The sequence below is a fragment of the Streptomyces liangshanensis genome (assembly GCF_011694815.1).
GTDB classification, from domain to species: Bacteria; Actinomycetota; Actinomycetes; order Streptomycetales; family Streptomycetaceae; genus Streptomyces; species Streptomyces liangshanensis.
Map to the genome: position 1 here is coordinate 4,706,756 of NZ_CP050177.1, position 57,671 is coordinate 4,764,426.

General features: G+C 73.3%; 41 protein-coding genes (2 of these 41 running past the window's edge). 36 read left to right on the forward strand and 5 right to left on the reverse strand.

The window, feature by feature from the left end:
- The 6 genes from HA039_RS20470 to HA039_RS20495 form a co-directional block, all read left to right on the forward strand.
- A protein-coding gene (locus HA039_RS20470; RefSeq protein ID WP_167032040.1) for a hypothetical protein crosses the window boundary here: on the forward strand, positions 1-503 show its end. 1,843 nt of this gene lie to the left of the window's left edge; the window shows 503 of its 2,346 coding nt (coding positions 1,844-2,346); its start codon lies beyond the left edge, outside the window; its stop codon occupies positions 501-503.
- Between the two features lie 177 nt (positions 504-680).
- Positions 681-1,196 carry a hypothetical protein gene (locus HA039_RS20475; protein ID WP_167032043.1) on the forward strand — a complete coding sequence of 172 codons (516 nt, stop codon included), beginning with the start codon at positions 681-683 and terminating at the stop codon, positions 1,194-1,196.
- Between the two features lie 129 nt (positions 1,197-1,325).
- Positions 1,326-2,855, forward strand: coding sequence for a flavin-containing monooxygenase (locus tag HA039_RS20480; RefSeq protein ID WP_243869620.1), 1,530 nt, complete (start codon positions 1,326-1,328; stop codon positions 2,853-2,855).
- Positions 2,852-3,814: an alpha/beta fold hydrolase gene (locus HA039_RS20485; protein WP_167032048.1), complete on the forward strand. Its 963-nt coding sequence runs from the start codon at positions 2,852-2,854 to the stop codon at positions 3,812-3,814. The genes HA039_RS20480 and HA039_RS20485 overlap by 4 nt, the downstream gene beginning before the upstream one ends.
- Positions 3,811-4,701, forward strand: coding sequence for an SDR family oxidoreductase (locus HA039_RS20490; protein WP_167032051.1), 891 nt, complete (start codon positions 3,811-3,813; stop codon positions 4,699-4,701). Before HA039_RS20485 ends, HA039_RS20490 begins: the two co-directional genes overlap by 4 nt.
- Positions 4,702-4,787: 86 nt before the next feature.
- On the forward strand, positions 4,788-5,027 hold the full coding sequence (locus HA039_RS20495; RefSeq protein ID WP_167021945.1) for a hypothetical protein: 240 nt from the start codon (positions 4,788-4,790) through the stop codon (positions 5,025-5,027).
- Positions 5,028-5,085: 58 nt separating this feature from the next.
- Here the strand turns inward: HA039_RS20495 and HA039_RS20500 are convergent, their stop codons facing one another.
- On the reverse strand, positions 5,086-8,484 hold the full coding sequence (locus HA039_RS20500; protein ID WP_167032054.1) for a S41 family peptidase: 3,399 nt from the start codon (positions 8,482-8,484) through the stop codon (positions 5,086-5,088).
- Positions 8,485-8,691: 207 nt separating this feature from the next.
- On the opposite strand from HA039_RS20500, the gene HA039_RS20505 reads away from it, so the two are divergent.
- The 9 genes from HA039_RS20505 (at position 8,692) to trpD (ending at position 21,559) form a co-directional block, all read left to right on the forward strand.
- Positions 8,692-9,264, forward strand: coding sequence for a TetR/AcrR family transcriptional regulator (locus HA039_RS20505; RefSeq protein ID WP_167032057.1), 573 nt, complete (start codon positions 8,692-8,694; stop codon positions 9,262-9,264).
- Positions 9,265-9,441: 177 nt separating this feature from the next.
- Positions 9,442-11,709, forward strand: coding sequence for an MMPL family transporter (locus tag HA039_RS20510; RefSeq protein ID WP_167032060.1), 2,268 nt, complete (start codon positions 9,442-9,444; stop codon positions 11,707-11,709).
- Between the two features lie 345 nt (positions 11,710-12,054).
- Positions 12,055-15,033, forward strand: coding sequence for an AfsR/SARP family transcriptional regulator (locus HA039_RS34435; protein WP_167032063.1), 2,979 nt, complete (start codon positions 12,055-12,057; stop codon positions 15,031-15,033).
- A 120-nt stretch (positions 15,034-15,153) separates the two neighbouring features.
- Positions 15,154-16,188 (forward strand): 2,3-diaminopropionate biosynthesis protein SbnB, encoded by a 1,035-nt coding sequence (sbnB, locus tag HA039_RS20520; RefSeq protein ID WP_167032066.1) that lies wholly within the window; start codon positions 15,154-15,156, stop codon positions 16,186-16,188.
- A 15-nt stretch (positions 16,189-16,203) separates the two neighbouring features.
- A complete protein-coding gene (locus tag HA039_RS20525; RefSeq protein WP_243869622.1) occupies positions 16,204-17,760 on the forward strand; it encodes an anthranilate synthase component I family protein in 1,557 nt (518 codons plus the stop codon).
- Positions 17,757-18,371, forward strand: a complete 615-nt coding sequence (locus HA039_RS20530) for an anthranilate synthase component II (RefSeq protein ID WP_167032072.1) — start codon at positions 17,757-17,759, stop codon at positions 18,369-18,371. Before HA039_RS20525 ends, HA039_RS20530 begins: the two co-directional genes overlap by 4 nt.
- Positions 18,355-19,773 (forward strand): class II 3-deoxy-7-phosphoheptulonate synthase, encoded by a 1,419-nt coding sequence (locus HA039_RS20535; protein ID WP_167032075.1) that lies wholly within the window; start codon positions 18,355-18,357, stop codon positions 19,771-19,773. Before HA039_RS20530 ends, HA039_RS20535 begins: the two co-directional genes overlap by 17 nt.
- Positions 19,774-19,914: 141 nt before the next feature.
- Positions 19,915-20,334, forward strand: a complete 420-nt coding sequence (locus tag HA039_RS20540) for a hypothetical protein (protein WP_167032078.1) — start codon at positions 19,915-19,917, stop codon at positions 20,332-20,334.
- Positions 20,335-20,398: 64 nt separating this feature from the next.
- Positions 20,399-21,559, forward strand: a complete 1,161-nt coding sequence (trpD, locus tag HA039_RS20545) for an anthranilate phosphoribosyltransferase (RefSeq protein WP_167037222.1) — start codon at positions 20,399-20,401, stop codon at positions 21,557-21,559.
- A 134-nt stretch (positions 21,560-21,693) separates the two neighbouring features.
- Here trpD and HA039_RS20550 read toward each other — a convergent pair whose 3' ends face one another.
- The 3 genes from HA039_RS20550 to HA039_RS20560 form a co-directional block, all read right to left on the reverse strand.
- On the reverse strand, positions 21,694-22,968 hold the full coding sequence (locus HA039_RS20550) for a cation:proton antiporter (protein ID WP_167032081.1): 1,275 nt from the start codon (positions 22,966-22,968) through the stop codon (positions 21,694-21,696).
- Entirely contained in the window at positions 22,955-23,491 is a 537-nt protein-coding gene (locus HA039_RS20555) for a flavin reductase family protein (protein ID WP_167032084.1), read from the reverse strand. Before HA039_RS20555 ends, HA039_RS20550 begins: the two co-directional genes overlap by 14 nt.
- A gap of 89 nt (positions 23,492-23,580) precedes the next feature.
- A complete protein-coding gene (locus HA039_RS20560) occupies positions 23,581-25,194 on the reverse strand; it encodes a tryptophan halogenase family protein (protein WP_167032087.1) in 1,614 nt (537 codons plus the stop codon).
- Between the two features lie 213 nt (positions 25,195-25,407).
- Here HA039_RS20560 and sbnA point away from each other — a divergent pair, with 213 nt between their 5' ends.
- The 13 genes from sbnA to HA039_RS20625 all read left to right on the forward strand — a co-directional run bounded on the left by sbnA (position 25,408) and on the right by HA039_RS20625 (position 48,401).
- A complete protein-coding gene (gene sbnA, locus HA039_RS20565; RefSeq protein WP_167032090.1) occupies positions 25,408-26,460 on the forward strand; it encodes a 2,3-diaminopropionate biosynthesis protein SbnA in 1,053 nt (350 codons plus the stop codon).
- 65 nt (positions 26,461-26,525) lie between these two features.
- Complete coding sequence (locus tag HA039_RS20570; RefSeq protein WP_161311493.1) at positions 26,526-26,789, forward strand: acyl carrier protein; 264 nt, start codon at positions 26,526-26,528, stop codon at positions 26,787-26,789.
- Between the two features lie 86 nt (positions 26,790-26,875).
- Positions 26,876-28,117: a beta-ketoacyl-[acyl-carrier-protein] synthase family protein gene (locus tag HA039_RS20575; RefSeq protein ID WP_167037225.1), complete on the forward strand. Its 1,242-nt coding sequence runs from the start codon at positions 26,876-26,878 to the stop codon at positions 28,115-28,117.
- Between the two features lie 5 nt (positions 28,118-28,122).
- Positions 28,123-29,220, forward strand: coding sequence for a beta-ketoacyl synthase N-terminal-like domain-containing protein (locus HA039_RS20580; protein WP_167032093.1), 1,098 nt, complete (start codon positions 28,123-28,125; stop codon positions 29,218-29,220).
- Between the two features lie 117 nt (positions 29,221-29,337).
- Positions 29,338-30,081, forward strand: a complete 744-nt coding sequence (fabG, locus tag HA039_RS20585) for a 3-oxoacyl-[acyl-carrier-protein] reductase (protein WP_167032096.1) — start codon at positions 29,338-29,340, stop codon at positions 30,079-30,081.
- Between the two features lie 40 nt (positions 30,082-30,121).
- Positions 30,122-30,835: a 2-hydroxychromene-2-carboxylate isomerase gene (locus HA039_RS20590; protein ID WP_167032099.1), complete on the forward strand. Its 714-nt coding sequence runs from the start codon at positions 30,122-30,124 to the stop codon at positions 30,833-30,835.
- Positions 30,832-32,337, forward strand: coding sequence for a condensation domain-containing protein (locus HA039_RS20595; protein WP_167032102.1), 1,506 nt, complete (start codon positions 30,832-30,834; stop codon positions 32,335-32,337). Before HA039_RS20590 ends, HA039_RS20595 begins: the two co-directional genes overlap by 4 nt.
- The gene (locus HA039_RS20600) at positions 32,337-33,632 is read left to right on the forward strand and encodes an FAD-dependent monooxygenase (protein ID WP_167032105.1); all 1,296 of its coding nucleotides are present in this window, start codon (positions 32,337-32,339) and stop codon (positions 33,630-33,632) included. The genes HA039_RS20595 and HA039_RS20600 overlap by 1 nt, the downstream gene beginning before the upstream one ends.
- 214 nt (positions 33,633-33,846) lie before the next feature.
- Positions 33,847-34,062 carry an MbtH family protein gene (locus HA039_RS20605; RefSeq protein ID WP_167032108.1) on the forward strand — a complete coding sequence of 72 codons (216 nt, stop codon included), beginning with the start codon at positions 33,847-33,849 and terminating at the stop codon, positions 34,060-34,062.
- Positions 34,063-34,115: 53 nt separating this feature from the next.
- The gene (locus HA039_RS20610; protein WP_167032111.1) at positions 34,116-39,305 is read left to right on the forward strand and encodes a non-ribosomal peptide synthetase; all 5,190 of its coding nucleotides are present in this window, start codon (positions 34,116-34,118) and stop codon (positions 39,303-39,305) included.
- Entirely contained in the window at positions 39,302-46,051 is a 6,750-nt protein-coding gene (locus HA039_RS20615; RefSeq protein WP_167032114.1) for a non-ribosomal peptide synthetase, read from the forward strand. Before HA039_RS20610 ends, HA039_RS20615 begins: the two co-directional genes overlap by 4 nt.
- Positions 46,051-47,034, forward strand: coding sequence for an ornithine carbamoyltransferase (locus tag HA039_RS20620; protein WP_167037228.1), 984 nt, complete (start codon positions 46,051-46,053; stop codon positions 47,032-47,034). Before HA039_RS20615 ends, HA039_RS20620 begins: the two co-directional genes overlap by 1 nt.
- Positions 47,031-48,401, forward strand: coding sequence for an MFS transporter (locus HA039_RS20625; protein ID WP_167032117.1), 1,371 nt, complete (start codon positions 47,031-47,033; stop codon positions 48,399-48,401). Before HA039_RS20620 ends, HA039_RS20625 begins: the two co-directional genes overlap by 4 nt.
- A 141-nt stretch (positions 48,402-48,542) precedes the next feature.
- Here the strand turns inward: HA039_RS20625 and HA039_RS20630 are convergent, their stop codons facing one another.
- Positions 48,543-49,547, reverse strand: coding sequence for a hypothetical protein (locus HA039_RS20630; protein WP_167032120.1), 1,005 nt, complete (start codon positions 49,545-49,547; stop codon positions 48,543-48,545).
- Between the two features lie 295 nt (positions 49,548-49,842).
- On the opposite strand from HA039_RS20630, the gene HA039_RS20635 reads away from it, so the two are divergent.
- From HA039_RS20635 to HA039_RS20675, 8 genes are all read left to right on the forward strand, one after another.
- A complete protein-coding gene (locus HA039_RS20635; RefSeq protein ID WP_167032124.1) occupies positions 49,843-50,637 on the forward strand; it encodes a Tat pathway signal sequence domain protein in 795 nt (264 codons plus the stop codon).
- Between the two features lie 55 nt (positions 50,638-50,692).
- Positions 50,693-51,910 (forward strand): inositol-3-phosphate synthase, encoded by a 1,218-nt coding sequence (locus tag HA039_RS20640; RefSeq protein WP_167032127.1) that lies wholly within the window; start codon positions 50,693-50,695, stop codon positions 51,908-51,910.
- Complete coding sequence (locus HA039_RS34530) at positions 51,907-53,781, forward strand: SCO3242 family prenyltransferase (protein WP_341830028.1); 1,875 nt, start codon at positions 51,907-51,909, stop codon at positions 53,779-53,781. The genes HA039_RS20640 and HA039_RS34530 overlap by 4 nt, the downstream gene beginning before the upstream one ends.
- Positions 53,778-54,836 (forward strand): sugar phosphate isomerase/epimerase family protein, encoded by a 1,059-nt coding sequence (locus HA039_RS20655; protein ID WP_167032130.1) that lies wholly within the window; start codon positions 53,778-53,780, stop codon positions 54,834-54,836. The genes HA039_RS34530 and HA039_RS20655 overlap by 4 nt, the downstream gene beginning before the upstream one ends.
- Positions 54,833-55,495 carry an EboA domain-containing protein gene (locus HA039_RS20660; RefSeq protein ID WP_167032133.1) on the forward strand — a complete coding sequence of 221 codons (663 nt, stop codon included), beginning with the start codon at positions 54,833-54,835 and terminating at the stop codon, positions 55,493-55,495. Before HA039_RS20655 ends, HA039_RS20660 begins: the two co-directional genes overlap by 4 nt.
- 104 nt (positions 55,496-55,599) lie before the next feature.
- Complete coding sequence (locus HA039_RS20665; RefSeq protein ID WP_167032136.1) at positions 55,600-56,457, forward strand: TatD family hydrolase; 858 nt, start codon at positions 55,600-55,602, stop codon at positions 56,455-56,457.
- A gap of 12 nt (positions 56,458-56,469) precedes the next feature.
- The gene (gene eboE, locus HA039_RS20670; protein WP_167032141.1) at positions 56,470-57,663 is read left to right on the forward strand and encodes a metabolite traffic protein EboE; all 1,194 of its coding nucleotides are present in this window, start codon (positions 56,470-56,472) and stop codon (positions 57,661-57,663) included.
- On the forward strand, positions 57,660-57,671 hold the 5' end (the start) of the coding sequence (locus HA039_RS20675; protein ID WP_167032144.1) for an alkaline phosphatase family protein. It continues 1,371 nt past the right edge of the window; 12 of the gene's 1,383 nt are visible here — the first part of the coding sequence; the start codon lies at positions 57,660-57,662; the stop codon falls past the right edge of the window. The genes eboE and HA039_RS20675 overlap by 4 nt, the downstream gene beginning before the upstream one ends.

A 57,671-nucleotide genomic window follows, 5' to 3' on the forward strand; every position in this document is an offset into this window, starting at 1 on the left:
GCGCCGAGGTGCAGGGCATGCTCGACCAGTCGCGGGCCGACCAGGTGGAGGCGACGAACCTCAAGACCCACGAGGACTACGAGAAGGCGGTCGCCAAGCGGGCGGGCTGGGTGGAGTTCGGGGCCACGGCGGGCATCGCGGCGGGCGTCGCCTTCCTGCCCGTGACCGCGGCCGTGGGGACGGCGGCGGTGCTCATCCCGCTGGCGACCGACACCGCCAGTGGCGCTCTCGAACAGGTCGTGAGCCAGGTGGTCGGCGATGTCTCCGACAACTCGGTGGACGGGCACAAGGAGAAGGTCGAGGAACTCAACGGCGAGGAGAGGAAGAGGATCTACTCCGCCGGCGAGAGCATGGCCGAGTCCCCGATGGAGAAGTTCTTGCTTCACAACGGAGTGGATCCCGACAGCGATTTCGCAGAGGACCTACGCCAATCGATGCTGCTGGGTTACGGGGTCGGCAACGACCGGGAGAACCAGCAGGGCAACGACCCCGAGACCGGCTGAGGAGACGTAAGGATGGGGACAGTGATCAGTCGTAGGTCGGTGGGCGGGAGATTTCTCACCGCGGCCGTGACCGGCTTGGTGCTTCTGGTAGCCACGGGTTGTGGAGGCGACGGGAACAAGGCTCCGAAGGAGCGCGACAAGCCTGTGGCGGGGACTCAACTTTGCGGTGGCCAGGCAATGTCCGCCGACGCGTCCCAGGCGCTGAAGGTGATCACGGGGGAGTCGGGGTTCGAGCGGTCCGGGAAGGAGTACACCGTCCCGCGGGCCGCGGAGGACCTCATCACCTCCGATCCCAGGATTGCTCGCGGGGACGCCTGCCGTGTCTACACGCCCATCGGCACGCCGGAATTCGAGCTGCGAATCACCTGGAGGCGGATCGTCGGCACCCTGAAGGGCGCCCCCGCGCCGAAGTTCACCGTTCTGAGGATGGGGGAGCTGGCCTTGGCGGCGGCGGACAGCGCGAGCGTTCAGTTCGCTTGCAGAAGCGACAAGTTGTCCGGTATGGCGAGCGACGTCCACATCCGGATCAGCGTGGAGCGTGGAGGTATGCCGAAGCCGCCCGAGGGTGACGTCGAGGCGTTGAAGGACGCCTATGCGACCGTGGCGCACTCCTACTCGTTGGCGATGGCCAAGGAGCTGGGCTGCCAGAAGAACGGTGGGCTTCCGGACAAGGCGGTGTTGGATCCCGCGTAGCGGTCGGACCTCCCGGGCGTACCGGCGGTAACTTTTCCCGTCGGGGACCTACCCATGGGTAGGTGGGTGTTCTACGCTCCTGATCGTGCCAGTGATTACTGGCGCAGTGCGGTCGCGGGAGGCGCTGTGGTGCAGCACGTACGCGTGGCGGTCATCGGGTCGGGGTTCGGCGGGCTCGGGGCCGCCGTGCGGTTGCGGCGGGAGGGGGTCACCGACTTCGTGGTCCTGGAGCGGGCCGGGTCGGTCGGCGGGACCTGGCGGGACAACACCTATCCGGGGTGCGCGTGCGATGTGCCCTCCCACCTCTACTCGTTCTCGTTCGCGCCCGAGCCCGACTGGCCGCGCACGTTCTCCGGGCAGTCGTACATCCGGGCCTATCTGGAGCGGGTCGCCGACACCTTCGGGGTGCGGCCGCATCTGCGGTTCCACCACGAGGTGATGAGGATCCGGTGGGACGCGGAGGCGTTGCGCTGGGAAGTCGCCACCTCGCAGGGGGACTTCACCGCCGATGTGGTCGTGTCGGCAGGTGGGGCGCTGTCCGATCCGCGGGTGCCCGACGTGCCGGGGCTGGAGACGTTCCCGGGGGAGGTCTTCCACTCGGCGCGCTGGGACCACGGGCTCGACCTGCGCGGCAAGCGTGTCGCCGTGATCGGTACGGGGGCGTCCGCCATCCAGATCGTGCCGGCGATCCAGCCGGTGGTGGAGAAGCTGACGGTTTTCCAGCGGACGCCGCCCTGGGTGATGCCTCGGACCGACCGGGCGATCTCGTCGGTCGAGCGGTGGCTGCATCGCGCGGTCCCGGCCACCGGTTCTCTCCGGCGCCAATTTCTCTGGGCGGTACGGGAGTTGCAGGTGGGGGCCTTCACCAAGAGGCCGGGGGTGCTCGGGATGGTGGAGGTGTGGGCGAAGGCCAACCTGGCGAAGTCCGTCAAGGACCCCGGGCTGCGGGCCGCGTTGACGCCCTCGTACCGCATCGGCTGCAAGCGCATCCTGCTCTCCAGCACCTACTACCCGGCGCTCGCCCGGCCCAACGTGGGCGTGGTGGCCTCGGGGCTGGCGGAGGTGCGCGGGTCGACGCTGGTCGCGGCGGACGGGACGGAGGTGGAGGCGGACGTGGTCGTCTTCGGGACCGGCTTCCACGTGACGGACATGCCGATCGGCGAGCGGGTGGTGGGCGCGGCCGGGATCACGCTGGCCGAGGCGTGGAAGGACGGCATGGAGGGGCTGCGCGGGACGACGGCGGCCGGGTTCCCCAACTGGGTGACGATCACCGGGCCGAACACGGGGCTCGGGAACTCCTCGATGATTCTGATGATCGAGGCCCAGTTGGAGTATCTCGCCGATTATCTGCGGCAGTTGGGGCGGTTGGGTGGAGGTGGGGGTGAGGCGGGTGAGCGGGTAGCCCTGGATGCCCGCCCTTCCGCCGTTGCCGCGTGGAATCGGCGGGTGCAGGGGCGGATGAGCCGGACCGTCTGGAACACCGGCGGCTGCACCAGCTGGTACCTGGACGCCCATGGCCGTAACACCACCATCTGGCCCGGGACCACCCGGGAGTTCCGCCGGGAGACCCGGGCCGTCGACCTTGCCGAGTATGACGTGATCCGTGCCGGTGCCGGTGTGGCGCGGGTGTCGGCCGTCGCTGAGGAGACCTTGCGATGAATACCTTGTCCGGCCGTCGTGCGCTGACCGCCGTTTCCGCCGACGGTTCGCGGATCCATGTGGAGGTGTACGGCTCCGAGGGGGGGCCCGCAGTCGTGCTCGCTCACGGGTGGACCTGCTCGACCCGTTTCTGGTCGGAGCAGACCGCCCTGCTGGCCGCCGACCACCGGGTGATCGTCTACGACCAGCGGGGGCACGGGCGGACGGCGTTCCCCGGTCCCGCGCCCTGTACCGCCGACGCGCTCGCCGACGACCTGGAGGCGGTCCTCGCCGCGACGCTCGCGCCGGGCGAGCGGGCCGTGGTCGCCGGGCACTCCATGGGCGGCATGACGATCCTGGCCGCCGCGCGGCGGCCGGTCTTCCGGGAGCACGCGGCGGCCGTGTTGTTGTGCAGCACGGGCAGTTCGGGCCTGGTCGCGGAGTCGCTGGTGCTGCCGCTGCGTGCCGGGCGGGTGCGGACGCGGCTCACGCGGGCGGTGCTCCGGTCGCGGGCGCCGCTGGGGCCCGTCACACCGCTCTTCCGGCGGCTCGTGCGCCACGCGACGATGGGTCCCGCGACCGCGCCGGAACGGGTCGAGCGGTGTGCCCGGATCGTGCACGCCTGCGGGCGGCGGGCGCGCGTCGCGTGGTCGCACGTACTCGACACGCTCGATCTGGACGCGGAGGTACGGGAGTTGAGGGTGCCCACCGCTGTTCTGGTGGGGACCGCCGACCGGATGACGCCGCCCGTGCACGCGCGGGCGCTGGCCGCCGCGCTGCCCGACTGCACCGGGCTGACCGTGCTGCCCGGGATGGGGCACATGACGCCGGTGGAGGCGCCGGAGGCGGTGACGGGGGTCATTCGGGAGCTGGTCGACGCTCATCTGGGAGTGGGTGATCCGGTGCGTGGTCAGGCGGGAGAGGTGGCGGCTGCCGGTGTGGCCGGCGCCGATGCTGTCGGGGCGGAGGACGTGGCGTGAGCGGGTTCCGGACGAGCCGTCTCGACGGGCAGGTCGCCGTTGTCACCGGTGCGGCGCGCGGCGTGGGTGAGCAGCTGGCCCGCAAGCTCTCGGCGCGTGGCGCGCGGGTCGCGCTGGTGGGGCTGGAGGAGGACGAGCTGAAGCGGGTGGCCGGGCGGCTGCACGGTGACGCCGGCCACTGGTACGCGGACGTCACCGACCACGCCGCCATGGCCCGGGTGGCCGGGGAGGTGAAGGAGCGCTTCGGGAAGGCGGACCTCGTCGTCGCCAACGCGGGGGTGGCGGCCGGGGGGCCGTTCGTGGACTCGGACCCGGACGCGTGGCGGCGGGTCGTCGAGGTGAACCTGATAGGCGGGGCGGTGACGGCGCGGGCGTTCCTGCCGCTGCTGCTGGAGAGCCGGGGCTACTTCCTCCAGATCGCGTCGCTGGCCGCGCTCACCCCGGCGCCGATGATGACCGCGTACTGCGCGTCCAAGGCGGGGGCCGAGGCCTTCGCGCACAGCCTGCGCGCCGAGGTCGGGTACCGGGGGGTGCGGGTCGGTGTCGGCTACCTGTCCTGGACGGACACCGACATGGTGCGGGGTGCGGACGAGGACGACGTGATGCGGGAGCTGCGGCGACGGCTGCCCTGGCCGTCCGGCCGTACGTATCCGCTCGGCCCCGCCGTGGACCGGCTCGTCGCCGGGATCGAGCGGCGGTCCGCGCACGTCTACGGACAGGGGTGGCTGCGCGGCATGCAGTCCGTCCGGGGGTACCTGCCGGGGCTGATCGCCACGGTGGGCCGCCGCGAGATGCGGCGCTTCGGGCCCCGGCTCGACGGGGTGCGCACGGGGCTCGTGGGGGCGGGCGGGGCGGCCGACGAGCGGGGCCGTACGCTGCGTAACTGATCGAAATGCGCGGAATGTCGGGCCGTGTAAGTCTGGTCGGGATTCACCCCCCGTAGGGCCCCACAGACTTCCAGGAGTGGCTTTCCATGGGTATTGCCGACCAGTTCAAGGACAAGGCGCAGGAGATCCAGGACAAGGCGCGGTCGCGGATGACGAGCGATCAGGAGAAGGACGCCGGCGGCAGCGGCAGGGAGCGCGGCGAGGGCGGTCGCGCGGATGGTCGCGAGGACCGGGACATGGACCGTGACATGGATCGTGACATGGACCGGGACATGGACCGCGACATGGGTCGTGACAGGGACCGGGATCGTCGGCGCGACGCCTGACGCTCCGGTCGATGGCACGGGAGGCGCACCCCGTTCGCGGGGTGCGCCTCCTCCTGCGTCAGTCCGTCGTGCGCGGCGGGAGCGCGGGGCGGCGGAGGTCCGGGACCGCGTTGTAGCCCGGCGGGGTCGCGGCCGGGTGCGCGGCCAGCAGGTCCAGCGCCACCCACACGGCGTCGTCCAGCTGCGCGTGCCGGCCCTCCGCCCAGTCGAGCGGGGTGCGCAGGGCCTCGATGTCCGGGTCCACGCCGTGGTTCTCGACGGACCAGCCGTACGCGTCGAACCAGGCCGCGTTCATCGGGACGGTGATGACCGTGCCGTCGCCCAGGCGGTGGCGGCCGGTGATGCCGACGACGCCGCCCCAGGTGCGCTGGCCGACCACCGGGCCGAGGTTCAGCAGCCGGAAGGCGGCCGTGATCATGTCGCCGTCCGAGGCGGTGGCCTCGTCGGCGATGGCGACCACCGGGCCGCGTGGGGCGTTCGAGGCGTACGAGACGGGCTGGGCGTCGCGGGTCAGGTCCCAGCCCAGGATGCGGCGGGTCAGCTTCTCCACGACCAGCTCGCTGATGTGGCCGCCCGCGTTGCCCCGTACGTCCACGATCAGGGCGGGGCGGGAGACCTCCAGCCGCAGGTCGCGGTTGAACTGCGCCCAGCCGGAGCCGCCCATGTCGGGGATGTGGAGGTAGCCGCACCGGCCGCCGCTGATCTCCCGTACGACCTCACGGCGTTTGGCGACCCAGTCCTGGTAGCGCAGGGGCCGTTCGTCGATGAGGGGGACGATCGCCACGCGGCGCGAGGGGCCGTCGGGGGTGACGGTGCCGTCGGGGGCGGCGGGGCGGAAGGTCAGCTCCACCGTGGTGCCGCCGGCGGCGGACAGCAGCGGGCCCGGGCCGGCCACGGGGTCGACGGGGCGGCCGTCGACGTGGGTGAGGATCGCGCCCTCGCGGATGCCGGTGCCCGCGAGGGGGGAGCGGGCCTTGGAGTCCGAGGAGTCGCCGGGGAGGATCCGCCTGACCATCCACTTCCCGTCCCGGCAGACGAGGTTGGCGCCGAGCAGGCCCATGGCGCGCTGGTAGTGGCGGGGGCCCTCGTTGCGGCGGGCGGGGGTGACGTACGCATGTGACGTGCCCAGCTCGCCGAGGACTTCGCGCAGGAGGTCGGCGAACTCGTCGGGGGAGGCGACGCGTTCGACGAGGGGGCGGTACTGGGCGAGGACGGCGTCCCAGTCGATGCCGCACATGTCCGGCTCCCAGAAGTACGAGCGGATGACGCGGCCGGCCTCCTCGTACGCCTGGCGCCACTCCGCCTCCGGGTCGACCTCGTGCAGGATCCGGCGGAGGTCGAGGTGGACGGTCGAGTCGGAGTCGCCGGGCTCGGTGGCGGGGACGGCGCGCAGTTCGTCGTCGTCCACGACGACCAGGCGGGTGCCGTCGCCGCTGGGGGCGAACCAGTCGAGGTGCGCGACGAGTTCGGTCTTGCGGGCCTTGGTGAGGTCGAAGTGTTCGAGGGTGGGGCGGCCCGAGGTGTCGGCCGGGTTCGCGAACGTCTCGCCGAGCGCGCCGGAGATGGGCCAGCGCAGCCAGACGAGGCCGCCGCCGCTGACGGGGTGCAGCGCGGAGTACTTGGACGCGGCGACGGGGAACGGGGTGACGCGCTCCGCGAGGCCCTCCTCCTCGACGGTGACCGTGCCCTCGCCCGCGTCGGCGTCGGTCATCGCCGGGTCGAGGCCGCCGGCGGCGGGGCGGCCGTCGGGGGAGAGGGCGAAGGGGGACGGGGTCGCGGAGGACAGCGGGACGAGGTAGGGGCGGCAGCCGAGCGGGAAGGAGAGGTCGCCGGTGTGCACGTCGTACACGGGGTCGAAGCCGCGCCAGGAGAGGAAGGCGAGGTAGCGGCCGTCGCTGGTGAAGACGGGATTCTCGTCCTCGAAGCGGCCGTTGGTGACGTCGATGATCGTACGGTCGGCGCTGCCGGCGATCCGGGCCATCTTGATCTGGCGCAGGGTGCGGCCGACGCCGGGGTGCGACCAGGTGAGCCAGTCGCCGTCCGGCGAGAACGCGAGGTCGGCGACGGGGCCGTTGATGGACCGGATGACCTCGGTGACGACGCCGGAACCGTCTGGGGGCTTCCAGAGGGTGGAGCCGGTGCGAGCCGCCCCGGCCGCCGTCGGCGCCGCCTCCGCCGCCTGCCCCGCGCCCGCTTCGGCCTCAGCCTCCTCCGTCGTGTCGATCAGGAGCAGTCTGCCGTCGTGGGACGCCACCGCGATGCGGTCGCCCGTCGGGGACGAGACCATTTCGTGGACGCGGCCCAGGTGGCCCGAGGCCAGGCGGCGCGGCGGGTGGTCGCCGGTGGCGCGGGGGAGGTACGCGATCTCGATGGCGTCCTCGCCGTCCGCGTCCGTGACGTACGCGACCTGGCCGCCGGCGCCGAGCATGTCCGGCTGCCGTACCCGTACCCCCGGCGTGTCCGCGATGGTGCGGGCCGGGCCGTCGCGGTGCGTGAGCCAGTACAGGCTGCCCCGCACCGACACCGCGCTCGCCCGGCCCGTCGTGTCCACCGAGACCGCGTCCACGTGGCTCGCCGCCGGGACCTGGTACGCGCGGCGGCCGGCGCGCGGGCCGCCCAGCCGTACGTCCAGCTTGCGCGGCACCGAGTCCGGGGTCAGCGCGTCGACCAGCCAGATGTCGCCCGCGCACTGGTAGACCACCCGGCGCCCGTCCGAGGAGGCGTGGCGGGCGTAGAACGCGTCGTGGTCGGTGTGGCGGCGCAGGTCCGTACCGTCGGGCAGGACCGAGTACAGGTTCCCCACCCCCTCGTGGTCCGAGAGGAACGCCACCCGCCCGTCCACGAACATCGGCGAGTCCAGATGGCCCCCCAGGTCGGCGAGGAGCCGTTCGCCGTGCAGCCACAGGCGCCCCGTCGCCCCGCCGCGGTACCGCTTCCACGCGGCCGGTTCGTGCGGCGGCTTGCCGGTGAGCAGCAGGGTGCGGTGTTCGCCGTCGACGTCCGCCACCGCCAGGTCCGCGACCGGGCCCCACGGCAGCTGGCTGCCCGGCGACCCGTCGGTGGGGACGCTGTAGGCCCAGGAGTAGTACGAGAACGGCTGGCCGTGGGAGGAGACCGCGAGGATCTGCGCCGCCCCGTCCTCGCCGGGCGGGGTCCAGCCGCAGACCCGGGTGTCGGTGGAGCCCCAGTGGCTGAGCCGACGGGCCGGGCCCCCGTCGACGGGGGCGAGGTGGATCTCAGGGTCGAGGCTGCGCCAGGTCGTGTAGGCGATCAGGCTTCCGTCGGGCGAGAACCGCGGATGCCCGATCCTGGTGCGGTCGACGGTCACCCGCCACGCCCGTCCGGGCCGGTGCCCGGCCGGCACGAGGGGAGCGACCCAGAGGTCGTCCTCGGCGGCGAAGCACAGCAGGTCGTCGTGCAGGTGCGGGAACCGTAGATACGCGACGTCGTCACTCACCCCCCAATGCTTTCCGCGTGGAGGGGGCCCGGCAACTTCTGGCCACGGACTTTTTGGGATCACCTTGACGGGGATCCGCCCTTTGTTTATGCGGATCCGACGGCTGTGGTGCAGGACACAAGCGAAACGGTTTCGTTTCGCTCGGGGGCGGGATATCTTCGTACTGTACGAAACCGTTTCGTTCGTGTGGGTGGCAGGGGGTGGATCATGGTGGGCACCAGGCTGACGCCTCAGCGTGAGACCGAGCTGTACGGCACCGTTCTCGACCTGCTGCGTGAGGTCGGGTACGACGCCCTGACCATGGACGCCATCGCCACCCGTACCCGCTCCAGCAAGGCCACCCTCTACCGCCAGTGGGGGAGCAAGCCGGTGCTGGTCGCGCGGGCGATCCGGTGCAACAAGCCCGACGCTTCGCAGGTCGCCGACACCGGCTCCCTGCGGGGTGACCTCCACGCGATGGCGGCGCTCGCCGACGACGCGCGGATGCAGCGGGACGTCGCGCTGATGCGCGGGCTCTTCCACGCCGTGCACGGCAACCCCGATCTCCACGAGGCGTTGCGCGAGGTGATGGTCGAGCCGGACGCGAACGGGCTTCAGGTGCTGCTCGACCGGGCGGTGGTACGCGGCGAGATCGCCGTGGACCATCCCGCGCTGCCCTTCGTGCCGCACATGCTGGTCGGCGCCTTCGTCGCCCGGCAGCTCATCGACGACCGGTCCGTCGACCGGGCGTTCCTCGTCGCGTTCCTGGATGCCGTGGTCCTCCCCGCTCTCGGCGTCTGAAGCGTTTCCCGCAGTTCGTAGCGTTTCCCGCAGTTCGCAGCAGCAGTCCCCGCAGTCCCCGGTGCGATCCCGCGCCCTCTCCCCGCAGTACCCGCATTCCCTGACGCGTGCCGCTCTCTCGCTGTCGGGTCGGCTCCCCATGCCCTTGTTTCGTCCACAGACCGGGAGTACGCCCTCGTGGCCACGTTCCTCTACAAGCTCGGCCGGCTCGCCTTCAGGCGGCGCTGGCGGGTTCTTCTGACCTGGCTGGCGCTGCTGGCGATCGCGGCGATCGCCGCCTTCTCCGCGTCCGCGCCCACGTCCAGTTCCTTCTCGATCCCGGGGACGGAGGCCCAGCGGGCCTTCGACCTGCTCGACCAGCGGTTCCCCGGATCCAGCAGTGACGGTGCCACCGCCCGGGTCGTCTTCAAGGCGCCCGCGGGCGAGAAGATCACCGAGGCGGGCAACAAGGCCGAGGTCAAGAAGATCGCCGACGAGATCCGGGCCGGCTCGTCGCAGGTCGAGTCCGTCAACGACCCGTACACCTCGGGCGGGGTCGCCAGGAACGGCACGACCGCGTACCTCAGCGTCTCGTACAAGGTCGGCTCGGAGGCGCTGACCGACGCGACCCGCACCGCGCTGGAGGAGGCCGGTGCCGACGCCAAGTCCCAGGGCATGGCGGTCGAGATCGGCGGGGACGCCCTCCAGGTCGCCCCGGAGACCGGCTCCGGCGAGATCGTCGGCGTCGCGATCGCGGCGGTCGTGCTGGTCATCACCTTCGGGTCGCTGATCGCCGCGGGTCTGCCGCTGCTCACCGCGCTCCTCGGGGTCGGCGTCGGGATCTCCGGGATCACGGCGCTCGCCACCGTCCTCGACCTGGGCTCCACCACCTCCATCCTCGCGATGATGATCGGCCTCGCGGTCGGCATCGACTACGCGCTGTTCATCGTCTCCCGGTACCGGGCCGAACTGGCCGAGGGCCGGGAGCGGGAGGAGGCGGCCGGCCGGGCCGTCGGCACGGCGGGCTCCGCCGTGGTCTTCGCCGGGCTCACCGTGGTCATCGCGCTCTCCGGCCTCGCCGTGGTCAACCTGCCGATGCTCACCAAGATGGGCCTCGCGGCCGCCGCGACCGTGGTGATCGCCGTCCTCATCGCCCTCACGCTCACCCCGGCGATGCTCGGGTTCGTGGGCAAGCGGGTGTTCGGCCGCAAGGCCCGCGCGGCCATGGCGAACGCGGACGCCCAGGCGCTCGCGGGGGTCAGGACCCCCGAGGCGAAGCCCAACATGGGCACCCGCTGGGCGCGGTTCGTGCTGCGCAGGCCGGTCGCCGTGCTGCTGGTGGGGGTGCTGGGCCTCGGCGCCGTCGCCGTACCGGCCGCCTCGCTGGAGCTGGGCCTGCCCGACGACGGCTCGCAGCCGGTGAGCACCACCCAGCGCAAGGCGTACGACCTGCTCTCCGACGGCTTCGGCCCCGGGTTCAACGGGCCGCTCATGCTGGTGGTCGACGGCCAGGCGGACAACAACGCCAAGGCCGCCGCGCTCGGCATCTCGGCCACCGTGAAGAAGATGGACGACGTCGTCACCGTCCTCGACCCCGTCCTGAACAAGGCGGGGGACACCGCCACCGTCACGGTCATCCCCAAGGACCGGCCGTCGTCGGTGAGGACCGAGGAGCTGGTGCACGACATCAGGTCCGCCGCGTCGAAGGCGCGGGCCGAGAACGGGGCCGAGGTGTACGTCTCCGGCGCCACGGCGATGAACATCGATTTCTCGCAGCGCATGAACGACGCCCTCCTGCCGTACCTGGCGCTGGTCGTGGGTCTCGCGTTCCTGCTGCTGATGCTCGTCTTCCGGTCGGTCCTGGTCCCGCTCAAGGCCGCCCTCGGCTTCCTGCTCTCGGTCGTCGCGGCGCTCGGCGCGGTCGTCGCCGTCTTCCAGTGGGGCTGGCTCGGCGGGCTGCTCGGCGTGGAGCAGACCGGGCCGATCATGTCGATGATGCCGATCTTCATGGTGGGTGTCGTCTTCGGCCTCGCGATGGACTACGAGGTCTTCCTGGTCACCCGCATGCGGGAGGCGTACGTCCACGGCGAGCGGCCCGGCGAGGCGATCGTGACCGGCTTCCGGCACGGGGCCCGGGTGGTCTCGGCCGCCGCGGTGATCATGATCGCGGTATTCGCCGGCTTCATCGGGGCCAGCGACGCGATGATCAAGATGATCGGGTTCGGCCTCGCCGTCGCGGTCTTCTTCGACGCCTTCGTGGTCCGCATGGCGGTCGTGCCCGCGGTGATGGCCCTGCTCGGCAGGCGCGCGTGGTGGCTGCCGCGCTGGCTCGACCGCGCGCTGCCCAATGTGGACGTGGAGGGTGAGCAGTTGCGCAAGCGGCTGGGCGACGACGCCGAGGGGACCGGCGACTTCCGGGGTCCCGACGGCGGACCCGGCTCCGAGCGGGAGCTCGTGCGCGTCTGACGTACGGACAGGTCCGACGTACGGGCAGGTCTGACGTACGGACAGGTCCGGTGTACGGAAAGGTCCGGCGCGTGGCCCGGTCGCGCATCCCCGAGGGGGTGCGGGGCCGGGCCACGTCGCGTTTGACGGACGCATGTGCCTGTGTCAGCGGTGTCCCTTTTCTTCTTTAGTTTTGTGTTTGTTTTTCCGGCGGACGGGCCAGGGCGGGTTACTGTCGGGTCGGTCCGCTGTGGGGGGTGGGGTAGAGCGTCATTTGCGTGTTTTACGTTAATGGTGTGGTTGGTTCGTGCGGGTAGGGTAATTGGGGTATTCCGCGGGGGCGGGTTCAACAGGGGGTGCTCGGTTATGGGGGATCGGCTGTGCTTCAAGGTGTTGGGGCCGCTGATTGTGGTGTCGGGTGAGCGCAAGGTCGTGGTGGGCGGGGCGCGTCAGCGCACCGTCCTGTCCCTGTTGTTGTTGAGCCCGGGACGGACCGTCCCCGTGGACACCCTGGTCGACGAAGTGTGGAACGGCTCCCCTCCGGCCACCGCCCGTACGCAGATCGCGATCGTGGTCGCGGCGCTGCGCAAGACGTTCAAGGCGGAGGGCGCGGGCGACGACACGATCGTGACCGCCCACCCCGGCTATCTGCTCAACACCGAGGGCCACTACGTGGATTCGGTGGACTTCACGGAGCTGGTGGCGCGCGCCGAGGCCGAGGCCGCCGAGGGCCGGCTGGACGACGCCGCCGTGCTGTACCGGCGGGCGCTCGGCCTGTGGCGGGGGCCCGCGCTGGCCGGGGTGTCGGGCCTCGCGGTGGAGGAGGAGGCGGCCAGGCTCCAGGAACACCGCCTCAACGCCTACGACGACGCGACGGCCGTGCAGTTGGCGCTCGGCCGGCACTACGAGCTGGTGCCCGAGCTGGCGGGCGTGGTGCGGGAGCACCCGCTGCGCGAGCGGACCCGGCACCACCTGATGCTCGCGCAGTACCGCTCGGGGCGGCGCGCCGAGGCGATGGAGTCGTACCGCGAGGCGCGTGAGGTGTTCGTCGAGGAGCTGGGCCTCGAACCGGGCCCGGACCTCCAGGAGTTGCACGACCTGATCCTCCGTGACGACCCGTCGCTGACGGGGGAGGGCGGTTCCGCGGGCCCCGCGGCGGTGGCGGGCGCGCCCGACGTGGTGGTGGTGCCCTCAGAACTGCCGCCTGACGTACCGGGGTTCACCGGCCGCGAAGGCGAACTCGCCGCGCTGGACGGCCTGGTCACGGAACTGGCGGCGGGCGAGCACCGGCCCGCGGTCGGCCTGGTGACCGGGGTCGCGGGGGTGGGGAAGTCGGGCCTGGTGGTGCACTGGGCGCACCGGGTCGCGGAGGCCTTCCCCGACGGCCGGCTCTTCGCCGACCTGCGGGGGTACGACGGCGAGCACGAGCCGGTGTCGGTCAGCGACGTGCTCAGCCGCTTCCTGCGGTCCTTAGGAGTACGGGGGCCGCAGGTGCCCGACGCGCTGGAGGAGCGGGTGGCGCTCTACCGGAGCCTGTTGTCGGAGCGGCGGGTCCTGATCGTCCTCGACAACGTGCGGACCTTCGCCCAGCTGCGGCCGCTGCTGCCGGGGAGCGGGGCGAGCTGCGCGCTGATCACCAGCAGGGACCAGCTGGAGCAGCTCGTGACGTGGCCGCACGCGGCGCGGGTCCACCTGGGGGTGCTGCCGCGCCAGGAGGCGGTCGAGCTGGTGGGCCGGATCGCCGGGGAGGAGCGGATAGCGGCGCGGGCGGACGTGGTGCGGCTGGTCGAGCTGTGCGACCGGCTGCCGCTGGCGGTACGGATCGCGGCGGCCCGGCTCGCGTCGAAGCCGCACTGGAGCGTGCGGCACATGGTGGGGCGGCTCAGCGACGAGCGGCGCAGGCTGGACGAGTTGAGCCAGGGCGAGTCGCAGGTCAGGGCCGGCTTCGAGTTGAGCTACCGGTACCTGCCGCTGTTGTCGGCGCGGCTCTACCGGTGCCTGGGCCTGGTGGACGTACCGGACTTCACGTCCTGGGTGGCGGCGGCGCTGCTGGACGTGGACGTCCTGGACGCGGAGCTGCTGCTGGAGGACCTGGTGGACGCGCAGTTCCTCGAAGTGGTGGGGATAGACGCCACGGGGCGGCTGCGGTACCGGTTGCAGAACCTGCTGCGGCTGTACGCGGCGGAGCGGGCCCGGCAGGACGACCCGGCCGGCGAGCGGCAGGAGGCGCTGCGGCGGGTGTTCGCCACGGGCCTGAGCATCGCGGAGGAGGCCCACCGGCGGGAGCACGGCGGAGACTTCAGCATCGTGCACAGCGGGGTGTCCCGGCGCCTGGTGGACTCGGAGCTGCTGGAAGAGCTGCTGGTGGACCCGCTGGAGTGGTTCGAGGCGGAGCGGCTGTGCCTGGTGGGCATGGTCGAGCAGGCGGCGCGGATGGGCATGGCGGGGCTGGCGTGGGACCTGACGGTGTCCTCGGCGGTGCTCTTCGAGACGCGCGGCTATATCGACAACTGGCGGGTGTGCGCGGGAGTGGCGCTGGACGCGGCGCGGGCGGCCGGTGACGTACGGGGCCAGGCCGCGATGTTGCAGCACCAGGGCGCGATCGCCCTGAGCCACCACAGCATGGACGACGCGGTGGCGCGGTCGCTGGAGGCGCTGGAGCTGTTCGCGTCGGCGGGCGAGGAGCTGGGGCGGGCGCTGGTGCTGCGGAACCTGGCGGTGGCGTACCGGATCACCGGGGAGGTGGACCGGGTCGCGGAGTGCCTGACGGCGGCGCTGCCCGTCTTCCGCGCGGTGGGCGACCGTTCGTCGGAGGCGTCGGCGTTGCAGAGCATGGCGCAACTGGAGCTGGACCGGGGCGATCCGGCGGCGGCGCTGGGTCACGCGCTGGAGGCGGTACGGGTCGCGGAGCCGCTCGGCTCCGGGGGGTCCAGGAACCTCGCCCAGTCCTTGTACCGGGTCGGGTCGGCGCAGTTCGCGCTGAATCGTTTTGCGGAGGCGGAGGCGGCGCACCTGCGGGTGGAGGAGCTGTCCCGGGCGAAGTGCGACGACCACGGGCTCGCGCACGCGCTGTTCGGACTGGGGCAGGCGCGGGCGGCGCTGGGCGCGGTGGAGCAGGCGGAGCGGGCGTTCGTGGAGGGCCGCTCGATAGCGCAGGGGATCGACAGCCCGCTGATCGAGGGCCGCATCAGGCTGGGGCTCGGGGTGCTGCTGGGGGAGCGGGGACGCTGGGAGGAGGGGCGGGTGGACGTCCTGCGGGCCGGCGAGCTGTTCAAGCGCAGCGGGGCCACCCCGTGGGAGGAGGAAGTGGCCCGGGTGCTGGGGGAGTTCGGGACGTCCGGCTGATCACCGGGGGCCGGCGCGGGACTTCCCGGGCGGGACGGACGTGTAGAGCGGTCATACGCCCCCTATAGGGCGGGTGCGCAGCATCGTCGCGGAACCAGTTGCCGAACTGTGGAGTCTGTGATGCGGTCTGCCCCCGAGGTGCCCTCGTTCGCTGTGATCCCCGGCGCCCAGGTGGCCCGGGTCCTCGATGGCCGGCACCAGGAGGTGGTCGGGCTGATCGAGGCCGCGTACCGGCTCCACGGTGCGGGCGACACGGTCAACCCGCCCTCGTACTTCCTGCGTTTCCCCGACCGCCCGTCCTCGCGGATCATCGCGCTCCCGGCGTCGCTGGGCGGCGGGGACGCGGTCGACGGGATCAAGTGGATCTCCAGCTTCCCGGAGAACGTGGCGGCGGGCATCCCGCGCGCCTCCGCCGTACTGATCCTCAACGACCACGACACGGGCTACCCGCTGGCGTGCCTGGAGAGCTCCATCATCAGCGCGGTGCGCACCGCCGCGTCCGCCGTGCTGGCCGCGCGGACCCTGACCGAGGGGCGCGAACGGCCCCCGCGCGTGGGCTTCTTCGGGGTCGGGCTGATCGCCCGCTTCATCCACCAGTTCCTCGCCGGGACCGGCTGGGCCTTCGAGGAGACGGGGGTGTACGACCTGTCCGCCGAGCACGCCGGCGGGTTCGCCGCCTACCTGGAGACGACGGGCGACAACGGCAAGGTCACGGTCCACGACAGCGCCGAGGAGCTGATCCGTACCAGCGACCTCGTGGTCTTCGCGACGGTCGCGGGCACCCCGCACGTCACCGACCCGGCGTGGTTCTCGCACCACCCCCTGGTCCTGCACGTCTCGCTGCGTGACCTGTCGCCCGAGGTGATCCTGTCGGCCGTCAACGTGGTCGACGACGTGGAGCACTGCCTCAAGGCCGACACCTCCGTGCACCTGGCGGAACAGCGCACCGGGAAGCGGGACTTCCTCGACGGGACCCTGTACGACGTGCTGACCGGGGACCTCGCGATCCCCCAGGACCGGCCGGTGGTCTTCTCGCCCTTCGGGCTCGGCGTCCTGGACCTGGCGCTCGGCAAGCACATCTACGACACCCTGCGCGACGGCGGCGAACTCGCCGTCGTGGACGAGTTCTTCCACGAGATGCGCCGCTACGGCTGAGGAATGAGACCTGCTGTGACCACTTTGCTCGACAACCCGCCCCGCCCGGCACGGACCGGGCGGGGCCCCTTCACCGTACGGGTCGAGGAGCGCGAACTCGCCCCGCACCAACCCCTCGACCTCTACGCCGAGTTGGCCGCCTCGTACGAAGGCGCGGCGCAGGAGGTGTTCGTGCTGGAGAGCGTCCCCGGCCCCGGGCAGTCCCCGGGCGCCACGGTCGTGGGCCACGGCGTGCTCGCCGAGATACGGGTCCACGGCGACCGGATCGCCCTCTCCGGCGCCCCCGCCGTCGTCGCCGCCCTCACGGAGAGCGCGGCGCGGCTCGGCGTCGGGACGCTGCCCGGGGGCGAGCTGGCCCCGCGCGACTCCGCGCAGGTGTGGGACGTCCTGCGGGCGGCCCAGGGCCTGTTCGCCGTCGAGACCGGGCGCCCCCTCGACACGTACGCCTTCGGGTTCCTCGCGACCTTCGGGTACGGCTCCGCCTGGCACATGGAGGAGCTGCCGGCCCGCCGCCGGCGGCCCGGCGCGGACGCCGACCCGGACATCGTCCTGAGCCTGTTCCGCGACACCCTCTGGTACGGGCCCGGCTCCACCGGCGTGCGCCGCCTCACCGCGCGGAGCGACGCCTTCGGGCCCGCCCCGGACCACGACCCGGTCGGCGCGGCCCTGGCCGCCGTCGCCTCGCGCGACGGGTCCGTGGCCGGGGCGGAGCTGCCCGCCGCGCCCCGCCCGCGCTCGGTACGGGACAGCTCCGACGAGGCGACGTTCCTCGGCCGGGCCGACCGGTGCCTGCGGCACATCGGCGTCGGCGACATCTACCAGATCCAGATCGGCCACCGCATCGACGTCGACACCGCGCTCGGCCCCTTCGAGGTGTACCGGCGGCTGCGGCACCGCAACCCCTCCCCGTACATGTACCTCCTGCCGCGCGCCGGCCGGACCGTCATCGGGGCGAGCCCCGAGGTCCTCTTCCGCGCCGAGGGCGACGAGGTCGTGATGCGGCCCATCGCCGGGACGGCCCCGCGCAGCGGGCGGCCGGAGACGGACGAGCCGCGGGTCGCCGCGCTGGTGGCCAGCGAGAAGGAACGCGCCGAGCACGTGATGCTCGTCGACCTGTGCCGCAACGACGTGGGACGGGTCAGTGTGCCCGGCTCGCTGGAGGCCACGGGGCTGATGGCCCTGGAGACGTTCTCGCACGTCTTCCACCTGGTCTCCACGGTGCGCGGCACCCTCGCCGAGGGTCACGACACCTGGTCGGTGCTGGGCGCGACCTTCCCGGCCGGCACGGTCACCGGCGCCCCCAAGATCCGCGCCATGGAGATCATCGAGGAGCTGGAGAGCGAACCGCGCGGGATGTACGCGGGCGCGGTCGGGCTGATCGACCTGCGGGGCTGGAGCCAACTCGCCCTGTGCATCAGGACGATCGTCCACGACGGCCGCACCGGCACGTACTCCACGCAGAGTTGCGCGGGCATCGTCGCCGACTCGTCGCCCGAGGCCGAGTGGCGCGAGACGCTGCACAAGATGGGCGCCGCCTACTGGGCCCTGACCGGTGAGGAGTTGCTGTCGTGAAGGTCCTTCTCGTCGACGCGTACGACAGCTTCACCCACATCATCGACCAGTACCTGCGCACCCTCGGGGCGGACACGGAGGTCGTCCGCTCCCGTACGCGCACCCCCGCCCAGCTCGCCGGACTGCTGCCCGACGCCGTGGTCCTCGGGCCCGGGCCCGGACACGCCGACGTCTCCGGGCATGTGGAGCTGGTGCGAGCCTTCGCCGGGCACGTCCCGCTGCTCGGCATCTGCCTGGGACACCAGGCGATCGCCCTGGCGTACGGGGGGCGCGTCACGGTCGCGGGGAGCCTCAAGCACGGCAAGACCAGCGAGGTGTCCCACGACGGGTCCGGGGTGTTCGAGGGCCTCGCCTCGCCGATGACGGCCACCCGCTACCACTCGCTGATCGTCCAGGAGCCCCTGCCGGGGCCGCTGGTGGCGACCGCGCACGCGCGGGACGACGGCTATGTGATGGGGCTGCGGCACCGCACGCTGCCCGTGGAGGGGGTGCAGTTCCACCCCGAGTCCATCACGACCGTCGGCGGGCTGCGCCTCATGGACAACTTCCTGTCCGGCGCCCGCCGGTACAGCCCGGCCCGGAGGGAGTCCCTTCATGGTGCGCGACGGTGAGGGGCGGGGCCTGCCCCTGCCCGGCGAGTCCGACGGACCGGTCCTGTCCGGCGAGGCGGGCGGACCGGTCCCGCCCCGCGAGTCCGACGGGCGGGTGACCCTGCCCGCGGCCCAGCAGCCCGACTGGCCCGACCCGGCCGGCGTCGAGGCGGTCCGCGCCGAACTGCGCGGCGCCCTGCCCCTGGTGATCCCCGGCGAGTGCGACCTGCTCACGTCGCGGATCGCGGCGGTCGCGCGCGGGGAGGCGTTCCTGCTCCAGGGCGGTGACTGCGCCGAGACGTTCGCGGGCGTCCAGGCCGATCCCGTACGCGCCAAGGTCCGCACCCTGCTCCAGATGGCGCTGGTCCTCACCTACGCGGCCGCCGTCCCGGTGGTGAAGGTCGGCCGGATGGCCGGCCAGTACGCCAAGCCCCGCTCGGAGGCGACCGAGACCCGCGACGGCCTCACCCTGCCCGCCTACCGGGGCGACGCGGTCAACGACGTCGCCTTCACGCCCGAGGCGCGGGCCCTCGACCCGCGGCGGCTGCTGCGCACGCACCAGGCGGCGGCGGCCACGCTCAACCTCATCCGCGCCTTCACGACGGGCGGTTACGCGGACCTGCGCCAGGCCCACGCCTGGAACCAGGATTTCGTCGCGCGTTCACCTGTCGGGGACCGCTATGCGGAATTGGCGATTCAGATAGACCAGGCGCTGAATTTCATGCGGGCCTGCGGAATCGACGAACCGGTGCAGCACGCCGTCGAATTCTTCGTGAGCCACGAGGGGCTCCTCCTCGATTACGAGGAGCCTCTCGTCCGGGAGGATCCGCTGACCGGACGGATGTACTCGTCCAGCGGGCATATGCTCTGGATCGGCGAACGCACCCGGCAACTCGACGGGGCGCACGTGGAGTTCTTCTCCAGGATCGCCAACCCGATCGCGGTGAAGCTCGGTCCCGGCACGAGCGCGGACACCGTCCTGTCGCTGATCGACCGGCTCGACCCGCAGCGCGAGCCCGGGCGGCTGACCTTCGTCGTACGGATGGGGTCGGAGCTGGTACGTGACCGGCTGCCCCCGCTGGTGGAGAAGGCCGCGGGGCACGGGGCGGCGGTGACGTGGGTGTGCGATCCCATGCACGGCAACACCTTCAAGGCCCCGTCCGGGCACAAGACCCGCAGCTTCGACGCGATCGCCGACGAGGTCAAGGGCTTCTTCGAGGTGCACCACGACCTCGGCACGCATCCGGGCGGCCTGCACCTGGAGTTCACGGGCGGTGACGTCACCGAGTGCGTGGGCGGCGGTACGGACGTACTGCTGGAGGATCTCGCCGACCGGTACGAGTCGGCGTGCGACCCGCGGCTCAACCGCACCCAGTCCCTCGATCTGGCATTCCTCGTCGCCGGAATGTACAGCCCCGGATAGCCCGTGCACCACAGGTGACATCGGCTTTATCGCCGGACCCCGCGCAGTGAAGGCCCGGCGATATTGGACCGAAGCCGCCCCTTCCTAATGTTCTGGCTGTCGGACCAAACAGCAGGTCGGAACATACGGGGAGACAGAGAAATGACGCTCGTCAAGGTAGCCAGGAGAATCCGTACCCTCGCCGTCGTCACCGCGGCCGGCGCGGCGATATGCGTGTCGACGCAGATCGCCGCGCAGGCCGCGACGCAGCCCGCGACGGGTAAGACGACGGTGGGTGTCGCCGGCTCGTACGCCACCGCCTCCCACGGCGTCGTCGCCGAGGGCGAGAACCCGTGGCCGCTCGTCGTGACCGACGAGAACCCGTGGCCGGCGCCGAAGAGCGACGAGAACCCCTGGCCCGTGACGACGGACGGCGAGAACCCGTGGCCCGCCCCGCAGGGCGAGAACCCGTGGCCCGCCGGTGACGGCGAGAACCCCTGGCCCGTCGCGTCCGACGAGAACCCCTGGCCCGCCGACCCGGACGGCGAGAACCCGTGGCCCACGTCGGTCACGGCGTCCTGAACGGGCCGGGGTCCACCCGTACCCACGAAGGAGAAGACCAGTGACGACCCTCATCCCGTCGGACATCCACCCCGCGGTCCCGGCCGCGCCGGCCGCCCCGGTTGTCCCGTCGGAACCGGAGCGGGAGGGGCGTACGTGGCCCCGCCTCCTCCAGGACGTGCTGCGCGGCCGTGACCTGGCCGCGCCGGACACGGCCTGGGTGATGGACCAGGTGATGCGGGGGCAGGCCACCCCCGCGCAGATCGCCGGCTTCCTGGTCGCCCTGCGGGCCAAGGGCGAGACGGTGGGGGAGCTGGAAGGACTCGTCCGGGGCATGCTCGACCACGCCGTACGCATCGACGTGCCGGGCCGGACGGTCGACGTGGTGGGCACCGGAGGGGACGGCGCCCGCACCGTCAACATCTCGACCATGTCCGCGATCGTCGCGGCGGGGGCGGGGGCGCGGGTGGTCAAGCACGGGAATCGCGCGGCCAGTTCGGCGTCCGGCTCCGCGGATGTGCTGGAGGCCCTGGGGGTCACGCTGCGGCTGCCGCCGCGGCGGGTGGCGGAACTGGTCGACGAGGCCGGCATCACGTTCTGCTTCGCGCCGGACTTCCACCCGGCGATGCGGCACGCGGCGGGGCCCCGGAAGGAACTGGGCATCCCCACCGTCTTCAACGCGCTGGGCCCGCTGACCAACCCGGCGGCGCCGACCGCGCAGGCGATCGGGGTGGCCGATGCCCGGTTGCTGCCGCTGATCGCCGGGGTGCTGGCGCGGCGGGGTGGTACGGGGCTGGTGTTCCGCGGGGACGACGGGCTGGACGAGCTGACCGTCACCACGACCTCGACCGTGTGGGTCGTGGGGGAGGGGGAGGTGCGTTCGGAGCGCTTCGATCCGCGGGACGTCGGGATCGCGTTCGCGCCGGTCGAGGCGTTGCGGGGGGCGGACGCGGAGTTCAACGCGGGGGTCGCGCGGCGGGTGTTGGCGGGTGAGCGGGGGCCGGTGCGGGACGCGGTGCTGCTCTCCGCCGGCGCGGCGCTGGCCGCCGTGGAGGTTTCCGGTGCGGGGGGTTCCGTGACGGGGCGTTCGGTGACGGAGCGGCTCGCGGACGGGGTGGCCGCCGCCGCGGTGGCCATTGACTCGGGGGCGGCGGAAGGGGTGTTGGGGGCGTGGGTTCTGGCTTCGGGGGTGGTGGTGTCCGGGGGGCGGGTCGGTGTGTTGTCCTCAAGCGCCGGACGGGCTTGATTCGGGCGGGGGTTGGGTGCGGGTCGGTGGTCGGTGCTGTTCGGGTGTCCTCAAGCGCCGGACGGGCTTGATTGTTGCCAGGGTTCTGCCCCGCCGGGGGTCGGCGGGGCAGGGCCCTGTGGGGGTGGGGGTGGTCATCGGGTCGTGGCCGGCTCCGGGAGGGGGGTGGGGTCGGGGGCCGGGGACTTGGTGTCCTTGCGGATCCAGGTCAGGGCCGGGGAGGTGACCGCCGTGGTGATCAGGGCCATCAGGACCAGGATCGTGAAGAGCCGCTGGCTGATCACGCCCAGTTCCAGGCCCAAGTTGAGGACCACCAGTTCCGTCAGGCCGCGGCAGTTCATCAGCGCCCCTATCGACAGGGCGTCGCGCCACGACTGGCCCGCCGCCCGCGCCGCCGCCGTGCTCCCGCCCCACTTGCCGATCACCGCGACCGCCAGGACCGCGAGGGCCCACAACCACTGCACCGGGTCGCCGGCCAGCAGGGAGACGTCCGTGCGGAGGCCGGTCGAGACGAAGAACAGCGGGAGCAGGACCGGGACGGCGAACGCGCGCAGGCGGGCGCCGGACCGTTCGACGGCGCGCGAGCCCCGCGGGGTGACCACGCCGAAGACGAACGCGCCGAACAGCGCGTGCACCCCGATCCGGTCGGTGGCCAGCGCCGACAGGCACAGGCCGCTGAACAGCACGACCAGCACCACGCTGTCCGCGCTCTTCGCGGTACGCGCCGACCAGCGGGCCATCAGCGGCTTCACGACGAGCAGCATGAGCCCCAGGAACGCCGCCGCCATCAGCGCCGTCGTCAGGGCCTCGGCCGGCGAGCCGCTGGTGGTCACGGCGACCACGGCGGCCAGCAGGCACCACGCGGTGACGTCGTCCACGGCCGCGCACGCCATGGCGAGCGAGCCGAGCCGGGTCCCGTACAGGTCCCGGTCGGTGAGGATGCGGGCCAGCACGGGGAACGCCGTGATGCTCATGGACACCGCGATGAACAGCACGAACGCCGTCTTGTCCACGCCGGGCGGCGCGAACGTCCCGTACATGGCCAGGGCGAGCAGGGCCCCCAGCGCCAGGGGCAGCGCGATGCTCGCCTGACTCACGGCCAGGGCGGTCTTGCTGTGCCCGCGCAGGCCCCCGGTGTCGAGCTCCAGGCCGACGAGGAACATGAAGGCCAGCAAGCCGAGGTTGCCGATCGCGGAGATGTACGGCAACACCGTGTCCGGGAACAGCCAGGCCTGCGCGTCGGGCGAGATCCAGCCCAGCAGGGACGGGCCGAGCATGATGCCGATGGTGATCTCGCCGATGACCGGGGGCTGGCCGAGCCGGCGCACGAGCAGCGCCCCCGCCTGGCAGGCCAGGATCACGACGGGGATCGCGACGAGCAGGTCCGGCAGGGGGTCAGGAGCCGACATGGCCCGCTCCTTCCTTCGCGTCGGTGGTGGCGTCCGACCAGCGCGCGTAGCGCCGCCGGGCGTAGAGCAGCGGCTCCGCGGTGTCGTGCTGGGTGACCCGGTGGACCCGGACGAACACCGCGGTGTGGTCGCCGACCTCCTCCGTACCCACCACGGCGCAGTCCGCGATGGCGTGCGCGGCGGCCGTCAGGTGCGGGCCGCCGGCGCCCAGCGGCAGCCGCCACTCCGTACGGGCGAACCGGTCGGCGGCCCCCGACGCGAACAGGTCGGAGGTGTCGCGGGCGTCCTCGTGGAGCAGGTTGAGCGCCAACTGCCCGCTGCCGAGGACCGCCTGCGTGGTCGGGCCCGCCGTGCGCAGGCAGACGACCAGGGTGGGCGGGTGCAGGGCGACGCTCGCCAGCGAACTGCACGTCATGCCGTGCGGGGTGCCGCCGGCGCCGGTGGTGGTCACCACGGAGACACCGGACGGGAAGCCGCCCATCAACGGGCGTATGTCGGCTTCGGTGATCGGCGGTTCGGTCATGGTTCTCCTCATCTCGGACGTCGTGCCGCGCGCCCGGCAGCCCGGGCGGCGGAAGGCGCCCCGGGCCGCCGGGCGCGCGGCACGGACGGCTACTTGCCGTGCAACTGGAGCAGCGATTCGTACGTGCTCGGCAGGGTGTTGAGCAGCTCCTGCTGCTCCTTCTTGACCTGCCCGAACATCGCCTGGGCGGCGGCGACGGACTCCGGCTTGTGGTTGAGGACCGGCAGCGGGGCGTCCGGCTCCAGGCCGAGGCCGGCGAAGATGCAGTAGTAGCGCTCGTTGGTCCAGAAGTTCCGGAACTCCGCCTCGAAGTTCCCGTAGTACGTGGAGTCGTCCGTGATCGCGGAATTCACCGCCAGACCGGACTTGTAGATCTCGATCTTCTCGCGGATGCTGTCGGGGAGCTTCAGTTCCTTGTTGGCCCGCCAGAACGGGGTGTCGTTGCGGGGCGCGAAGTAGAAGTGCGTCTGGATGAAGTCGCGGGTGTCGTCGAACATCACCTCGATTTCCTTGTTGAAGTTGTTGATGAGCGCGTCGTTGAACGTCTTGTCCGGGAAGTGCTTCGCCAACTGGTAGACCGCGGCGGTGATGAAGTAGATACCGGTCGACTCCAGCGGCTCCAGGAACGCGGTCGACAGGCCGATTCCCACCACGTTCTTCACCCAGGCGCGGCGGTTGCGGCCGACCCGGAACTTCACGTGGTTGAACTTGGTGGTCTCCGGGTCGAGGTCCCACAGGTCGCAGAATTCCTGGGTGGCCTCCTCCTGCGTGGTGAACTTGCTGGAGTAGACATAGCCGGTGCCGAAACGGCCCAGCATCGGGATCTTCCAGGTCCACCCGGACGACATCGCGATGGCCGAGGTGAAGGGCTCCACCCCGTTCGCCTCGTCGTCGTGCGGCACCGCGGTGGCGACCGCCCGGTCGCACAGCAGCAGGTCGCTCATGTCGATGAAGGGCTCCTCCATCGCCTTGTTCATGAGCAGGCTGCGGAAGCCCGAGCAGTCCACGAACAGGTCGGCCTCCAGGACCTTCCCGGACTTGGTGTGCAGCGCGTGGATGTAGCCGCGCTCGTCCTTCTCGGCGTACGTCATCTCGTCCTGGACGTGGTGCACGCCCTGCTTCTCGGTGGAGAAGCGGCGCAGGAAGTCCGCCACGAGCGCGGCGTCGAAGTGCCAGGCGTACCGGGTCGGCGAGGTGCCGTCGAGGTGCCGCGGGGACTTCTTGGCGTCCATCAGGGGCGCCTCACGGAAGCACGCGTAGTCGTACGGCTCGTCCGTCTTCCCCTCGTACTTGTTCTTGAACCAGTAGTGCGACATCGGGGTGTTGTCGTGGTCGGGGCTGATCCCGAACGGGTGGTAGAAGTGGTCCGGCCCGCCCTTCTCCAGCTCCCGGGGGCCGGCCTGGCCCTTGCCGCCCGTACGCCAGTTGACGAACCGGACCGCCATCTTGTAACTGGCGTTGCACTCCCGCATCCAGTCCTCCTCGGCGATGCCGAGGAAATCGAAGAGGACGCGGTGCAGATTGGGGACGGTGGCTTCGCCGACACCGATACGAGGAATGCTCGGCGCCTCCAGCACCGTGATGTCGACCGTGTTCTGAAGGGCCTTGCCGAGATACGCGGCGGTCATCCAGCCGGCCGTACCGCCGCCGAGGATGACAACCTTCTTGATGGCGACGTCTTGTGCGGATCGGGTGCCGGTCATATCGAAGTCTCTCTTCCGTCCTGACTCTGCGGATGGGTATCTGTGGCGTGAATGAGCGTCGACGGACCCCCTACGGCGCATCTATAGCGGACCGGAAAAGGCCGAATGGGATCGCCCCCGCCCCGGCGTATGGAGGACGTATAGCGCGCGGGGTCAGCCTCGAACCCGTTGATTCCGCACTCGCAACCCCCCAGTAGAGGATGGCTGCATCACATGCCGAGCACAGAAGGGAAGCCCGAGGCGGGGCTGAAAGGCATCCTCTCCACGGTGGGAGGAACCCCCCTCGTAGAACTCGAACGGCTGATTCCCGGGTTCACCTCGCGGGTGTACGCCAAGGTGGAGCGTTTCAACCCCGGTGGCAGCGTCAAGGACCGCTCCGCGCTCAGCATGGTCGTCACCCGGATCAGGAGCGGAGAACTCGTCCCGGGCAGATCCACCGTCATCGAGTCCAGTTCGGGGAATCTCGCGATCGGCCTCGCGCAGATCTGCGGCTACTACGGACTACGGCTCATCTGCGTGGTGGACACCCGCACCACCCGCCAGAACATCGGGATCCTGCGCGCCTACGGCGCCGAGGTCGACATCGTCACCGAACCCGACCCCGTCACCGGCGAGCTGCTGCCGGCCCGGCTGCACCGGGTCGCCGACCTGATGGCCCGTACGCCCGACGCGTACTGGCCCGACCAGTACGCCAACCCCCTCAACCCGCGGGCCCACCGCACCACCATGCGGGAGATCGCCGAGGCCCTCGACGGCAAGGTCGACCAGCTCGTCGTGGCCGCCGGGACCAGCGGCACGCTCAGCGGCTGCGCCCAGTACATCCGCCGCCACCACCTGGGCACCGTCGTCAACGCGGTGGACGCTGTCGGCAGTGTCCTGTTCGAGTCGACCGCCAGTTGCGCGCGGCTCGTTCCCGGGCACGGCGCGTCCGTCGTACCGAAGCTCCTCAGGCGCTCCGACGCCGACCGGGTCGTCCACGTCGGTGACCTGGACTGCGTGGTGGGCTGCCGCACCCTGGTCGGCCGCGAGGCGATCCTCGCCGGCGGCTCCTCGGGTGCGGTCGTCTCCGCGCTGGTGAAACTCGCGCCCACGATCGAGCCCGGCTCCAACGTGGTCGTCGTCCTGCCCGACGGGGGCGACCGCTATCTCGACACGATCTACGACGACGACTGGGTGCGCACCCATTTCGGTGAGGTCGAACACCTGTGGAAGAACCAGGTCCGCGACGCCCCGACCGGCCAACTGGCTGATATAGGCCAGTCATAGCGGTGTCTTTCACCATGGAAGAACCGAATTACCGATCCGCGAAATCCTGAACTCCGGAGGAAACGATGACCACCCAGATCGCCGACCTCGACAGCGGGAGCAAGGCCCAGATCAAGGAGATCGTCTGCGACATCCTGGAACTGGAGCCCGAGGAGCTCACCGAGACCAGCCTCTTCAAGGAGGAGCACGACGCGGACTCGCTGCGCACCATCGAGATCCTCGCCGCGCTGGAGCGCACCTTCGGCCTCACCCTGGAGCAGGCGGAGCTGAGCCGGATGGTCAACCTGACCGGCGTGTACGCCGTGGTCGCGGAGGCCGAGGGAAAGTGAGCGCGCCGACCGACACCGCCGTACGAGCGGCCGGCCCGGACGGGCGGCGGGAGACCGCCGGACACCGGGAGACCGGCAGGCACCGCGTGGTGATCACCGGCCTCGGCGTGGTGACCAGCATCGGTACCGGGGTCGACGCCTTCGCCGAGGGGCTGCGGGCCGGACGGAGCGGGGCCAAGCCCATCTCCGCGTTCGACACCACCGGCTTCGCCCACTCCAACGCCTGCGAGATCACCGACTTCGAGCCCGAGGCGTGGCTGCGCGAGCTGTCGGCCGACGAGCTGGGCCGGGCCGCGCAGTTCGCGGTCGCGGGCAGCCGGATGGCCGTGGCGGACGCGGGACTCGCCGAGGAGGACGTACAGGCCAGGCGGACCCTGGTGTCGATCGGTACGACCGACGGGGAGTCCAGGGACCTGGACCACCTCACCGCGCTCCAGGTCACCGAGGGCCAGGACCGGCTGGACGCGACCGTCGCCCGCCGGGTGTGGCCGGGCCGGCTCTCCGCCGGCATCGTCCGTGAACTGGGCCTGGAGGACGTGGAGACGGTCACCGTCCCCACCGCCTGCGCGGCCGGCAACTACGCGGTCGGCTACGGCTACGACGCGATCAGCTCGGGCGACGTCGAGATGGCCCTGTGCGGCGGCGCCGACGCGCTGTGCCGCAAGACCTTCACCGGCTTCTACCGGCTCGGCACCATCGCGCCCGACGTGTGCCGCCCCTTCGACACCGACCGGCAGGGCATCCTGACCGGCGAGGGCGCCGGCATCCTGCTCATGGAGTCGCTGGAGTCCGCGCTGGCCCGCGGCGCCCGGATCTACGCCGAGGTGCTCGGGTACGGGTTGTCCTGCGACGCCAGCCACCCCGTGGCGCCCGACCGGGACTCCATCGCCCGCTGCATCACGGCCGCGCACCGCAACGCCGGGATCGAGGCGTCCGACGTGGACTTCATCTCGGCCCACGGCACCGGCACCCGCGCCAACGACGTGACCGAGGTCGGCGCGATCCGCCAGGTGTTCGGCGACGAGCTGCCGCGCACGGTCTCCATCAAGTCGATGATCGGCCACACCATGGGCGCGGCGAGCGCCCTGGCCTCCGCGGCCTGCTCGCTCGCGCTCAGGGAGGGCTTCATCCCCCCGACGATCAACCACCGCACGACGGACCCGGAGTGCGGCGTCGACTGCGTGCCCAACGAGGCGGTCGAGGCCGAACTGAAGGTCGTCCAGAACAACGGCCTCGCCTTCGGCGGCAACAACGCGGTCCTCGTGCTGGGCCGTTGGGACGACGACGCCTCCGAGCAGGCCAACGGCTCTTCGCAGGAAAGGAGTTGAACAGCATGGCAACCGAAGCGGACCAGCACGGCGCACAGGACCTGGTCATCTCGGGCTGGGCCGTGTCCTCCCCGTACGGACTGGGCCGGGAGGCGTTCGGCGAGGGACTGCGCGCCCGGCGGCGCGCGGTCGCCGCGGTGGACGGCGACCGGTGGCCGGTGCCCTACGAGGAGGCCGGGCTCATCCCCGGCTTCGACATCAAGAGCGTGCTGGGCCGCAAGGGCACCCGCTCCATGGACCGGGCCACCGGGATCGCCGTCACCACCGTGGGGACGCTCCTGGAGGACTACGGCCAGGAGCTGGCCGCCCACCCCGAGTCGACGGGCCTGGTGCTCGGCACCTCGGGCAGCGTGCAGTCCATCATGGACTTCACGAAGGACGCCCTGACCGGCGACAAGCCCTACCTGGTCGACCCGGCGCGCTTCCCCAACACGGTGATGAACTGCCCCACCGGGCAGAGCGCCATCCGGCACACCCTCAAGGGCCCCAACGTCACCGTCTCCGGCGGCGCCGCCACCGCCCTGCTCGCCCTCAACTACGCGTCCCGGCTGCTGCGCGGGCAGCACGCCACGGCCCTGCTGGCCGGCGCCGCCGAGGAGTTCTCGGTGCAGCGCGCCCGCCTGGAGCAGGTCGCCGACCACGGCGGGGCCGAGGCGCCGCCGCTCGGCGAGGGCGCCGCGCTCTTCCTCCTGGAGAGCGGACAGGCCGCCCACGACAGCGGCCGCACGGTCCTGGCCACCGTCCTCGGCTGCCGCTTCCGGGCCTTCCGGTCCGTCGACCGGGCCTCCGCCGGGCTGCGGACGTGCGTGGACGACGTCCTGCGCGCCGCCGGGGCGGACCCCGGCGACGTGGCCCTGGTCGCCCCCGGCACCCCGCCGGGCCTCCTCGGCAAGGAGGAGACCTCGGCGCTCGACACCGTGGGCGGTACGCGGCTCGCCGTACGCCCGCTGCTCGGGGACGCGACCGCCGCGTCGGCCGCCCTCCAACTGGCCGCGGTGCTCGCCACCCGGGCCGACGACCCGTCGCTGGCCGGCCGGCTGGCCCTGGTCACGGCGGTCGACCGGGACGGCACGGTGGGCGCGGCGCTCCTGCGGCTGGGCTGACGACACCGCCGTACCTCTCGTTCCTCTCGTCGGGCGGACCGCTCGACACACTGCCGAACACGCCGCCGAAAACACACCGCCGAAAACACACCGACGCACCAGAGAAAGGGCACGCCCATGTCCGACACCCCCAGGCCGGTCGCCCTCGTCACCGGCGGATCGCGCGGCATCGGGCGCGCCGTCGTCGAGGTCCTGGCACGCGACGGACACGACGTGGCCCTGTGCTACCGGTCCAACGACGAGGCCGCCGCGCTCGCCGTGAAGTCCGCCGAGGCGCACGGAGCGCGGGCCTTCGCCCAGCAGGTCGACGTGACCGACCGGGAGCAGGTACGCGCCTTCGTCACCCGGACCGAGCGGACGCTCGGTCCCGTCGACACCCTGGTCACCGCCGCCGGCATCGTCCGGGACAGCAACCTCGCGACGATGGCGGACGAGGACTGGGACGCCGTCGTGCGCACCAACCTCGACGGCACGTACAACTTCTGCCGGGCCGTGTCCTTCCCGATGCTCAAGCGCCGCCGCGGCACCGTCGTCACGCTGTCCTCGGTGGCCGCCGAGGGCCAGGCGGGACAGACCAACTACTCGGCGTCCAAGGCCGGGATCATCGGCTTCACCAAGGCCCTCGCCAAGGAGGGCGGCCGGGCCGGGCTGCGCGCCAACGTCGTGGCACCCGGATTCGTCCGTACGGACATGACCGGCGGCCTCTCCGAGAAGTACGCCAAGGACATGACCAAGCTCATCCCGCTCGGCCGGTTCGGCGAGCCGGAGGAGGTCGCCGAACTGGTCGGCTTCCTCGCCTCGCGGCGCGCCGCGTACATCACCGGGCAGGTCTTCTCCATCGACGGCGGCCTGGTCCTCTGACAGCCGGTCCTCCGGCACCCCGTACCCCAAGGAGTTCGTCATGGCCGCTCGCGCCGCCAAGCCGCCCCGGCTCTACTTCAACCTCCGCAGCCCCTACAGCTTCTTCGCCCTGCGCGACATGGAGCGCGACTGCCCGGAGATACTCGACCGGCTCGAATGGCACCCCTTCTGGGAGCCGGACGGGACCAGCGAGAAGCTCCTCGCCGAAGCGCTGCCGGGGGCGGCGTTCCCCTACCAGGCGATGACACGCGCCAAGCAGTTCTACATCCTGCGGGACGTCCGCAGGCTCGGTGCCGAGCGCGGGCTGCGGCTGACCTGGCCGCTGGACCGCGACGTGTGGTGGGAACCGGCCCACCTGGCCTGGTTCGTGGCCGAGCGCGCGGGCCTGGGCCGGGTGTGGGTGGAGCGTGCGCAACGGGCCCGCTGGCTGGAGGGGCGCGACATCTGCGACCCGGCCGTCGTGCGGGAGCTGGCCGAGGAGATCGGCCTGGACGGCGAGGAGGTGGCCGGCGCCACCGACGACACGCTGATCCGCGAACAGGCTGCCCAGGCGCTGGTGGACGTCGTCCGCGACGGGGTGTTCGGGGTGCCGTACTTCATCAACGGCTCGGAGCCGTACTGGGGCCTCGACCGGGTCTCCGCGTTCGTCGCCTCGCTGCCCGCGGCCCCGGAGCCGGTGGCCCGCGAGCCGGAGCCGGCCGCCCTCGTTCCGGGCCGCGCCACCGACATCGGCCACGCGGGAGGCTGCGGATGAGTACCGCCACGGACACCGGTGCCACGCACACTGCTGCCACTGCCACTGCCACTGCCACTGCCACGGACGCCGCCCTCGGTACGGCGGCCTCCGGGACCCTGCCGCTCACCGCGATCCAGGAGGCGATGTGGACCGCGTACCGCATGGCCCCGGACAGCTCCGCCTACAACATCGTGATGCCGCTGCTCCTGCGCGGCCCCCTCGACCCCGCCGCCATGGCCGCCGCCGTCACCGCGGTCGGTGACCGGCAGGAGCTGCTGCGCTCGGCCTTCACCGAGCGGGACGGCACCCCGGTGCGCACGGCCGCCGCGTCGGCCGTGGTGCGCCTGGAGTCCCTGGACCTGCGGGACGCCGACACCGAGAGCTTCCACCGGGCCGTCGAACAGGCCGGGGCCCGCCCCTTCCGCCTGGAGTCCGCGCCCTTCCGGGTGGTGCTGGTACGGGGTCCCGGCGACCGGTGGGGCCTGGTGACCGCCGCCCACCACATCGTCAGCGACTTCACCTCGCGCTGGCTGCTGGTCCGCGACCTGCTCGACGCGTACGCCGGTCTCGCGGCCGGTACGGAACCGGCCTGGCGGGCCCTGCCCGCCTCCTACACCGACCACGCCGCCGAGGAGCTGCGGTACACCGGCTCCGAGGCCGGGGCGCGGGCCGCAGGACTGTGGCGCGAGTCGGTCGCGGGCTCGCCCGCCGCCGAACTGCCGCTCGACCGGCCCCGGCCCGCCGTGCGCTCCCTGCGGGGCGGCACCGTGGTCCGCCCGCTCGCGGCGGAGGTCACCGACGGCCTCGGCGCGGCGGCGGACGACGCGGGGGTGACGCCGTTCGCGTACCTCCTCGGTGTGTTCCAGGCACTCACCCACCGCTGGACGGGGCAGGAGAACTTCGTCCTCGGCGTGCCGGCCACCAGCCGGATGGGCCGGGCCCAGCGCGACGTGATCGGCTGCTTCCTCAACACCATGCCCCTGCGGGCCGACTTCGACGCCGCGAGCACCTTCCGCGAGGTGGCCCGGCAGGCCGGCGAGCGGATCATGCGCGGCATGATCAACGTCCGCTACCCGTGCTCGCTCGCCTTCCCGCAGGCCACCGTCTTCCGCACCGCGCTCTTCCTCGTCCAGATGGACCGGATGGACCCGCCGGTGCCGGGTGTCCCGCCGGGGGAGCGGGTCGGCCCCGCCGTCCCGTACGCCGGGCTGGACGTGGCGCTGATCGACGTACCGCAGCAGGAAGGCCAGTTGGACCTGCTGCTGCGGATCGAGCAGACCCCCACCGGGGTGAGCGCCGTCTTCTCCTACGACACCGACGTGCTGGACCGGTCCACGGTCGAGCGCTTCGCCGACGGGTACGAGCGGCTCCTCGCCGCCGCCGTCTCCTCGCCCGCCACCCTCGTCGCCGACGTGGAACTCGCCGGGCGCGACGAGACGGACGCGCTGCTGGCGCTCGGGGCGGGCACCACCGCCGACTTCGGCGACTTCGACTCCTTCGAGAACTCCTGGGACCACTGATGAGCACCAGCACGGGCACGAGCACCAGCACGGGCACAGGCACGGGCACGGGTTTGCGCGTCGCGATCACCGGAGCGGGACTCGGCGGACTGACCGCCGCGGCCTCGCTGCACCAACGAGGCCTGGACGTAAGGGTGTACGAGCGCGCGGCGACCCTGCGCGAGCAGGGCGTCGGGATGCACGTGGGGCCCAACGGCACCCGGCTGCTGCGCCGCCTGGGCCTCGGACCGGCGCTGGACCGGGCCGCGGTGCGCCCCGAGGCGCTGGAGGTACGGGCCCTGCACGACGGGTCGCTGCTCACCCGCCAGGAGATGGGCGCCGGATGGCAGGAGCGCTTCCGGGCCCCGTACCTCACCGTCCACCGCGGCGACCTGCACCGCATGCTGGCCTCGCTCGTCCCGCCCGAACGGGTGCGCACCGGGAAGGAGTTGGTGCGGTACGAGGAGACCGTGTACGGCGTCGTGCTGCACTTCGCCGACGGGTCCCGGGACCACGCGGACGTGCTCGTCGGCGCCGACGGGGTGCACTCGGTGGTCCGCGGCGCCCTGGCGGGCCGCGACGAGCCGGTGTACTCGGGCAACAGCGCGCTGCGCGGGGTGGTGGACGCGGCCGACCTGCCGCACCTGGACCCGTCGCTGATGTACATGTACGCGGGCCCCACGACACGGGTACTGCTGTACCCGGTGAGCGGGGGCACGCAGTTCACCTACGTCGTCGTCACCCCGGCGCCGCCCGGCGCCGACGAGTCGTGGACCAGCGCGGGCGAGCCGGCCGACCTGGAAGCCGTTCTGGCGGGCTGCGACCCGGCGCTGGGGCGGCTGGCCCACGCGGCGGGCGAGGTACGCCGCTGGTCGCTGCACGACCGCGAACCGCTGCCGAACTGGAGCACAGCGCGCACGACGCTGCTCGGTGACGCGGCCCACCCCATGCTCCCGCACCACGGACAGGGAGCCAACCAGGCCATCGAGGACGGCGTGGCACTCGCCATCTGCCTCGAGGAAGCGGCACCGGGGGCGGACGGCATCGCTGCCGCGCTCCGCCGCTACGAAGGGACCCGCAGACCGCACACGACCACGGTGCAGCTCGGGTCCCGGACCGGACGACCACCCACGAAGGAGAACACCATGAACAACAACCGGAACAACAACTCCAACAACAACCGCAACAACGTCAACGCCGACAGTGTCAGCTGGATCCTGGACAACGACGTGGAGGCCAACTTGAACAACAACAACAACGCCAACAACAACAACCTGAACAACAACAACCGCAACAACGTGAACTCCGCCGCCTGATCGAGGCAGTTCACCGCACGCGATTCCCGCATCGGTACGGGCCCCCGGCGCTCTCCCCGCGCCAGGGGCCCGCGCCTGTTTCCGGGCCTGTTCAGGCGCCTGTTCCCGGGCCTGGTCCGGGGCCCGACCGGCCCGGATACATGCCCGATAGGCCTTCGATAGCTCGCTGTCCAACCATGGCCACTACCTCACCGACACGAAAAGGAAACCTCACATGAGCGAGCAGCAGACCGAGGAGACCGCCTACCGGGTCGTCCTCAACGGCGAGGAGCAGTACTCGATCTGGTGGGCCGGGCGCGTCCTGCCCGCCGGCTGGCACGCCGAGGGCACCGAGGGCACCCGCGAGGAGTGCCTGGCCCGCATCAACGAGGTGTGGACCGACATGCGCCCGCTGAGCCTGCGCCTGCGGATGGACGAGGCAGCCGTCTAGGCCGGCCAGGACACGCACACCCCACCCCGCCCGATCCCGATGGAGGAGAGACCGTGAACGACCGTACGCTGTCGGGATCCGTGCCCGGACCCCCGCTGCTGCCCCAGCTGTTCGCCGCGCAACGCACCCGTACCCCTGACGCCCCCGCCGTGCTGCGGCCCGACGGGAGCACGGTCAGCTACGCCGGACTCGGCGCCCGCGCCGACCGGTTCGCCGCCGCGCTGCGCGAACAGGGCGTCGGTCCGGGCGACTTCGTGGGCGTGTGCCTGCGCCGGGGCCCCGACCTGATCGCCGGGCTCCTCGGCGTGTGGCTGGCGGGGGCCGCCTACGTGCCGCTGGACCCCGAGCACCCGGAGAGCCGGATCGCCCTGGTCCTCGCCGACGCAGGGGCACGGGTGGCGCTCGCCGAGCGGTCCACCGCGGACCGGCTGCCCGAGGCCACCGCCGTGCTGCTCACGGAGGACGTCGGCGTACGACTCGCCGGGGACGGCGGCGCACCGCTCGCGGACGACGGGGGCGCCGAACAGCCGCTGTCCGTCCCGCGGTTCGTCCCCGACCCGGCCCGTCCCGCCTACGTGCTGCACACCTCGGGATCCACCGGCCGCCCCAAGGGCGTGCTCGTCCCGCACGGCGGCATCGCCAACCGGGTGCGCTGGCTCACCCACCGGCACAAGCTCGGCCCCGCCGACCGCATGCTGCTCAAGACGACCGTCGGCTTCGACGCCGCCGGACTCGAACTCTTCGCCCCGCTCATCAGCGGCGGCACCGTCGTGCTCGCCCCCGAGGGCGCCGAGCGCGACCCCGCCGCCCTCCTGGCCGCCGTCACCTCCCACGGCGTGACCGTCCTCCAGGGCGTGCCCTCCGTCTACCGCGGGCTGGTCGAGGCGGCGGGACGCACCCACCACGCGCCCTCCCTGCGCCTGCTGTTCAGCGCGGGCGAGCCCCTGCACGCCGAACTCTGCCGCGACCTGGCCGTGCTCGCGCCCGGCGCCGGGATCTGGAACACGTACGGCCCCACCGAGGCGTCCGTCGACATCACCGAGCACCACTGGGACCCGGAGCGGGACAGCGGGCCCGTCCCCATCGGCCGCCCCATCGGCAACATGCGCGTCGTCGTCCTCGACCCCGCCGGCCGGCCCGTGCCCGTCGGCGTCCCCGGCGAACTCCACGCGGGCGGCGTCGGACTGGCCCTCGGCTACGCCGGGCGCCCCGACCTGACCGCCGAGCGCTTCGTGCCCGACCCGCACGTCGAGGGCGCCCGCCTCTACCGCACCGGCGACAAGGTCCGCTGGCGCGCCGACGGCACGTTGGAGTACCTGGGCCGCCTCGACCACCAGGTCAAGGTCAACGGCGTACGCGTCGAGCCCGGCGAGGTCGAGGCGGCGCTCGCCGCCCACCCGTGGGTGCGCGCCGCCGTCGTGGCCGCCGTGCCCGACGGCGACGGGGGCCACCGTCTCGCCGCCTGGGTCCAGTCGCGCGGCCAGGACCTGCGCCCCGAGGAGCTGCGCGCGTTCCTGCGCCGCTCGCTGCCCGACGTCCTGGTCCCCGCCCTCTTCGTCCCCGTCGACCGGTGGCCGCTCACCGCCAGCGGCAAGACCGACCGCGGCGCGCTGCCGCTGCCGTCGGCGGCCGACCTCGGCGGCACGCACGTGCCGGTGCGCACCACCGCCGAGCGGGCCGTCGCCGAGGAGTGGTCCAAGCTCATCGGCACCCCCGCCGGGGACATCGGCGCCACCCACGACTTCTTCCAGCTCGGCGGCTCCTCGCTGATGCTGACCCGGCTCTCCGGCGCGCTCTCCGCGCGGGCGGGGGCCGCGATACCCCTGCGCGTCCTGTTCACCGAGACGACCGTCGAGGCACAGGCCGCGCTCCTCACCCGCACGGCGTCCGGGACCCGGCAGGACGGGGCCACGGACACCACCGGCGACCCGGACTCCGCTCCCGGCGGCCGCGTGTCCGCCCCCGGCGGCCCCGAGTCGGCCCCCGCCGCCCCGGACGCCCTGCTGCCCGTCGCGCGCCCCGCCGAGGGCCTGCCGCTCTCGCACGGCCAGCGGAGCATGTGGCTGCTGGACCGGCTGCGCCCCGGCAGCTCCGAGTGGAACGCCCCCACCTTCCTCACCCTGCCCGCCCACTACGCGGACACGACCGTCCTCGCCGCCCTCGACGCGCTCGCGGCCCGGCACGAGATCCTGCGCACCCGGTACGTCCCGCTGGGCGCCGAGCCCGTACAGATCGCGGACCCGCCCGGCGCCCGGCCGGTCGAGTCCCGTACCGTCCGCGCCACCACGCCCGAGGCGCTGAACGCGCTCGTCCACGACGAGTTCACCCGCCCCTTCGACCTGGAGAACGGCCCGGTCTGGCGGGCGCTGGTGATACGGGGCACCGACAACGCGCCCGCCCTCCACGTGATCCTCTCCGTCCACCACATCGCCTGCGACGGCTGGTCCTCCGTCGTCCTGGAACGCGACCTCCAGGCCCTCGCCGAGGCCGCCCACACCGGCACCCCGGCCGCGCTGCCGCCGCTGCCCGTGCAGTACGCCGACCACGCCGCGTACCGCCGCAGGACCCTCACCGACGCCGTCGTCGGCCGGGAACTGGCCCACTGGAAGCAGGTGTTGGCCGGCATCACGCCGCTCGACCTGCCCGCCGACCGGCCCCGGCCCCCGGTGCGCGACGCGGCGGGAGCCGTCCACGTCTTCTCCGTACCGCCCGAACTGACCGAGCGGGCCGCCGCGCTCGGGCGGCACGCCGGGGCGACCCTCCAGCAGACCCTGCTGACCGCGTTCGCCACCCTCGTCGCCCGGTTCACCGGACGCTGGGACATCCCCGTGGGGGTCCCGGTCTCCGGCCGCGAGCGCCCCGAGGTCGCCGACGTCGTCGGCTTCTTCCTCAACACCCTCGTCCTGCGCTGCGAGTTGGACCCGGCCGGCGGCTTCGACGACGCGCTGATCCGGGTACGGGACCGGGCCAGGGACGCCTTCGCCCACCAGGACCTGCCCTTCGACGCCCTGGTCGAGGCCCTCGACGAGAGCCGCGACCCGTCCCGTACCCCGCTCTACCAGGTCATGTTCGACCTGCACGAGGAGGGCGGCACCGGCACCGCGACCGGCGCCGCCGACATCGAGGCCTTCCGCGGCGCCTGGCAGGCCGCCCGTACCGACCTCACCTTCGTCGTCCAACGGCAGCCGGACGGCTCCCTGTTGGGCCTGGTCGAGTACGCCACCGCCCTCTTCGACGCGGCGACCGTGGAGCGCCTGTGCGCCTCCTGGCTCCGGCTCCTGGAGTCCGTCACCGCCGACCCGCGCACCGGTCTGCGCGAGGCCGGGATCCTGCCCGCCCCGCTCCTCGGGGAGATCGTCGGCCGGGGCCCCGGCGCGCCCGAGCCCGGGGGCGCCGAACCGGCCGAACAGTCCGTGTACGAGGCGATCCTCGCCTCCGCGCGGCGCGCGCCGCTCGACACCGCCCTGGTGTGCGGCGACCACACGTGGACGTACGAGCGGCTGATGCGCCGCGCCGGGGCCTTCGCCCACCGGCTGCGCGCCCTCGGCGCCGGGGCCGAGACGCCCGTGGGCGTCATGCTGGGCCGTACGCCCGACCTCGTCGCGGCGGTCCTCGGCACCTGGCAGGCGGGGGCGGCCTTCGTGCCGCTGGACCCGGCCGCGCCCGACGAGCGGCTCGCGCACGTCCTGGCCGACGCCGGGGCCCGCGTCCTGGTCACCACCACCGAGGGCGGCCGGCGCCTGGCACCGGCCTTCGCCGGGCCGGTGCTCGACGCCGACACGGACGGCGGCCTCGCCGCCGCCGACGACCAGGCCTTGGCCCCGGAGGCGATCGCCGACGACCCCGCGCGCCTGGCGTACATCATGTACACCTCCGGATCCACCGGCCGGCCCAAGGGCGTCGCCGTCGAACACCGCACGCTCCTGCGGACGTTGAGCGCCTTCCGGGACCATCTCGACTTCGGCCAGGGACCCGACGACGCGTACCTCGCCCTGTCCCAGCCGACCTTCGACATCTCCTGCACCGAGCTGTACATGCCGCTCGTCGCCGGGGGCCGGGTCGTGCTCGCGCAGGAGCGGGACCTCACCGACCATCGCGCGCAGATCCGCCTGATCGACCGGCACGCGGTCAGCCACATGCAAGCCGCGCCGCCGCACTGGCAGATGCTCCTGGACGCCGGGTTCGGCCGCCGGCCCCTCGTCGGCAAGACCGGCGGCGAGCCGACGCCGCCCGCGCTGGCCAGGGAACTCGCCCGCGGCCTCACCCGGTTCATCAACGAGTACGGCCTCACCGAGACGACCATCGCCTCCACCCGCTGGGACGGCGACGACACCGCGCGGAGCGTGCCGCTCGGCCGCCCGTACCCCGGCGTCACCACCCGGGTCCTCGACGAGTACCTCGTGCCCGTCCCCTACGGCGTCACCGGCGAGCTCTGCATCGGGGGACCCGTCCTGGCCCGTGGCTACCGCGGCCGGCCCGACCTCACGGCGGCGGCCTTCGTCCCCGACCCGTACGGCGAACCGGGCGCCCGCCTCTACCGCACCGGAGACATGGCCCGGATGCTGCCCGACGGCACCCTGGAGTTTGCCGGGCGCGCCGACGGCCAGGTCAAGATCCGGGGCCGGCGGGTGGAGACCGGGGAGGTGCAGGGCGTCCTCGCCGAACACCCCTCCGTGGCCCACGCGGTGGTGGTCGTGCACGGCACCGGCGACGAGGCGGCCCTCATCGGCTACTGGGTGCCCGCCGAGGACCGTCCCGTACCGGGCGACAGCGACCTGCTCGACCACTGCGCGCGCCGGCTGCCCGACTACATGGTCCCGGCGCTCCTGATGCCCATCGACCACGTCCCGCTCACCCGGCACAACAAGGTCGACATCGCCGCCCTGCCCACCCCCGACCTCACGGCCGCGCTCGCCGACGAGCCGTACACCCCGCCCCAGGGGCCGGTCGAGGAGCTGATCGCCGACATCTGGGCGGAGGCGCTGTACGGCCCCGACCACGTGGAGGGCCACCGCGTCGGCGCCCGGCAGGGGTTTTTCCGCATCGGCGGCAACTCCGTGCGGGCCGCGCGGGTCGTCGCCCGCATCCAGGAGGAGTTCGACGTCGAGATACCGCTGCGGACCGTGTTCGAGCGGCCCACCGTCACCGGGCTCGCCGCCGCCGTGGAAGAGGCCGTAACGGCCGAGATCGAGTCGCTCACCGAAGCCGAACTGGCCGTCGCCCACCGGGAGTACCAGCCGTGACCGCACCGACCGCCCCGACCTCGCCGACCGGCCCCGCCGCCCCGGCCGGAGCACCCGCGCCCACCGCGCCCACGCAGCAGGAACTGCGCGCCCAGCTGCTCAACCGGCGCCTCGCCGGGCGCGCCGGGCGTACCGGCGGGGCGCCCGCCCGCCCCGCCATCCCGCGGGCCGACCGCACCGGACCGCTCGAACTGTCGGCGGGCCAGCGCCAGTTGTGGTTCCTCCACCAGCTCGACCCCGACAGCCCCGAGTACCTGCTGCCGATGGCCTACCGGCTGCGCGGACCGCTCGACCCCGACACCCTGCGCGGCGCCTTCGACCGCCTCGCGGCCCACCACGAGATCCTGCGCACCCGGTACGTCCTGGACGGCGCCGAACCACGCCAGATCGTCGACCCGCCGCGCCCCGTCGACTTCACCGTCACCGACCTGCCCGGCCTCGACGCGGCGGCCCGGGACGCCGAGGCGACCGCCTTCACGCAGGCCCGCGCCACGGAGACGTTCGACCTGGCCACCGCCCACCCGCTGCGCGTCGGAGTGCTGCGCCTGGCCGACGACGACCACGTCCTGGTCGTCGTCATGCACCACATCGCCTGCGACGCGCTGACCCGCCCCATCCTCCTGGCCGACCTGGCCGCGCTCCACCGGGGCGAGCGGCTGCCCGAACTGCCCGCGCAGTACGCCGACTACGCGGCCTGGTCCCTCGCCCGGCAGAGCGGCCCCGCCGCCGACCGGAGCCTGGAGCGGTGGCGCGAGCAGCTCGCCGGACTCGAACCGCTCGCCCTGCCCACCGACCGCCCCCGGCCCGCCGTGCGCGCCTGGGACGGCGCCGCCCACGGCTTCGACGTCCCCGCCGACGTCACCACCGCCCTGCGGACCCTCGCCCAGGACAGCGGCGCCACCCTCTTCATGGTGCTGCTCACCGCGTTCCAGACGCTCCTGGGCCGCTACACCGGCAAGCAGGACGTCGCGGTCGGTACGGCGGTCTCCGCCCGTACCCGCCCCGAACTGGCCCGCATGGCCGGATACGCCTACAACAGTCTCGTCCTGCGGGCCCGTTGGGACGGAGACCCGGCCTTCACCACCGTCCTCGGCGCCAACAGGACCACCGTCCTGGACGCCTTCGACCACCAGGACACCCCCTTCGACCGGATCGCCGACGAACTGGAACCCGGCCGCGACCTGTCCACCACCCCGCTCTTCCAGGTGATGTTCGACCTGGCACCCGGCGACGGAGCCCGCGGCCCCGACCTGCCGGGGATCACCGCGACCCCGGTCGCCGCGAGCGGGCGCATCGCCCGCTTCGACCTGACCATGCACCTCACCGAGCAGGACGACGGCACCCTCCACGGCAGCCTGGAGTACGCCACCGCGCTCTTCGACGCCACCACCGCCGCCCGGATCACCGGCCACTACGCCCGGCTCCTCGCCGCCGTCGCCGCCGCGCCCGGCACCCCCCTCTCCGACCTGGAGATCATCGGCCCGGACGAGCGCGCCCTGCTCCTGGACGGACCCGCGACCCCGGTCGGCACCGCCGCGCCGATCGACCCGGCCGCCCTGCGGCCCGTCTTCGAGACGATCACCGAACAGGCGGCGGCCACCCCGTTCGCCGTCGCCGCCCGGCACGGCGACACCACCCTCAGCTACGGCCGGCTCGACCACCAGGCCGAACAACTGGCGCGCCGCCTGGTCGAGTTGGGCGCGGGCCCCGACACCATGGTCGGCGTCCTCCTCGACCGCTCACCGCAACTCGTCGCCTGCCTGCTGGGCATCTGGCGGGCGGGCGCCGCGTACGTACCCATCGACCCGGAGTACCCGCTGCCGCGCGTACGGCACATGCTCGGCACCACCGGCACCCGGATCGTCATCACCCAGGCCCGGTACGCCGACCGCTTCGAGGGCACCACGACCCTCCTCCTCGACGACCCGCGCGAACGCGCCGTCATCGGGGCGGCCCGGGCCGAGCTGCCCCGTACGTACGACCTCGACCAACTCGCCTACGTCATCCACACCTCCGGCTCCACCGGCCGGCCCAAGGGCGTCCTCGTCACCCACCGCGGCCTCGCCAACTACCTCACCTGGACGGTCGGCGCGTACGCGAGCGCGGGCACCGGCGGCGCCCCCCTCTTCTCCTCGGTCGCCTTCGACCTCGGCGTACCCGACCTCTACGCGCCCCTGATGACCGGGCAGCGCGTCGACCTGCTCCCGCAGGACTTCGACACCGCCGACCTCGGCGCCCTGCTCACCGAAGGCGCCCCCTACTCCTTCATCAAGCTCACCCCCGGCCACCTCAACCTGCTCGAACAGCAGCTCACGGCAGGGGAGATCGCCCACCTGGCCGGCCTGGTCATCGCCGCCGGCGACTCCTTCACCGCCACCCTGGCCACCCGCTGGACCGAGGCCGCCGGGCCCACCGGCACCCGCCTCGCCGCCGAGTACGGCCCCACCGAGATCACCGTCGGGAACTCCGCGTACTTCGTGGACGAGGGGATCACCACCGAACTCGTCCCCCTCGGCCGCGCCCTGCCCAACACCACCATGTACGTCCTGGACGACCTGCTGCGCCCCCTGCCCGTCGGCATCCCCGGCGAGGTCTGGATCGGCGGCATCGGCCTCGCCCGGGGCTACGCGGGACGCCCCGACCTCACCGCCGAGCGCTTCCTGCCCGACCCGTACGGACCCCCCGGGGCCCGCCTCTACCGCACCGGCGACCTCGCCCGCGTCCTGCCCGACGGCAACCTCGACTTCATCGCCCGCGCCGACCACCAGGTCAAACTCCGCGGCTACCGCATCGAACCCGGCGAGATCGAGTCCGCCCTCAGCGCCCACCCCGCCGTCGCCGACGCGGTCGCGCTCGTCCGCGAGGACAGTCCCGGCGACCAGCACCTCGTCGCCTACCTCGTCGCCGCGGAAGGCGCCGACCCGCAGGCCCTCACCCCTGCCGCGCTGCGCGCCCACATCGGCGACACCCTGCCGCCGTACATGGTGCCCAGCGCCTACGTGACCCTCCCCGCCCTCCCGCTCACCGCCAACGGCAAGCTCGACCGCCGCGCCCTGCCCGCACCGGGCCGCGCCGCGACCGCCGTCGGCGCACACGTCGAGGCGCGGGACGCCACCGAGCGGGCCGTCGCCGAGGTCTGGGCGACCGTCCTCGGGCTCGACACCGTCGGCGTCCACGACAACTTCTTCGACCTGGGCGGCGACTCGATCCGGGCCGTCTCCCTCGTCGGCGCCCTGCGCGAGGCGGGCTGGGAGACCACCGTCCGCGACATCTTCGAACACCGCACCGTCGCCCGGCTCCGCGCCCACCTCGGCGAGCCCCGCGACACCGAAACCCCCGCCGTCACCCCCCGGTTCGCGCTGATCGACGAGGCCGACCGGGCCGTCCTGCCCCGCGACGTCACCGACGCCTACCCGGTGTCCCTCACCCAGGCCGGCATGCTCGTGGAGATGTACGGGGCCAGCCCCGAGCGCCGCTACCACAACATCACCTCCTTCCGGATCCGCGACGAACTCCCCTTCGACCGGGAGGCGTTCCAGAAGGCCGCCGACCTGATCACCGAACGCCACGAGGTGATGCGGACCTCCTTCTCCCTCGACGGCTACTCCCGGCCCCTCCAACTCGTCCACGCCGCCGCCTCGATGCCCTGCGTGTACGACGACCTGCGCCACCTGCCCGCCGGCCAACGCGCGGAAGGCCTCGCCGAGTTCGCCGACCGCGACCGCGAGCGGCTCTTCGACCTCACCACCGCGCCCCTGATGCGGATGGCCGTCCACCTCCTGGACGACGAGAGCTGGTGGCTCTCCATCACCGAGTGCCACCCCGTCATCGAGGGCTGGAGCTACCACTCCCAGCTCATGGAGATGCTCCGCGCCTACCGCGCCCTGCGCACCGGCGCCGAGCCCGAGCCCGCGCCGCCCCTGCCCGCCGTCCGCTACGCCGACTTCGTCGCCGGTGAGCTGCGCGCGCTCGACAACCCTGCGGACCGCGCCCACTGGGAGCGGATCGTCGAGGGGTACGAGCGGTTCGACGTCCCCGAGGGCTGGGCGGACGACGCGGGGCCCGACGAGCGCTTCCGCGTCGACGTCCCCCTCGGCGACACCGAGGCGGGCCTGCGCGCCCTGGCCTCCGCCGCGGAGGTCCCGTACAAGAGCGTCCTGCACGCCGCGCACAGCAAGGTGCTCTCGCTCCTCACCCGCTCCGGGCGCTTCCGCGGCGGCATGGTCGCCGACGCGCGCCCCGAGGAGGCCGGCGCCGAACGGGTCTCCGGGATGTACCTCAACTCCGTGCCCTTCCCGTACGAGACGGGCGCGGCCACCTGGGGCGAACTGGCCCGGCAGGTCTTCGCCCGCGAGGTCGAGCTGTGGCCGCACCGCCGCTTCCCGATGCCCGCGATGCGCAGGCCGGGCGGCGAGAGCCACCTCATCGACGTGCTCTTCCACTACCTGGACTTCCACCAGGTCGACACCGACCTCGTGGACATCATGGCCAGCCGGGACGACAGCCCCAACGAGTTCCGGCTCGTCGTCGGCACGCCGGTGCCGGGGCACCTCTCGATCGCCTCCCGCACCAGGACCCTGTCCCGGGGCAGCGCCAAGCGCCTCGCCGCCCTCTACACCGCCGTCCTCGCCGACATGGCCCGCACCGGCGCCGACGGCGACGCGCGCGGCGCCTTCCCCGACGCCTACGAGCGACGCGCCCTGGAGGCCCCCGCCCTGCCGCACTCCGACATCCCGGCCGACGCCCTGGCCGCCTTCGAGGCGCGCGCCGCGCAAAGCCCCCGGGCCAACGCCCTGACGTACGAGGCGGGTTCGCTCACGTACGGGGAGCTCGACGCCCGCGCCAACCGCATGGCCCACGCCCTGCGCGCGCTCGGCGCCGGACCCGAGACGCGGGTCGCGGTCCTGCTCGACCGGGGTCCCGACCTGGTGGCCGCGCTCCTCGCGGTGTGGAAGACCGGCGCCGCGCAGGTGCCCGTCGACCCCTGCACCCCGGACGCCCGGATCGCCCACCTCGGCTTCACCCTCGGGATCGCCTCGGCCGACCACGCGGAGCGCCTCGGCACGGTCCCGGTCCTCGTCACGGACCGGATCACCGACGACACCCCCGCGACCCCGCTCGGCCTCACCCACGACCCCGACCGGCTCGCGTACGTCCTGCACACCTCCGGGTCCACCGGGGAGCCCAAGGGCGTCGAGATCAGCCACCGCTCGCTCGCCCACTACCTGCACTGGGCGGTCGAGGAGTACGCGTCCGCCGGGACGGGCGGGGCGCCCTGGTTCACGTCCGTCGGCTTCGACCTGGGGCTGCCCGCCCTGTACGCGCCGCTGATGACCGGGCAGAGCGTCCGGCTGCTCCCGGCGGCGTACGCGCCGCAGGACTTCGGAGCCGAGCTCCTCAAGGGCGCCCCGTACTCGTTCGTCGGCCTCACGCCCGGCCATCTCACCCTGCTGGAGAGCCAGTTGACCGACGCCGAACTGGGCTCCCTGGCCGCGCTCGCGATCTGCGCGGGCGACGCCTACCCGGCGGCGCAGGCGGCCCGCGTCGCGGCCCGCATCCCGGCGGACGGCATGCGGCTGGCCGCCGAGTACGGCCCCACGGAGGCCACGGTCGCGGCTACGGCGACGCGTGTCCTGCCCTTGGGGGCCCAGGCTCTGGGCGCGTCGGACCCGGGCGCGCTGGCCCCGGAGGCCTCGGCTTCCTCGGCTGCCGCGCACCCGGCCGAGGTCGGCCAGGCTCCCGGGCGGCCGGACGCCACCCCTACAGCCGCCACCCGCCCACCCGCCGCCCGCCCCTCCGGGGTCCGTACCGGACTCCAGAGCGCCGACGACCTCGTCGCGCCCGTACGCGCCCGCGCGCCGCGCAGCCTCGTGGCGCTCGGATCGCCGCTCCCCGGGGTGACCCTGCGGCTGCTCGACGCGCGGCTGCGCCCCGTCCCCGACGGCATCGTCGGCGAGGTGTACCTGGGCGGCGAGGGCCTGGCCCGCGGCTATGCGGGCCAACCGGGCCTGACCGCCGCGCACTTCCTGCCCGACCCGTACGGCCTGCCCGGGACGCGCCTGTACCGCACCGGCGACCTGGCACGCCGACTGCCGGGCGGGGCGCTGGAGTTCATGGGCCGCGCCGACGACCAGGTCAAGATCCGGGGCCACCGCGTCGAACCGGCCGAGGCCGAGGCCGTCCTCGCCGCCGACCCGGCCGTACGGGAGGCGCTCGTCGCCGCCGTCGACGCGGCGGACGGCGGGAAGCGCCTGGCGGCCTGGGTGGTCCCGGCGCCCGGCCACCCCGTGTCCGTCCCCGCGCTGCGGGACCGGCTGCGCGCGGTGCTGCCCACGGCGGCGCTGCCCGCGACGATCACCACCGTCGCCGAACTGCCCCTCACCGCCCACGGGAAGCGCGACCGGTCCGCCCTCGTGGCGCGCGCCGCGACCGCCGCGGACGCCCCCTACCTGGCCCCGCGCACCCGGACCGAACGACTGCTCGCCCAGGTCTGGGCCGACGTCCTCGGCCTGGAACAGGTGGGCGTGCGGGACCACTTCAGGGACCTGGGCGGCGACTCGCTGCTCGTACCCCCGCTGCTGCTCGCGGCCCGGAAGGCCGGACTCGCCCTCGACCTGGCCACCGCACTGCGCCACCCCACGGTGGAACTCCTGGCCCAGGCACTGGACCACGGCTCCCCGGCCGCCCAGGACCACCGCTCCCCGGCCGCACCCGACCACCACTCCTCGGTTCAGGAAGGCTCATGATGCGTCACCTCATCTCCATCGACGACCTCACCGACGCGGAACTGCGGGGCATCGCCTCCCGGGGCGCCGAGTTCTCGGCCGGCCTGGCCGCCCCCTCCGCCCCGCTCGCCGGGCAGGTGGTCGGCGTCTACTTCGCGAAGACCTCCACCCGTACCCGTACCGCCTTCTCGTCCGGATCGCTGCGGCTCGGCGGATCCCTGATCGCGTACGGCCCCGGCGACCTCCAGCTCAACACCGGCGAGACCACGGAGGACACCGGACGGGTGCTCTCCGGGATGCTCGACGTCCTCGTCGCGCGGACGGCCGGACCCGAGGCGGAACTGCGCGGCTGGGCCGCCCAGGACCGGATGTCGGTCGTCAACGCCATGGGCGCCGAGGAGCACCCGACGCAGGCGCTGACCGATCTCACCACGCTGGTACGGCACTTCGGCCGGATCGACGGGCTGCGGATCCTGTACGCGGGGGAGGGCAACAACACGGCGGCGGCGCTGGCGCTCGCGCTGACCCGCTTCCCCGGCGTCGAGTTCGAGGTCCGTACCCCACCGGGCTACGGGCTCACCGCGTCCGTCCTGGAACGCGCGCACGCGCGGGCGGCCCGCTCGGGGGCCCGGCTGGTGGAGCGGCACGACATGGACGACCTGCCCGAGGGCTTCGACGTCGTCTACACCACCCGCTGGCAGACCACCGGCACCAGCAAGCCGGACGCCGACTGGCGGGACATCTTCGCCCCGTTCCAGGTCACGGCGGAGCTGTGGCGGACCAGCCCGGGAGCGGTGTTCATGCACGACCTGCCCGCCCACCGCGGCGAGGAGGTCACGGCGGACGTCCTGGACGGCCCCCGGAGCATCGCCTTCGCGCAGGCGACGAACAAGATGCACAGCGCGATGGCGGTCCTGGAGTACGTACGGGCCCCGGCGGCGGTGGCGGATCCCGAGCCGCTCTCCGTGCGGGGCGTGCGGGACGGACTGGTGGCCGCGCGATGAATCCGCCCCCCGAGTCCGTCACGGACCCCGCGGTCCTGCCCTGGCTGCTGGCCGAGGAGCCGGCGCCGGAAGGCGCCACGGACCGCAGGCCCCCGCCCGAGCCGGAACCTGAACTCCCCTCCCCGGCCGCCGAGTCGGCGCCGGCCGAGGCCGTCGTACCCCTGCGGCGCAACCGCGACTACCGCCTCCTGTGGGGCGGGGCCGGGCTCTCGCTGCTCGCGGGGCGGGCCACGGCCGTCGCGTACCCCCTGGCCGTGCTGTGGGCGACGAAGTCGCCGGCCGACGCCGGTCTGGTCGGCACCGCGCTGCTGCTCCCGCAGCTGGTGGTGCAACTGCCCGGCGGGGCGCTCGTCGACCGCTGGGACCGGCGCCGGATCATGCTGGCCGCCGGGACGGGACAGACGCTGATCGCCGCGGCCGTCGCGGCGCTGCTGCTGACCGGGCACGTCTGGCTGTGGGCGCTGCTGGCCGCGGCGTTCGCCGAGGGCACCCTCGGCGTCCTGCACCAACTGGCCGAGCGGGCCGCCGTGCCGGCCGTCGTACCGCGGGAGCAGATCTCCGCCGCGATGACCGGCAACGAGGCCCGTACCCGGGGCGCCGCGATCGCGGGCCAGCCGCTGGGCAGCGGGTTGATCACGCTGGGGGCCGCCTTCCCGTTCGTGGCCGCGGCCGTGGGGCAACTGGCTTCGGTGATCTGCCTGTTCGGGGTACGGGGCAAGCTCCAGCAGACCCGGGAAGGGCCCCGGCAGGCGATCGCGACGGAGGTCAGGGAGGGGCTCGTCTGGATGTGGCGCCAGCACTTCCTGCGCGCGGTGATGGCGTCGGTCGCGGTGTCCAACATCCTGTTCCAGGGGCTCAACCTGGCGGTCATGACCGGTATCCAGGCGGCGGGCGGGTCGGAGTTCCAGGTCGGCGTGGTGCTCTCGCTGAGCGGCGCGGGGGGCCTGGTGGGCGCGATCACGGGCGGCTGGTTCACCGAGCGCGTGTCGATGCGGGCCCTGGTCATCGGGGGCCTGAGCGTCTGGGCGCTGCTGATGGTCCCGGTGGCGGCGCTGCGCGACCCGTACGCGCTCGGTGCGATCTTCGCCGCGAGCGGTTACGTGGGGGGTGTGTTCAACGTGGCCGGCGGGGTGTATCTCGTCCGCATCGCCCCGGACGGGATGCGGGGCCGCGCCAACTCGCTGGCGATGCTGGTCGGCGGGGGAGCGATGGCGGCGGGTCCGGTGGCGGCGGGGTTCGCCCTGGAGGCGCTCGGCCCGACGAGCACGATCCTGTGGCTGAGCGCCGCCATGGCCCTGACGGCCCTGACGGCCCTGCTCTCACCCGCCCTGCGCCGCGGCCCGTTCGCGTCCACGCCGGAGGAATGAGCGCACCTCCGCGACCACGCTGTCCTCAAGCGCCGGACGGGCTCGATCTGTCCTCAATCGCCGGACGGGCTGGACTCAGCCCGTCCGGCGATTGAGGACAACATCGGCCCGTCCGGCGCTTGAGGACCGGGGGTGTCCGGTCTACGCGCCGCGCAGCCTCCTTCCGCGGCGCGCGCCTGTCCGCAGGATGACCAGGACCGACACCCCCATCGCCACCGCCAGGGCGGTCAGGGCCACGAGGGACGTCGTGTCCGGGTCCAGGGGGGCCAGGCCCCGTCGTGCGTGCCAGAGCAGGAGTGCGGCGAACGTGGCGTGGCCGAGGGCGGCGACGACCACCAGCGCCGTACGTACCGCCGCGTCCCGCAGGACGGGCACGCGCGTCGCGAGCAGGCCGAGGCCGATCGCGACCAGGGGCACCAGTTGCAGCGCGTGCAGCCCCACGAAGTGCGCGACCCGCAGGTCGCCCGCCCCGCTCGCCCAGCCGGTCAGCGGCATCCCCGGACCGCCGTCCGGCGCGCCCACGGTGTGCGCGCCGAGGATGCCCGGGCTGCCCCCGGCGTCGAGGGCGTCCGCCTGGGCCGGGGTGGGCGTGGTCATCAGGAAGCCGACGGACATGCCGGCCAGGGAGATGAAGACCCCGAGCGGGATCGCCCACGCCATCGGCCGGTCCACCCGGCGCTGGAGCATCAGCAGGACCCCCAGGACGAGGGTCAGCCCCCAGCCCAGGTAGGCCGCCCCGCCCATGGCCTTGACCAGGATGTCGTCCAGGGTCGTCGACACGTTGAAGTGGCTGCGCACTCCCCGGGCCGCCTGGAACGTGATGATCGATATCTCCGGCGCGATGAACCCCACGACGGCCACCGTGCCCAGCACGCGCAAGGTGCGCCGCCAGGCCCGGGTCCGGCCGATCATCCAGGCCAGCGTGAGCGCGTACAGCCCGAACGACACCGCGAACTTGAACGGCTTGAGCCACACCCCCTCACCCAGCAGGGTCCGTTCGTCGACCGCCATGCCGACGACGGCCGTCACGGCGAGTAGCCCCATGGCCGCCGCGCAGTAGGCCAGGGGGCGGTGTAACCGTGCTAAGCCCTGCCGGCCGTCGTCGTTGCCGTTCTCCTTGACCTGATGATCCATCAGATCGGTCACAGTGACTCCTTCGAGGTGGGGGGTAGCGACTGTCTTCGGCCAGCGAACTGGCCCGAAATCGATGTACGAATCCGTACATCGATTTCCGGAGGACGCTAGTCCGCCGCCGTATCGCCACGGCATCGCGACGGCTTCGCCCCCTCTCTCCCCTCCCCCCTGACCGGCCGCCGACACCGCCGGAGACCGCCCACCGCCGCCGTCGGACGCCGTATAGGACGCCGATAGCGGCCGCCGCCAGAGTCGTTCCCGTACCGCACACCCCCTCTCACCGCACCGAGACGAAGGAGATCCACCGATGCCGCTCAACACCACGAACCGGCGAGGCGTCCTCAAGGCTGCCGTCGGCGTCGCCGGCGCGGCGGCCGCGGTGTCGGTGGCCGGCGTGCTGCCGGCCGCCGCGCACGGCCGGCCGCACCGCCGCCGCCTCCCCTCCATCCCGGGCATGGTCGGCGACCGCTGGGCGAACGAGTTCTGGTACGAGTACGACGAGCGCTTCTACTACAACCCGACGCCCGAGCTGGTCGAGGCCGTCGACGTCATCACCGCGCCCTTCGGCGACTTCACGCAGACCGACGCCGCCTGGGCCGCCGCCCGCGCCAGCGGCCGCTACCCCCGCAGCTTCATCGAGCTGATCAAGCCCAACAAGGACGCCTTCGAGCTGCTGTCGCGGGCGCAGCGCGACGTGTACGACGAGTTCTACGGCGGCGACCCCAAGGGACTGCTCTTCGCGTTCCAGGAGTTCGGCCAGGGCGTCCTGTTCGACCCGCGCCGCCCGGCCGGCAACAAGGTCCACATGATGAACTACACGCCGCCCGCCTTCACCCACGCGTACCACCGCTGGCACCCCTTCCTCGCCGGCTTCCAGCTGCTCAACGTGGACAAGCACTGGTGGGCGCACATCAACCGCCTTGCGGGCACGGCCTGGGAGCTCCAGTCCATCGGGCAGCCGGTCAACGACGCCAACGACAACAAGCGCCTGCCGCGGCGCACGGTGGACGGCGTGACCCGCAAGTGGCTGCGCCGCGACACGCGCCAGATCGACAAGGCCTTCGACAGCTACCCGTACCCGGCCGACATCGGCCGTTTCTAGGCCACGGCACCCCGGCTCCACATCTCCCCGTACGACTCAGGAGGCACAGCCCACCATGCATGCCACGACTGGAACATCCCCCCGGATCGGCGTCTGGATGATCGGCGCCCGAGGCTCGGTCGCCACGGCTGCGACCGCGGGCGCCGCCGCGATCAGCGCGGGCTCTGCCTCCTCCGACGGATGCGTGACGGACCTTCCCCCGTTCCGTGACGCATCGCTCCCGGCCCTCGCCGACCTGGTGTTCGGCGGACACGACATCGTCGGCGTCCCGCTGCCGGCGAGGGCCGGGCAACTCGCGGAGGCGGGCGTGCTGCCCGCCGGGATCCTGGACACGGTACGAGCCCCCCTCGCCGCCGCCGACCGGGAGATCCGCGACGGGGCGGGGCGGGAGGGCGAGCCGCAGGCCGCGGCCGCCGCCCGCCTCGCCGCCGACATCACGTCCTTCCGGGACCGGCACGGCCTCGAACAGGTCGTCGTCGTCAACGTCTCGTCCACCGAACCGCTGCCCGACCCCGACCCGGCCTTCCTCGACCTGGACACCCTGGAGGAGGCGCTGGCCACCAGCACCGACCTCCTGCCGGCCAGCTCCCTCTACGCGTACGCCGCCTTCCAGGCGGGCTGCGCCTACGTCAACTTCACGCCGTCCGCCGGGGCTTCGCTGCCCGCGCTGGAGCAGCTCGCCCGCCGCCGCGGCGTCCCGCACGCGGGGCGCGACGGCAAGACCGGCGAGACGCTCGTCAAGAGCGCGCTCGCCCCGATGTTCACCCAGCGGGCGCTGCGCCTGCGGTCGTGGTCGGGGACGAACCTCCTCGGCGGCGGCGACGGGGCCACGCTGGAGGACCCGCGGGCGGCGCGCAGCAAGACGGAGTCGAAGCAGCGCAGCCTGGAGGAGACCGTGGGGCACGCGGTCGAGGGGCAGGTGCACATCGACAACGTCCCGGAGATGGGGGAGTGGAAGACCGCCTGGGACCACATCTCCTTCCAGGGCTTCCTGGGGGTGCGGATGTCGATGCAGTTCACCTGGGTGGGCTGCGACTCGGCGCTCGCCGCCCCGCTTGTCCTGGACCTGGTCCGCCTCGCGGCGCTGGCCCGGCGGCGGGGGGAGGCGGGGGCGCTGCCCGCGCTCGGCTTCTTCTTCAAGGACCCGGCGGGTTCGCGCGAGCACAACCTGACGCTCCAGTACGAGGCACTCACGCGCTGGGCGACGGCTGAGGCCCCGGAGACGGGGGCCGCAGCGGCCAACTCGCCCGCTTCCACGGGTGCGTCGCGATGACGACCGCGACGCGCGCGCGTACGGTGCCTGGGGCGGAGCCCCGCGCGGACGCGGTGGCCGCCCCGTCCCCGTCGCCGTCCCCGTCCCCGTCCCCGGGGTCCCGCTTCCGGACCCTCGTCGAGCTGGTCAGGGCGCCCGCCGCGATCACCGTGCCCGGCGACGTCCTGGCCGGTGCGCTGGCCTCGGGCCGCGCCCCGGTGGCGCGCACCCTGGCGCTGGCGGCGTCCTCCGTCGCCCTCTACTGGGCGGGCATGGCCCTCAACGACTGGGCGGACCGCGACGAGGACGCCGTGGAGCGCCCCGAACGCCCCATCCCCTCGGGCCGCCTGACCCCGGGCGCGGCACTGGCCGTGGCGGTGGGCCTGACCGGCGCGGGCCTCGGCATCGCGGCGCTGGCGGGGGGCGGTCGTACGGTACTGCGGCGCACCCTGCCGCTCGCGGCGGCGGTCTGGGCGTACGACCTGGGCCTCAAGTCGACCCCCCTGGGCCCGGCGACGATGGCCGCGGCCCGGGCCCTGGACGTCCTGCACGGCGCACCCCCCGGCCGCACGACCCCCGCCCTCCCGGCGGCGGCGACGATCGCGGCGCACACCCTGGCGGTGACGCGCCTGAGCCGCCACGAGGTCCACGGCGCCCCGCACTCGGAACCCCGCGTCTCCCTGGCCACGACAGCGATGATCACAGCCACCCTGGCCACCCCGGCAACCCGCCTGCTGACGACCCTGGTACGCGCCTCCGCAGCGGCCTCCGCCATCCCCTTCCTGCCCACAACGGCCCGCCACGTGTCCCCGCCGACCACCACGGCCGCCCCGCCGACCACCACGGCCCGCCACGCGGCCCCCGCGCCGATTCCGCACCCGATCGCGGTACGCGGCCCGGCCCCGGCCGTGTCGGCGGTCCCGTCCCCCACCACGGTCCGCCACGCGGCCCCCGCGCCGATTCCGCACCCGATCGCGGTACGCGGCCCGGCCCCGGCCGTGTCGGCGGTCCCGTCTCCCACCACGGTCCGCCACGCGGCCCCCGCGCCCGTTCCGCACCCGATCGCGGTACGCGGCCCGGCCCCGGCCGTGTCGGCGGTCCCGTCCCCCACCGTGGCCCGACACCGGACACCGGCGCCCGAGCCGGGACGGCCGCCGACCCTGAAGCCCCACCCCGGACAGGCGTCCGTCGCCCGGCCGCCGGTCCCGTCGGCGCGCCAGGCGGCCCCGGCCCCCGCCGGGCACCGGGCACCACCCGCAGCGGGACAGCCGGAACCGGAGCCGGTCGCGGCGCCGTTGACCGCGGCGGTGCGCGGCGCCGGGCCCGCCGCCCGGCCGCCGGCCGCTGTCGGCCCCCGTACCGGACCGGCCCCCGTCACCACGTCCGCGCCGCCCACCCCTTCGGCCCCCGTCGCCCCCTCGGGCGGGCCCGCGCGGTTCACCGCCGCGCAGTGGCTGGCCGTTGCCGGGGCCGGGGCGCAGCTCGCGGGGCCGGCCGCGGTCTCCGTGGCCCGGCTTCTCGCCACGCGAACCGACGCCACGGCCACCCCGGGGGCCGCCACGCCCCGTACCGCCACCGCCTCGGCGACCGCCGGAGCCCGTACCGTCACCGCCCTGGCGACCGGCGACGGCGGGTCCCGAGCCATCGCCACCGCCCTGGTCACCGCCACCGCCGCGGCCACGTACGCCGTCACCTGCGTCCGCGCCCAGTCCGCCGTCGCGCGCCACCCCTCCGCCCCACGCGTGCGGGCCGCCGTCGGGGCCGGGATCCACGCGCTGCTGCCCCTCCAGGCCGCCCTTGTCGCGCGCGCCGGGGCACCGCTGGCCGCCCTGCCCCTGGGCCTCGCACTCCCCGTGCTCGGACGCCTCGCGAGAAAGGTGTCCTCGACATGACCACACCCCCGCGCACCCAGGCCCTCACGACCCCGGCCGCCCCGCCCTCGGGCGCAGAGGCCTTGAGCCCCTTGGCCCAGTCCTCCCGTAACCGGACATCCACCCGGCCACGCACCGAGGCCCTGGTCGTCCGCGACCGCGCCACCCCGCCGCGTGCCGAGACCCGGAGCACCCGCACCCGCACCCCCACCCCCGGCACCCCCCGATTCGCCTACGGCACCAACGGGTTCGGGGACCATCGGTTGCCCGATGCCCTGCGGGTGCTCGCCGATCTGGGGTACGAGGGGGTGTCCCTCACGCTCGACCACCAGCACCTCGACCCGTACGCCGACCACCTCCCGCGCCGGATCGCCGACGTGCGCCGGGTGCTCGACGTCACCGGGCTCGCGCTGGTCGTCGAGACCGGGGCCCGCTACCTCCTCGACCCCTGGCGCAAGCACCGCCCCACCCTGCTCAGCGCCGAGGCCGACGGGCGCGCGATGCGGCTGGACCTGTTGCGCCGCGCCATCGGCATCGGCGCCGAACTCGGCGCGGAGGCCGTGCACTTCTGGAGCGGAACCGCCGACCCGGGGACCCGGCCCGAGGACGCCTGGGCGCGGTTGGTCGACGGATGCGCCGAGACCGTGGCGCACGCCGACGCCGCCGGGATCGACCTCGCCTTCGAGCCGGAACCCGGCATGCTCGTCGCCGACCTCGCCGGCTACCGCAGGCTGGACGACGCGCTGGGCCGGCCCGACCGCTTCCGCCTCACCCTCGACATCGGCCACTGCCGCTGCCTCGAACCGCACAGCGTCACCCGGTGTGTCGAACTGGCCGCCGACCGGCTGGCCCATGTACAGATCGAGGACATGCGGCGCGGGGTCCACGAGCACCTCCCCTTCGGCGAGGGCGACATCCACTTCCCGCCCGTCCTCGCGGCACTCGGCACCGCCGGGTACCGGGGGCTGGTGTCCGTGGAGCTTCCCCGGCACAGCCACGCCGCCACCGCGACCGCCCGGCACAGCATCGAGTTCCTGCGCTCCGCAGCCCTTCTCAAGGAGGTCGTACCGGTATGACAGCCCCGACAACGGCAGTGGCGCCGCCGCCCGCCGTGTGCGACGCGCTCGTCCTGCGCACCCTCAAGGAGTGCCTGGGCTCCGGCCTCGGCCAGGAGAACCGCACCCGGCTCGCCGCGGATCTCGCGGCCGTCGACGCGCAGGGCCCCCGCGCGCTCGACAGCCGCTTCCCGGCCGCCGGCCGCGTGTACGGCAGGGGCCCGCTCCCCGGCTGGGCCGGCTGGTCGACGGAGGACGCCGTACGGACCGTACTGCTGGCCCGACTGCCCCTGGAGGGCGACGAGTTGGCGCGCGAGGCCGCCCGGCGCTACCACCACGGCGACGCCGCCGAACGGCGGGGCGTACTGCGGGCCCTGGCCTTCCTGCCGGTCGGCGCGCACGGGCTGGAGCTCACCGACGACGCCCTGCGCACCAACGACAACCGGCTGATCGCCGCCGCGCTCGGCCCGTACGCCAAGGTCCATCTCGACCAGTACCGCTGGCGCCAGGCCGTCCTCAAGTGCCTGTTCACCGGCATCCCGCTGGCCAAGGTCGCCGGCCTGCACGAGCGCCGCGACGCCGAACTCGCCCGCATGGCGGCCGGGTTCGCCGCCGAACGCCGCGCCGCCGGCCGGCCGATCCCCGACGACCTGTGGCTGGTGGACGCCTACGAGCAGTAGGAACCGACTCCCAGGACCCGAGGACACCTCAGGCCCCCAGGACCTCAGGCCCCCAGGACCCCACAGCCCCCAGGCCCCCCCGACCTCCCGACGGAGCACCGGCCATGCGCATCTTCGATCCACACATCCACATGACCTCACGCACCACCGACGACTACCGCGCCATGTACGACGCCGGTGTCCGCGCCCTGGTCGAACCGGCCTTCTGGCTCGGCCAGCCCCGTACCTCGCCCGGCAGCTTCACCGACTACTTCGACGCCCTGCTCGGCTGGGAGCCCTACCGCGCCTCCCAGTTCGGCATCCGGCACCACTGCACGATCGGCCTCAACCCGAAGGAGGCCAACGACCCCCGCTGCACCCCGGTCCTCGACCTCCTGCCCCGCTACCTGGCCAAGGACGGAGTCGTGGCGGTCGGGGAGATCGGCTACGACACCATGACCGACGCCGAGGAACACGCCTTCGCCACCCAACTCGCCCTCGCCGTCGAGTTCGGGCTGCCCGCCCTCGTCCACACCCCGCACCGCGACAAGGCGGGCGGCACCGCCCGCTCGCTGGCCGTCGTCGCCGAGTCCGGCATCGACCCCGGCTTCGTCGTCCTCGACCACCTCAACGAGGTCACCGTCGCCGAAGTCGCCGACTCCGGCTGCTGGATGGGCTTCTCCATCTACCCCGACACCAAGATGACCCCGGAGCGCATGGTCGCGATCCTCCGGCGGTACGGAACGGAGCGCGTCCTCGTCAACTCCGCGGCGGACTGGGGACACAGCGACCCGCTGCTGACCCGCACCACCGCGGATGCCATGCTCGCCGCCGGCTTCGACCACGAAGACGTCGACCGTGTGATGTGGCGTAACCCCGTCATCTTCTACGGCCAGTCGGGCAGGCTCGACCTGGACGGCTACAACGATGTACAGGCCGCGGGGCTGTACGCCGGAAACTCGATCGCCCGCGGCGGCAGCTGAGGACGATAGACGATGCGTCTCCACCACTCCGACTCCACCACGGTCCACGTCGCGTACTGCACCAACGTGCACCCGGCCGAGACCCTCGACGGCATCACGGCCCAGCTCGCCGAGTTCTGCGAACCGGTGCGCCAGCACCTCAGCACCGACCTCGTCGGGCTCGGCCTGTGGCTCCCCTCCGACGTGGCCGCGCACCTGGCCACCCACCCGGAGGCCGTCGCGACGCTGCGCCGTGACATGACCTCGCGCGGCCTGGAGACCGTCACCCTCAACGGCTTCCCCTACCGGGGATTCCACGCGCCCGTCGTCAAACGCGGTGTCTACTACCCCGACTGGTCCGAGCCCTCCCGCCTGAACTACACCCTCAACCTCGCCCGGGTCCTGGCCGCACTGCTGCCCGACGACGCGGCCCGCGGCTCCATCTCCACCCTCCCGCTGGCCTGGCGCACCTCCTGGACCGGCGCCCAGCGCTCCGCCGCCGCCCGCCACCTCGACGCCCTCGCCGCCGGCCTCAAGCAGATCGAGGCCGAGACCGGCCGGGTCGTGCGCGTCGGCCTCGAACCCGAACCGGGCTGCGTCGCCGAGACCACCGCCCAGGCCGCCGAGGCCATCGCGGGCGCCGACCACGACTGGATCGGCCTGTGCCTGGACGTCTGCCACCTCGCCGTCCAGCACGAGGACCCGGCGGGCGCGATCGCCGCGCTGGTCACCGCGGGCGTCCCCGTCGTCAAGCTCCAGGCGTCGTCCGCCCTGGTGGCCGACCACCCCTCCGACCCCGAAGTACGGGAAGCGCTGCGCCCGTTCGCCGAACCGCGCTTCCTCCACCAGACCAGGGAGCGGTCCGCGGACGGCACCCTGCACGGCAGCGACGACCTCGCGCCCGCGCTCGCCGGCGCGCTGCCCGGCGAGGCGCCCTGGCGGATCCACTACCACGTACCCCTGCACGACCAGCCCGAGCCGCCGCTGCGCAACACCAGCGACGTGCTCCAGGAGACCCTGCGGGTGGCGTTCGGCGGGGAGCGCGCGCTGACCGACCACATCGAGGTCGAGACGTACACCTGGGACGTGCTGCCCAAGGGGCTGCGCCCCGCCGGGCCCGCCACCGTCGCGGCCGGGATAGCCACCGAACTCGAATGGACCCAGCAGGAGTTGACCGGCCTCGGGCTGCGCCCGCACGAGGGCTCGCACCGGGGAGCCCCGTCATGACCGGCCGC

Coding starts and splice junctions, on each gene's coding strand:
- HA039_RS20475 (WP_167032043.1), top strand. CDS start 681: ATGTCCGCCGACGCGTCCCAGGCGCTGAAGGTGATCACGGGGGAGTCG.
- HA039_RS20485 (WP_167032048.1), top strand. CDS start 2,852: ATGAATACCTTGTCCGGCCGTCGTGCGCTGACCGCCGTTTCCGCCGAC.
- HA039_RS20495 (WP_167021945.1), top strand. CDS start 4,788: ATGGGTATTGCCGACCAGTTCAAGGACAAGGCGCAGGAGATCCAGGAC.
- HA039_RS20505 (WP_167032057.1), top strand. CDS start 8,692: ATGGTGGGCACCAGGCTGACGCCTCAGCGTGAGACCGAGCTGTACGGC.
- HA039_RS34435 (WP_167032063.1), top strand. CDS start 12,055: ATGGGGGATCGGCTGTGCTTCAAGGTGTTGGGGCCGCTGATTGTGGTG.
- sbnB (WP_167032066.1), top strand. CDS start 15,154: ATGCGGTCTGCCCCCGAGGTGCCCTCGTTCGCTGTGATCCCCGGCGCC.
- HA039_RS20535 (WP_167032075.1), top strand. CDS start 18,355: ATGGTGCGCGACGGTGAGGGGCGGGGCCTGCCCCTGCCCGGCGAGTCC.
- HA039_RS20540 (WP_167032078.1), top strand. CDS start 19,915: ATGACGCTCGTCAAGGTAGCCAGGAGAATCCGTACCCTCGCCGTCGTC.
- HA039_RS20550 (WP_167032081.1), bottom strand. CDS start 22,968: ATGTCGGCTCCTGACCCCCTGCCGGACCTGCTCGTCGCGATCCCCGTC.
- HA039_RS20555 (WP_167032084.1), bottom strand. CDS start 23,491: ATGACCGAACCGCCGATCACCGAAGCCGACATACGCCCGTTGATGGGC.
- HA039_RS20560 (WP_167032087.1), bottom strand. CDS start 25,194: ATGACCGGCACCCGATCCGCACAAGACGTCGCCATCAAGAAGGTTGTC.
- sbnA (WP_167032090.1), top strand. CDS start 25,408: ATGCCGAGCACAGAAGGGAAGCCCGAGGCGGGGCTGAAAGGCATCCTC.
- HA039_RS20570 (WP_161311493.1), top strand. CDS start 26,526: ATGACCACCCAGATCGCCGACCTCGACAGCGGGAGCAAGGCCCAGATC.
- HA039_RS20580 (WP_167032093.1), top strand. CDS start 28,123: ATGGCAACCGAAGCGGACCAGCACGGCGCACAGGACCTGGTCATCTCG.
- fabG (WP_167032096.1), top strand. CDS start 29,338: ATGTCCGACACCCCCAGGCCGGTCGCCCTCGTCACCGGCGGATCGCGC.
- HA039_RS20590 (WP_167032099.1), top strand. CDS start 30,122: ATGGCCGCTCGCGCCGCCAAGCCGCCCCGGCTCTACTTCAACCTCCGC.
- HA039_RS20595 (WP_167032102.1), top strand. CDS start 30,832: ATGAGTACCGCCACGGACACCGGTGCCACGCACACTGCTGCCACTGCC.
- HA039_RS20600 (WP_167032105.1), top strand. CDS start 32,337: ATGAGCACCAGCACGGGCACGAGCACCAGCACGGGCACAGGCACGGGC.
- HA039_RS20605 (WP_167032108.1), top strand. CDS start 33,847: ATGAGCGAGCAGCAGACCGAGGAGACCGCCTACCGGGTCGTCCTCAAC.
- HA039_RS20620 (WP_167037228.1), top strand. CDS start 46,051: ATGCGTCACCTCATCTCCATCGACGACCTCACCGACGCGGAACTGCGG.
- HA039_RS20625 (WP_167032117.1), top strand. CDS start 47,031: ATGAATCCGCCCCCCGAGTCCGTCACGGACCCCGCGGTCCTGCCCTGG.
- HA039_RS20635 (WP_167032124.1), top strand. CDS start 49,843: ATGCCGCTCAACACCACGAACCGGCGAGGCGTCCTCAAGGCTGCCGTC.
- HA039_RS20640 (WP_167032127.1), top strand. CDS start 50,693: ATGCATGCCACGACTGGAACATCCCCCCGGATCGGCGTCTGGATGATC.
- HA039_RS34530 (WP_341830028.1), top strand. CDS start 51,907: ATGACGACCGCGACGCGCGCGCGTACGGTGCCTGGGGCGGAGCCCCGC.
- HA039_RS20655 (WP_167032130.1), top strand. CDS start 53,778: ATGACCACACCCCCGCGCACCCAGGCCCTCACGACCCCGGCCGCCCCG.
- HA039_RS20660 (WP_167032133.1), top strand. CDS start 54,833: ATGACAGCCCCGACAACGGCAGTGGCGCCGCCGCCCGCCGTGTGCGAC.
- HA039_RS20665 (WP_167032136.1), top strand. CDS start 55,600: ATGCGCATCTTCGATCCACACATCCACATGACCTCACGCACCACCGAC.
- eboE (WP_167032141.1), top strand. CDS start 56,470: ATGCGTCTCCACCACTCCGACTCCACCACGGTCCACGTCGCGTACTGC.